Here is a 57,671-nt window from a genome sequence, read left to right on the forward strand (position 1 = left end):
CAGTTCGTTGTTCGTGGCACAAGCCGATTGCTTTTAATTCCGACCACGTAATCTGACTGGCTTGCCACTGTTGTTGACTAATCCGATTTTGGTGCAGAAATTCATCTTCTGTCAAAAAAGCAATACTCATTTTAGCTCACTTATTAATAAAGAATATTTATCTATAAATATTAACAATCAATTAAATATTACATCGTTTATCAAATTTATAATTGAACATAAATTATGCTTTTCATCTATGTATTTCAACTTAATACAAACTTTAAAATGATAACAAAGTTACCACTAATGGCATTACTGCTTTATTGAATAATTTATCTTAATCACCTGTCGATAATAATCATCAACCGAGTTTGCTAACAAAAAATGATAAAAAGCATACAGTGATACATTTGTGTATACCGTATATTCTCCACCATCATCAAAATTAATATACAGACAATCATTAGTTGCATCATGTCCTATTTTCTTTATTGAATCAGAATTAATAACAAACCAATTAATCATTCATATTCACCCGTTATTCATTGAATAATTAATCATGCCAAAAACGCTATAATATACCTACATTTTTTTGCTTTTCATTATTTTTGCAGTCAAAAACGGCACTTAACTAACGCTTCACCTAGTTGTACTAGTCACTTTAGGGCCGCTCACGTAAACTGACCTCATTATTTTGGTACTTAATCGTTTAGGAATTGAGTAAAAACATGAAACGTATTCCAACAAATATTATTACTGGCTTCTTAGGTGCCGGAAAAACCACCGCTATTCTTTCTTTGCTCGCTCGCAAACCTAAACATGAAAAGTGGGCTATTTTAATTAATGAATTCGGTAATATTGGCGTTGATGGTGCCCTTCTAGAACAACAAGGAGCTATCATCAAAGAAGTTCCTGGTGGCTGTATGTGCTGTGTTGCAGGCTTACCCATGTCTGTAGGTATTAATGCGCTATTAGCTCAGAAACCTGACCGCTTATTACTTGAGCCAACAGGTTTGGGTCACCCAAAAGAAGTCATTCATAAATTAACATCAGAAAGCTACCGCAACTATGTCGATTTGCGCGCAACAATCACCGTGGTTGATCCTCGCCATTTTGCAGAGAGCATTTATACTGATAACGTTAATTTTCAAGATCAACTCGCATTAGCCGATGTCGTCGTTGCCAATAAAATTGATCAATGTGATGACTTTGATTTATACACGTTCCAAACAGCAATGGAAAAAGCGGAGCCTAAGAAAGCTCTTATTGCTGAAGTTGAACATGGCCGACTTGAACTTGAATGGCTTGATATTGAACGTACAGATCGTCAGGCACAGCATAGCCATCATCATGGTCACGACCAAACAGAACCACTACCAGAATTAGAATTAGCGCCTGGACAACAATTTATTCGCAAAGAAAACCATGGTCAGGGCTATCACAGTTGTGGCTGGTTCTTTGCCGCTGATCAATTATTTGAATTTTCAAAATTATTCAGTCTATTTTCAAACCTCAGTGCTAATCGTATTAAAGCCGTAGTAAATACTGAAAATGGTTGCTTTGCTTTTAACGTTGTTAATCAAGTTGTGTCAGTGAATGAACTCTCACTAGAAGGATTTGAATCGCGTATTGAAGTTATTGATAGTGAGATCTTACCGTGGGATGAACTGGAAAATATTCTATGTTCAATCACTGCAAATACGGTAGCTAAATAATCCAATTAATCCGTCGTTATAGATTCATCGCTCATACCAATTGCAGTAATAGTGAGAAATTTTATCACTTTACTGCTAGGTTATAAAATAGAGCTCATAAAAAGAAGGGAGCACAAATGCTAAACCCTAATACTGCTAAAACAGTCATTGATCACGCACTATTTCTTGGTGCTGATTTTGCTGAATTATTTATCGAGCACCATCAATCAAGCTCGGTTCAACTTATTTCATCTGAAATTGATAAAGTCAATTCAGGCATTGATTTTGGTATTGGTATCCGTCTGTTTTTTGGACATAAAGTTCTCTACGGTTACACCAACAGCACTGATGAAGAAGAATTAAAACGCGTTACATCTTTACTTGCCGCTAAAGATAAGCGTGAGCAAATATTAACCGCTGGCACGCTTAACTTAAATCGTTATGACAATAAACATAGCTGTCAATTACCGCTTAGCCAAGATACCAATATGGCGGCTAAAATTGCATTTTTACGTCAAGCCGATCAAGCCGCTCGCGCCGAAAATGAAAAAATAGCCCAATTTATTGGTAGCGTTGCACAACGTGAACAACAAATTGAGATTTTCAACTCAGATGGCCTTCATATTGGTGACACGCGTCATTACACTCGAATTTCTGCTAATGCTGTTGCACAAAATGGCAGTGAGCAATCAACAGGTTATGAAGCACCGGGTGCATTTACAGGTTGGGAATTTAATACTCACCTTGACGCACAAAAGCTGGGCCATGATGTTGCACAGCAAGCAATGGTTAAACTGTTTGCAGAAGCCTGCCCGTCAGGTGAAATGCCCGTCATTATAGGAAATGGTTTTGGTGGTGTTATCTTCCACGAAGCCTGTGGTCACTTACTTGAAACCACTTCTGTTGCTAAAAAAGCGTCGGTTTTTTACGATAAGATGGGCGAAATAATTGCTAATTCCGTTGTTAGTGCTGTTGATGATGGCACCATGACCAATCAATGGGGTTCAATCAACATTGATGATGAAGGCATGGAAACCCAACGCACTCAACTGATTAAAGATGGTCAACTAACCAGCTTTATGGTCGATCGTATGGGGGGCTTAAAAACAGGCTTCGCACGTACAGGTTCTGGTCGTCGTGAATCTTATAAGTTCGCCCCTACTTCACGTATGCGTAATACCTTTATTGAGCCAGGTACAAGCACTCTCGATGATATGCTTGCAGGTGTTGAACGTGGCATTTACGCAAAAAAAATGGGTGGAGGCTCAGTACAACCAGGTACAGGTGAATTTAACTTTGCTGTCCAAGAAGCGTATTTAGTTGAGAACGGTAAAATCACTAAACCACTAAAATCAGCGACATTAATCAGTACTGGTCCTAAAGTATTGAAAGAAATTAGCATGATAGGTAATGATTTCGCACTTGCCGCTGGCATGTGTGGATCGGTAAGTGGCTCCGTGCCAACAAGCGTCGGTCAGGCTGCATTGAAAGTTGATAATATTCTTGTGGGAGGTGGCAACTAATGACAGATCAAAACGCACTACAACAGGCCATCGATTACGTACTTGATCGTGTTAAAGCACAAGATGCTGCTGCCGATGTTATTGCAAACCGTAGTAACAATTTTTCATTAAAAGCTAACCAAGGTGAACTTGACGAATACAAAGTAACGTCAGGTCAGGTGATTGGTGTACGTGTAATTAAAGATCAACGTACCGCTACCAGTTATTCTGAATCACTGGATCTCGCAAGCCTTGATTTAATGGTTAATAATGCATTAATCAATGCTCAGTATTCTCAGCAAGATCCCCATCAAAACATTAGTTGTCTTGATAGCCGTCTAGCTACCATTGAGCCCGAAGTTTATCAAATCGAAACCGCGACCGTTGATGAAAAGATTGATCTTGCATTGTCCCTAGAACAAGGCGTCGTTAATAAACCTCACGCAACTAGTGCGCCTTATAATGGTTTTGCTGAATCTGATAGCCATGTCATTTTAGCTAACACTCAAGGGACATTGTGTAGCCATAATGAGCGGTCGACTTATTGCTATGCTTATACGCTGTATGAAAAAGACGGTAAACAAGCCATGCATGGTGGCATGTCATCAGGACGTGTCTTTAGTCAGTTAGATCCTAACTATTGTATTAACCACGGTTATGAAATGGCACAAGCACTATTAGACGGTGCTCCGATTGCCAGTAAACACTATTCAGTGATCTTTACACTCAGTGCATTAAGTAATTTATTCTCAGCTTATGGCATGTGCCTGTCAGGACAAGCCGCAATGAAAGGGATAAACCCTTGGCGTGACGCACTTTTTACGCCAATTGCAAGTTCGCTACTGACCATTACAGATACTGCCTATGTCAATGGCGGCTTTGCGATTAAAGCATTTGATAGTGAAGGATTTGCGACCCGTGATACTTTATTAATTAGCGAAGGTAAGTTACAGAGCTTATTGCACAATAGCCATACAGCCAGCTACTTTGGCATTGAAAATACTGCCAATGCTTCACGCTCAGCAAAAGGGGGCTTAGGTGTTGGTGGATCGCATACCGTTATTCAGACAGGAAATAGCTCAGAAGCAGAAATCACTGCAGGCGAATACCTTGAGCTAGTCGAGCTACAAGGTGTACATTCAGGTGCAGATGCCGTTAGTGGTGATTTCTCATTTGGGGCTAGTGGTTTTCTATGTCGTGATGGACAACGTCTACAAGCCGTACGTGGTATTACGGTTGCGGGTAATTTTTACCAAATGATCAAAGAAATTGATGCCGTAGGTAATCAACTCAATAACGATTATAGCCGTAGTTTCTATGCGCCTAAAATCCGCTTTACGCGTTTGAATATTGCCGGAAAATAATACACTTATTAATGATAAACCTTACTGATACTTATATTCAGTAAGGTTTTTTTTGCGCTAACTCAAATACTTGTCTATTTTCATCTTCACAACTAACAATCTTTATTATTAGATTTAAGATCTTCCAGAAAATGCGATAACATAGAAAAAACACCTAATAAGAATAAGACTATGAATCTTACCGCCATTGCAACACTGCAAATGAATAATAAAATGTTTGCTAACCCACGTCGTATCGCACTATTAAAAGCCATTGATGTAACAGGCTCTATCAGTCAAGGCGCTAAATTAGCAGGCATTAGCTATAAAGCAGCCTCTGATGCAATTAAAGATATGAATACTAACAATGAACAGCCGTTAGTTAACTGTGAGAAAGGCGGTAAAGGCGGCGGTGGTGCAACACTGACGCGATTTGGTCAACGTCTAATCCAGATGTATGATCTTTTAAATAAAATTCAAGACATGGGCTTACAAGCGCTTAATGATGATAATGCACCACTTGATAGTTTACTCGGTGTTATGAGCCGTTTTTCATTACAAACCAGTGCGCGTAATCAATTATTTGGGCATATATCTGCTATTGAAACCCATGATTTACATGATATCGTCACGATAGCTATTACAGACAATCACCATATCCAAGCAACAATTACTCATGGTAGTACCCTGCGCTTACATCTAGAACAAAATAAAGATGTAGTAACCTTAGTCAAAGGTCCAGCTATTACAGTTTGTAGTGAAGAAAATTTAATTCATGGTAAGCGTGATCGGTTTGATAACCAATTACTAGGTACACTGACTGCAATGAAACAAGATCGTCAGTCAACAGAAATTACTATTAGTTTAAACGATGAGATAAGCATTTGTGCTTTCGTTGATAATCAAGATTTAATGGATGAAACTTTACGTTTAGGTATGCCGATTTACGCCTTATTTCATTCAACTCACGTGATTGTTGCAAGTATGTGTTAAATAGCTAATTTATACTCAATAATAGCCCTATGCTCAACGGAGTGAGCTGATTATTATCATCAATTTTTTATAAGCCTAAGCTACATTCTTCTGAAAAAGCATTGTAGTTAAAACCTTGTCTTATACAATCAGTAAAATGAGCATAGTCTTCATATTGCTGAATAATAATTAAACCACAAGCAATAAATACAAAAACGAGAGTGACCATATTCAACCAAATCTTTTTCTGTTTTAGTGAACATAAAAAAAGTGTAACTGATAATGGCACACAAGCAATGCTTACAAACCAAAGTGTCGCTGATGAAAATACCATTCTTATATAACCGTTAAAATACAATTAACACTACTAGCATTTTAACGCTTTTTTACTCAAATATGAGTTTTAATTTAAAAAATATACTTATTTGGCAAAAAAATAACACAAATAAAGATATATTTAAAAATAACGTTGCTTATATGAACGTTTCTCTATTGCATATACATCATTATACCTATTGGCAATAACTGCCAATAAGCACAATGATTATAAAATAATACTGAATTTAAATTAATAATTAAATAACAAGACCGCCATCCACTTTCAATACTTGTCCCGTAATAAAGCTCGATTGAGCACTCGCTAAAAATAATGCACTATTAGCAATATCTTGCGCCTTACCCATTCGTTTTAGTGGCGTTTTCGACGTCATATGCTTAATAACTTTTTCAGGTAAATCAACAGTCATCGGTGTTTCTACAAACCCTGGAGCAATACAATTCGCACGAACTTGCGCGCCCTTACGAGCAAACTCTTTCGCCCATGATTTCGTCATCGCAATCACGCCAGCTTTGGTTGCGGCATAGTTAGTTTGACCAATATTACCATCCGTCCCCACAACTGAAGACATGGTAATAATGGAGCCAATACCCGCTTGCATCATCACAGGAGCGATCGCTTGGGTCATATTAAACACACCTTTAAGATTAACATCTATGACGAGATCCCAGTCAGACTCTGTCATTTTATCAATCAAATTATCACGGGTGATGCCAGCATTATTCACTAATACATCAATATGTCCATATTGCTCTGTAAGCTGCTTTACCGCTTCTGCAACCCCTTTTCGGTCACATACATTAAGCTCTAATGCGGTAACATTTGGGAACTGCTGCTCTAAATCAACCATCGTTCCCATATTCATATCACAAGCGATAACACGTGTTGCATTTTGACGTGCAAATGTTTCAACAATACAACGACCAATTCCCTGGGCTCCACCTGTTACAAGACAAACCTTACCTGTTAGCATATCCTTCCCCTTAATATTATCGTCCTACAATAAAATCAAAACTTTAGCGCTCAATATTTAGTTTAGATAACTCTCGCTTGAATACTTATCTCAATATCACAAGACACAATTGCAAAAATGAAACAACACAATCAAACTCAATTATAAACAAATGCAACACGGCGCATAATAAGTATACTCTAATCATTATTAATGAATACAAATTAACCAATTAATACAGGGGAAATAATGTTAGATAAAATTATTTTTTCTTAATATTGTTTGATATCAATCAGTAACAGAAGCCGCGAAGCAATATGGAATTTCAACATCAATGGGACCCGTTTGATTTTTGAACAAAATGGCGAATATAATTCAATACAAATTTCACGTACGGTTGAAATTGATAACAGGGAGATTTAAAAGAATATCGCACTTACAGGAGGGGGAATTGCTTATTTACCCTATAGTAAAACTCAAGATGACTTACAACAAAATAAATTAGTGTCAGTGCTTAACAACTATATTAGCAGCGAATTTGAACCTAAGCCGTAATGTTATCAAAAAAAACACACAAAAAAGCCAGACTTTCGTCTGGCTTTTTTATCACACTAGCGCAAATTATGCGTCAGTACGAGGCTTACGGTCGCCAGCTGGACGCGCTGCAGCAGCAGCACCATCACGGTTGCCACGGTAGCCACCACGAGTGTCGTTGCCACGGTTGCGATCGAAACGACGTTCACCACCACGTTCACCACCACGGTTGCTATCACGGCTACCACGATGACCAGTACGCTCGCCACCATCACGGTTGCCAGCAGTACGTGGACGATGTTCACGCAATACTTCACCTTCAACAACAACTGCTTTAACGTCATTCTGGCGAATACGTAGTTTCTGCAATTGCGCTGTAACTTCTGCTGTCATCTTCTTAGGAAGTTGAACAAAAGTATGTGAAGGTGCAAGTTTAATCGCACCGATGAACTCTTTGCTTAAGCCAAGTTCGTTTGCGATTGCGCCAACGATATCTTTAACTTGAACACCTTGCTCACGGCCAACTTGTAATTGGTAAGTATCCCAATCAGCGCTGTTGAAAGTGCGACGTTCGCCACGATCACCACCACGTTCGCCACCACGTTCAGGACGATCGCCACGACGTTCGCCACGATCAGGACGGTCACCACGGCGTTCGCCACGATCACTACCACGATCATCACGGTCACCACGACGCTCACGACGTTGTGATTCACGCTCAATAGCTGCTAGCATTGGATCTGGACCTTTATAGAATAAAGGACGGTTACCTTGCTGGCGCTGAAGAAGCATTGCTGCTAGCGTTGCTGCATCAACATCAATTGATACTTGTAGTTTTTCTATAAGCTCAACAAATGCTTCAACACTTGTTTGTTCTTTCTGTGCAACTAATTCTTCGCCTAACTTATTAAGACGAGATGCTGCAACTAGATCACGTAGAGGAAGTTGAATTTCTTCCATACGAGACTTAGTTACACGCTCAATAGTACGTAGCATGCGGATTTGGTTAGTACGAACCAATAGGATCGCTTTACCTTCACGTCCAGCACGACCAGTACGACCGATGCGGTGAATGTATGATTCAACATCAAATGGGATATCGTAGTTGAATACGTGTGTAATACGTGCAACGTCTAGGCCACGTGCTACAACATCAGTTGCAACTAGAATATCAATCACGCCACGTTTGATATGATCAACAGTACGCTCACGTAGCGACTGAGGAATATCACCGTGAAGTGCCGCAGCTTTAAAGCCACGAGCAGATAACCAATCAGCTAGACGCTCAGTATCTTGACGAGTACGAACGAATACGATTGATGCATCTGTATTTTCAGTTTCAAGAAGACGACTCATTGCTTCGTCTTTCTCTACGCCCTTAACAATCCAAAATTGTTGAGATACTTGAGCAACAGTACGGTTCTCACCAGCAACGTCGATGCGTGCTGGATCACGTAGGAAACGATCAACGATTTCTTTAACGATTGGAGGCATAGTTGCAGAGAAAAGTACACGTTGTGCAGTTTCTGGTGCTTGTTCCATGATCCAAGTAACGTCGTCAACGAAACCCATTTTTAGCATTTCATCAGCTTCATCAAGAACGAAAGTAGATACTTCGTCTAGGTGAAGTTGCTTACGTGTAATAAGGTCTTTAACACGACCCGGAGTACCAACAACAATGTGAGTACCATTTTTTAGTGCACGCATTTGATCAACGATAGAAGCACCACCGTAAATCTCAAGAACCTTAAGCCCCTTGATGTTTTGACCAAGTACTTTAATTTCTGCAGCAACCTGAATTGCAAGCTCACGTGTTGGAGCCATAACAATAGCTTGTGGCTTATGCTGAGAAAGGTCTACTTTATTCAGTACAGGCAACGAAAACGCTGCTGTTTTACCAGTACCCGTCTGTGCTTTACCAAGCGCATCCGTACCAGTTAGAAGTAGAGGTATTGCCGCCGCCTGGATAGGTGTAGGCGCAACAAAACCCATAGAATCTAGTGCGGATAATAGTGTGTCGGCCAACTTCAGTTGGCGAAATTCTGTAACAGTTTCTTGCATTGGGATCCCAATATATGATCAACTTAAAAACGGGGCCCCTTTGCTACAGAGGGTTCTGCAACAGCAACCACTAGCACGGGCCTCGACTAATAGGGGCATATTGTGGGCTAATACTTGATAAAAAGCCAGAAAAAATTGAGCAACGTCACAAAATAACTCACAAACACCCATTTATTGAACAAATAGTACGTTGGATAAACATTTCACGATCTTACATAGATTATCAATTGACTATGTTGTTGAAAATACGAGCAATACTATAATGTAAATCTAGTCTTGCTGCCTTAAACTCGCTTTTGTTATTAGATTAGGGTAATCATTTGTTAGTATTTTTATATTGATTGTTATCTTCTCTGCTCTTTATAGAAGTTAGTTTTTTATTTTTACTTTTTTATTTCTTTCTTTCCTAAAAAAAACATTGTTACTAATTGTTTTAAAATGATTTTTAATAAAACAAACACCTCTTTATCCTGTTCTTTTCGTTAGCCGTGAACAACAAAAAGTAAAATATAGCAGTTTAAAGTTATTTTTTGTTTCTAATTAATATTTTTACAACGATTTATATTTATCGTCATATTTTGTCATTAATTATTTATCTTATGACATAAAACATAAAAAATTAAATATAACTAATTGATTTTATGAAAAATACTAATACTGAAGAAAATTAAAACAGTCAAATCTTGGTTTTATATGACCAAAAACGTATAGTGTCTATGTCGATAATCTGAGACCAGACATAATGTTTCAAGATAACCCGCTGTTAGCACAGCTAAAAAAGCAAATACAAGAAACACTTCCTAAAAAGGAAGGTTATATCAAAGCAACAGATCGTGGCTTTGGCTTTCTAGAAACTGATAACAAAGAAAGCATCTTCATTCCGCCAACATATATGAAAAACGTTATGCACGGTGATCGTGTTATTGCCGTTCTTCGTACTGAAAAAGAGCGTGAAGTTGCTGAACCACAAGAGCTTGTTGAACAAGCAATTACACGCTTTATTGGTCGTGTGAAACTGATCCGTAATCGCCTACATGTCATTCCAGATCACCCTCAATTAAAAGAAGCGATTAAAGCACGTACTATAAAAGGCCTTAATCCCGAAACATTAAAAGAAGGTGATTGGGTTGTTGCTGAGCTTACTCAACACCCTCTAGCCGCTAGCAATCAACCATTTTTCTGCGAAGTGAATCAAAAAATCACTGACAGTAATGACAAAATTGCACCTTGGTGGGTTACTCTTGCGCGTCATCAACTACCGAATGCAGAACCTGCACCTCAAGATAGTTGGACCATGCTTGATGAAGGTATTGAACGCCAAGATTTAACTGATTTGCCCTTCATTACTATTGATGGCGAATCAACTAAAGATATGGATGATGCTTTATATACTGTTGCTAAAGATGACGGTAGTTTTGAGATCACCATAGCGATTGCTGATCCTACATCTTATATCGCTGTTGGTGATAAGATGGATGATGAAGCACGTGAACGTGGGTTTACCATTTATCTTCCTGGCCGTAACATCCCAATGCTGCCACGCGAGCTAAGTGACGAATTATGTTCGCTTATCGAAAATGAAAAACGCCCTGTTTTATGCTGTCATGTTTCTATTGATAATACGGGTGTTATTCAAGACGACATCACGTTCTTTGGTGCATGGATCAAATCTCAAGGCCGCTTATCTTATGACAATGTTTCCGACTTCCTTGAAAACGGTCATTGTGATAATTGGACGCCAAACGCTGCGATAGAACAACAAATTGTTGCTCTACAAGGTTTTGCAACGTTACGTGCTGATTGGCGTATGGCAAATGCGGTGGTATTCCCAGATCGTCCAGATTACCGTTTTGAGTTAAGTGAAGATAACGACGTAGTGGCGATTCATACCGATTTACGTCGTATTGCTAATCGCATGATCGAAGAAGCGATGATCACTGCCAACATTTGTGCGGGTCGAGCTTTAAAAGAAAAGTTTGCGACAGGTGTATTTAACGTTCATAGCGGCTTCCACCCTGAAAAGCTTGATACTGCGATGGAATTTATTACCAATGCAGAAGCACCGTTTACTAAAGAAGAAATTGTTACTTTAGAAGGCTTCAGTGCATTACGTCGTTGGTTAAATACCTTAGATAGTACTTATCTTGATAATCGTTTACGTAAATTCCAAGCTTACAGTGAAGTGGCTAATACACCAGCACCACACTATGCAATGGGTCTGGATGTTTACGCGACATGGACATCACCAATACGTAAATACGGCGATATGATCAATCACCGTTTACTTAAAGCACTCATCACAGGTAATGAACCAACACAACAGCCAGATGACAGCGTAGGTGATGAAATTGCTAATCATCGTCGTCATCACCGCATGGCTGAACGTGATGTGTCTGATTGGCTATACGTTCGTTTACTTAAAGATGCAGTGAAGAAAGAAACTATCTTTAAAGCTGAAATCTTTGATATCAACCGCGCAGGTATGCGTGTACGCCTACTTGAAAATGGCGCTGCAGCCTTTATTCCAGGCTCGCTAATTGTTGATAATAAAGAACGTATTGTATGTAGTGGAGATCTTGGCATTATCAATATTGATGGTGTTAAAGAGTACCAACTTGGTGATACCTTTGAAGTGAAGTTAGCGGAAGTTCGCACTGCAACACGTCAATTAATCGCAAGACCTGTACAACAATACCCTGCACCAATCGTTACTTCAGCGCCAGAACAAGCAACAGACGCTCAAGAAAAAGCATAACGATTTTAATCGGCTTTACAGCAATAAAAGGCCAGTATTTACTGGCCTTTTTTACATCTTTCACACTATTATTCCAATATAAATAATTCAAAGAAGTCAGCATTTAATGTCAAATAATAATTCAAAAAACAATAATCCAGAAAGTAATACGCCAGAAAAACGCCAACTTATTGAGCAGCAAGTAAAACAATGGCTTGAAGATGTCGTTATCGGGCTAAATTTGTGTCCCTTTGCTGCTAAGCCTAATCGTAATAAACAAATCAGAATATTTGTAAGCGAAGACGATAATGAAAATGATCTGCTTGAAACCATTTACATGCAGTTCAAAGAGTTAGATGAAACACCACCAGAAACGCTTGAAACCATTTTGGTCGTAGCACCTTACTTATTTGAAGAATTTGATGATTACAATCAATTCCTTGATCTTATTGAAGGGCTAGTGGTTCAATTAGGTAAAAGTGGCACCTACCAAATTGCTAGTTTCCACCCTAATTACTGTTTCTATGGTGCAGAACCTGATGACGCAGAAAACTTGACCAACCGTTCACCATACCCTGTATTTCATCTTATCCGCGAAGAAAGTATGGCGAAAGTAATCAAACATTACCCAAACCCTGAAGCTATTCCCGAGCGTAATATCGAATGTGTTGAAAATTTAACACCGGAACAAATGCGTCAGTTATATCCCTACTTAATCAAATAACTATGTGTTTTCTTTTCGTTATAATTACGTGAAGCAATAACAATAAAATGACGGCAATATCCAATTATTGTCGTTATTTATTTGTTATATTAATGTCCTACTACATTTTCTGTTGAGGGCTTATTATTAAATGTTGTTATTGTCACGTTTACACTCACCAAATACTCGCTTTATACTGCCCTTTGTTATCACCACTCTAATGATTCTTAGCTATCCCCTATTGACGCCTTTCATAACGACATATGCCCAGCTATGGATTAAGCTTCCGTTTATCTTATTGGGTACGGTTGTTATTTTAAATTACAAACTGCCTCAAGCTCAAAGTGGATCTATTGCCATTGTTATGTTGATCGCTTACAGCGTTATTATTTATTGGTTACAAACCTCGTTAGCCAATACTGATACTAAATTAATTTTTTGTCTTTTAGCTACATTATTACCACTTAACCTTTTGTTACTACGCTTTATTTATCTACCAAAGCTATTTTCAGTTGCTACAACAATACTCTTACTCGGGCTTAGTCTTCAATATGGCATTACCGCCACTATCTGTTATTTCTATCAGGTGGATTTTTCAAACTGGCAACAAACCCACCTTTTTACTTATCACAACATCTCATCACTACCACTCATTTTAATTATATTTAATCTTGCTATAAGCTGTGGGGCGGGCGCACTAGCCGTCAAATACTATCGTCGTATTAATCGTCATATTTTCATATGCAGTTTATTAGCAACAACGACATTTATCTTTTTCCATTATCCTTTTATCTCAAGTACTACTTTTATCATCTGTGCCCTCTTTCTATTAACCGATCTTGGTTATTGCCGCTATCAACAAAACCTCTGTGATCCATTAACTCAATTGGCGGATCATCGAGCCCTTGCGCTATCCTTATCTCAGTTACAGCAAGATTACACTATCGTCGTCATTGACATTGATAATCAGGCTAAAATCATTGCTAAACATCACCCACAAGCCATTAATGATATTCAGCGTTCTATTGCGGCACAATTAGCACTACAGTCTCAACATTCAGAACATCTCTATTTTGTATCACAGCAATTTATTATGATTTTTAAAGATAGAAAAATAGTTGAATGTCAGTCAATAATAGAACGATTACAACAAGATATTGGTGCAGAAAAATATATTATAGAGCCAATTATTATTCAACCACTACCCGATCAAACTGAAACAAAAGCAAAAAAAGGACGCAAAAAAACAATAAAAGTCACGGTGAGCGCAGGAATAAGCGCTTCTCATGTAGATCAATCAGCTCTCACGGTTGTACAACAAGCAATTGATATCTTACAGGCCGCACAACAAGCTAAAAAGAAGAAAAACAATCAAATCTATGTCTCAGAAACCAACAACATATCAAGCTAACAATAAAGATACCTATCTATAAATGGAGAATCTCTATAAATGGAAAATCATTAATACAAGCTTAAATGAATCAAATAGCGCCAATCCACTATTTTATATTTTGGTATAAAATAAATAAGAGGTAATAATTAATAGTCAGTCACTAGCTGGGAGAATTAAAATGAACAATCAAGATAGAATTGAAGACATGGAACAAAAAATATCCATTGCCTATCAAGAAGGTCATTTTGAGCAAGCTAAAGCCCTTGAGAAAACACTTAAACGTATTCGTGGGCATCATAATTTATATGATGAAAACGATCCATACTCCCTTGAAGGCCGAATTTTTAACGATGATGAATAGCATATCAATGGATAAGTAAAGCAAAATACGCTTACTTATCCATTGCATAGTTTACTGTAAATGAATAACAACGATATAAGCAATTAGCCATGACTATTGTATCTCTGTACTGTGCATTTTTTCATGTAAAATAATACCCGTGTATAAATCCATTTCTAGCTCAACAGCTTCGCCCACTCTATTACGTGCTTTTACTGCAATTTCATTATGCTTTCGTTCGATCTTTATCATTCTAAAATCATAATAACCGTCAGATTCAAGTTGTTTCATTGCATTAGGTACGCTTAACATACTAACTGCACTGGTATCTACAGGATCAGCATAAGCAATATAGCTCTGTAATAAGCAACACATACTGCTGCTAATAAATAACACCTTAACACTTCTGATCACTTGTCCCCCTTAATAGCACACTGGCTAGCGTTAATATTAACCATATAAATATTCTCTCTTTTATACAAAGCAAGAATTAAGCCAATAATTAACATAAAACAACGCTATTTTATCTTAATTAGACCATAAAAATACAAATGATAACGTATTCGAAAACTATGATATCAATAAAAAACCACACAGACAGTGGCCTATAATAACTTATCGCATTATGGTAATTACTAATAAGAACACCATTGCCATACATGTTGCCGTTATGGAGCATCATCAATTTAAAGGATAGCATTATGTCAGTATTACATCGTATCGAAACTGATAGCATGGGTGACATTGAAGTCCCGCAAGACGCGCTTTATCAAGCCCAAACACAACGCGCAATCAACAACTTTCCTATCAGCGATTTAACCATGCCAAGTGCATTTATTCAGGCACTCGCCTATGTAAAACAAGCGGCGGCGCGTACTAACCTTGAGCTACACCTGATTGAGAATAAAACAGCGCATGCCATTATCGATAGTTGCCAGCTTATTATTGATGGCGCTCACCATGATCAATTCCCTATCGATATATTCCAAACAGGATCTGGCACCAGTTCTAACATGAATGCCAATGAAGTTATCGCAACGTTAGCCTCACAGCAATTAGGTACAACAATTAGTCCTAATGATGATGTTAATCGCGGCCAAAGCAGTAACGATGCCATTCCAACGGCTATTCAAGTCAGTACCGTCGTAACCTGCCACCAGCAATTATTGCCAGCTTTAAAATATTTAGAACGGGCGCTAGAAAATAAAAGTCAGCAATTAAAGGATTGTGTAAAAACCGGTCGTACTCACTTAATGGATGCGATGCCGATTACGTTTGGACAGGAATTAGGCGGATGGCAAAGTCAAATTGAGCATGCTCGATATGGCATTGAACAAGCATTAGAAAATGTTTCTGCATTAGCACAAGGTGGAACTGCAGTTGGAACGGGTATCAATACTCATCCGCATTTTGCAGCTATATTTGCTAAAAATATTGCTATCGCAACCGCAGTACCGTTTACGACTAGCAGTAATTTCTTTTATAGCATGAGTAGCCAAGATGCTGTCGTTGCTTTATCGGGCCAATTAAAGACCCTTGCCGTCGCCATCATGAAAATATCCAATGATTTACGGTGGATGAATTCAGGTCCATTAGCGGGTTTAGGTGAGATTGAATTAGAACCATTACAACCAGGCTCATCCATTATGCCAGGTAAAGTAAACCCTGTGATCCCAGAAGCGGCAGCAATGGTTGCCGCACAAGTAATAGGTAATGACGCAACCATTACCGTTGCTGGTCAATCGGGTAACTTTCAACTCAATGTTATGCTACCAGTTATTACCTATAACTTACTGCAAAGTATCAGTTTATTAGCCACAACCTCAATGCAATTAGCCGATAAAGCAATTACAACGTTTACAGTCTGTGACGAACACTTAAAACAAGCACTGAGTAAAAATCCGATTCTTATCACCGCGTTAAACCCAGTAATTGGTTATTTAAAAGCAGCCACTATTGCCAAAAAAGCCTATAAAGAACAACGTCCCATTATTGATGTTGCAGAACAAGAAACTAATTTAAGTCGCGCAGAGCTTGAATCATTATTAGATCCTAAAAAGCTAACTCAGGGCGGTATTGCAAAATAACGACTATCCTAATATCAGAATATAAAACATTGTTCAATTTTTAAACATTGATATAATAAACGCTGGTATTCAGCAATAAAACACCACCATTACTTGTTCAATCGTAAAACTGGATGTAACGTATAATATAAATAAACGCCAGTTCAATACCTTGGGCTGGATATCTCTTACAAGCAAAGAGCATTATTAATGAAAAAATTTGTTTTAGCCGCAGCTATCGCATCAACACTTTTTTTAGCAGGTTGTAGTGATAAAGTTGACGAGTCCACAATTACTAATATTGTTCAAACAAGCCAGTATGAACAACCTAATCTAGGTATTACTGCAAAAACGACACCTTTTGAAGTGAAAAACCTTAAGATTACTAAAGTATTACTTGATACTAAAACAGATTACAAAGCAGAAGTAAGCTACGATTTAGTTGCTAATAAGAGCTTAGACGAGTTTAAAACCTCAATGAAAGCACTAGCAGCAAAACCAAAAGCACCAGATACTGCCGCTGACACCACAACAGATGATATGTCATCAGCATTACATACCCTAAAGAACAATCTTGCGGCTGAAGTAATGGTTGTTGCATTTAGTGCTAAATACGGTGATTTCAAAGCAGGACAAACAGTTGATACTGTTAATGAGACTGTATCAATGCAAAAAGTAAATGATCAATGGATTAAAGATTAATTATTTGATCATAAAGCCAAAAAATAGAATAAAAACCGCCTCTCTGATTGAGGCGTTTTTTTATAAAAGCGCTTAGTATGAGAGAGTGACATTTAAAGCTAGAGAGAAGCAATAAACTCAGTTACAGTTATTAAATAGATGAATAGGTATTATAAGGAAGAATATACGATGAATCTTACTCAAGCGGTGTTGACAGTACCCTCACATATGGTACCGGGCGGCATACCACAGCCTGATCTCAAACAATTAGGATTCAGTAATTATGAGCATTGTTCGATCATCGATTCAACAAAGCTAACTCGCTTTACATTCTCACACCCCACCAAGCATGCAACCGAAGCACAATTTGACGACGCTATTGAGCAATTTATTTGGTTATTTGCCAAAGGCACTCCCTATGTTATCGACAAGAGCTTTACTGGAAAAACCCCCGATAGCCGTCATCGCTACTACTACACCAATAACAAACGTATCTGCGAAGCGATTAACTAATCTATTTCTCTTTAATGGCCAATCTATCGTATTCATCCTAGACTTTCTGTAACTAGATTGGCCAAAAATAACAACTTATAACATTATAACTTTGCCAATGTTCCACTGTCAGATTGTATCCGTAGCCAGTCACCATCATCTTTTAATAATAATAAAGTACCGTCAATATTGACTGATTTTTCCGTTAAGTGATTAAGCTGATGAGTATTATTTCTAAACACACGCTTTAAATTTGTGCCTAAAAGCGTATTCATATAATGCTGTAACGCGGCATCTTTTTGAAATACTACAGTCGTGTTATTCGCTAATTGAATCTGGATTTGTTCAATATCCGTCACAACAACTTGCTGCTGGGCTAATTCAGAAACAAGATCCAGATCGTTGATACAATTTGTTGTAATAGTAACGATAGTATTAGTCATTGGTATTCCCTTCTAAAAAGATATACATCGTATGATTTAAGTTACACCCGTCGTTACAGAAAAGACATAAGATCATTTTTATATTGCAACAACCTCTCTTTACCTTACCACAGGTATCTCTTTCGCCTAATGTAGTAAAAACACCATTAAAACATCATAAAAGTGTCATCTTTATTTTCTACCCTAAGGCTCTGCTGTGGCTTAATAAACTTACACACATTAACTATAGATATAACAACAAAAAATAAGGAATCACCCTTGCCATTTACAACTCAAACAATAATGAATACCAAAATAACAACGCCATCTTATCTTGCTATTTTTGACTTAGATGAAACGCTAATCGCTGCTGATTCAGCCAGTCTATGGAATCATTTCCTTGTTGAAAAAGGGCTTGCTCCTGTTTCATTACTCACACATGAACACGCCATGATGACCGCCTACGCTAAAGGCACGCTTGATATGACGAGTTACATGACAGCAACGCTTGAACCACTAAAAGGGAAAAAACCTCACATAATAAAACAGCGGGTTGATGACTTTATTCATGAGGTTATTACTCCAGCAATATACCCCCAGGCACTTGATCGTATTGAATGGCATCAAAAACGTGGTGATCATATTTTAATCATTTCAGCAACGGGCGAACATCTGGTTAAACCAATAGCCGCAGTCCTTGGCATCAATAATGTTATTGCGATTCATTTAGAACAAAAAGAGGGGATATATACGGGGAAAACAACCGGCATATTAAGTTTTAAAGAAGGAAAAGTTGAACGCTTAAAGCTCTGGTTACAACAACAAAATCATAGCTATAAAGGTAGTTATGGTTACAGCGACTCCATTAATGACTTACCGTTGCTTAACTTTGTTAATAAACCGTTCGCCGTTAATCCTGATCCCATGCTAGCGATGCATGCCCAAATGCAAGAGTGGACGATCATGGATTGGCGTCATGCTAACAATATTCTTCGTTAGTCATTCACTACTCACTGTTGCAATATATCGCTCTCAATTAAGCAACCAGATCACTATAATTCACTCTTTATTAATGAGAACATGTTAACAAACGATAAATATATTCTTTAACTATACTTGATAATACATTTTCAGTACCCATTTACAGATAGTAACAAACTAAATAAAATTTATTGTAGCAAACTATAGATGTAGTACAGCGAACGTAATACAGTATTCGCGCATTCTATTTCGATTTACAGATTATAAAGGTGCATTCATCACCTGTTCAATGTCTCTATGAGAATACTATAATTTGTAAGCAATCTTATTTAGCAAGGATGATGTTAGATAAAACAACATCAACCAAGCAACGGTACACCCTACCAATGACAGGGTATTGAGAAGGTAATAATCATGACTCCACAAGAAAAAGAACTGATTCAAAGCGTTGCTGCTAAGCTGCAAAAAAGCCCTGAAAGCAAAAAAGATGCAGACGCAGAGCAATTTATTAACACTGAAATTGGCGCACAGCCAGATGCTATTTACAAACTAACACAAGCCGTACTTGTGCAAGAAATGGCATTAAAACAACTAAAAGAAAAGAACGATTACTTAGAGAAGAACGCTGAATATTACAAAGAAGAATCAAACCGCGGCCCAATGAGCCGTATGTTTGGTGGTTCTCGCCAAGCACCACCTCAACAGCCACAACCGCCAGTTCATCAACCAAGTGCTTTCGGTGGTTTCATGCAAACCGCAGCTGGTGTTGCAGCCGGTATGGTTGCAGGTAGTGTGATTAGCAATATGATATTTGGTGATAAACCAGCAGAAACAGCAGCGGCAGATCCAGCAGCTGATGCAACTCCCGCAGCAGATGCAGCAACGGATACAACAGACACAGCACAAGCAGATGCTGCGACAGATGCAACGACTGATCCACAAGCTGATAATGAAAGCTTCCTTAATGATGACTCAAACAGCTTTGCGTCTGACTACACTGGCGGTTTTGGTGATTCAGGCTTCGGTAGTGATAATAATAGCGGTTTTGGTGATTCAGGTTTTGGCGGTGATGATAGCGGCTTTGGTGGTGACGATACCTTCGCTAACAATAGCGGTTTTGGTGACACTGATGGCGGCTTTGGTGATGATTTCGGTGGTGACGACGACTTCTAATCTCGTTGTTACTCGTCACACAAAAAGAGCGCTTATGCGCTCTTTTTTAATTGTAAGACTTAATAATCAACGTCTCGATGCTCTTATTTAATGAAGCATATCACTTTGCGATTACTACTCTCTTTATTTTAAAATTTCCATAGTAACGTTTAATACACCAGTACGAGGGTTACCAATAGCTTTAAATGCCGAGCTTGATAGATCAATTATACGTCCACGAATAAATGGACCACGATCATTAATAGTAACAATGACGCTTTTATGATTATTGATATTAGTTACTTTTACTTTGGTACCAAAAGGCAATGTACGGTGGGCTGCGGTAAGCTTACCTTGATCAAAAATTTGTCCATTGGCTGTCTTTCTCCCTTGGAACATATTGGCATAATAAGACGCTTTACCATCAATAACCTTTGACTTTGATGTTGCCGTTGATGTTGGCACAGAGATAGGTTTAACTTCTTTTTTATACTCAACTGGCTTGATGATTAACACTGGCCGTTGCGTATCCGCGGTTACGGTTTCTTTAGCAACCTCAGGACTCACACAGCCTGATACGACAATCAGCATAACTGAACTTAAACTCAAATTTCGTATCACAGATCCATTCATACCAACGACCTCCACCGAATATTATAATTTAGCTGTTTAATATGCCTCAATAGCAAACAGCCAATGATTGTTAAATTCTATCATTAAATGTAACCAAAATAGAATTAATTAAAAATGTACAATTTTCAAATAAAAAAAACCGACATTATTAATAATGTCGGCTACAAAAAGGAAATAATAAAACATACTGTTCTCGCTCCATCTTTTATTTCTACTTCCATTGTAAAAATAAGCAATGACAATATATACAAAGCAAGTTATATACCAACATCAAACACTCAAAACATATTAATATATATCACCCAATAATACCTTTCCATCCTACCTTTATATATTAATATCCTTTTTTGGAATATTTACCCGTTAATAAAAAACAATTGTTATAGCAAAATGCATTGCATATCTCTGCGCATTATTGAAACAATGTAAATATCAATTCCGTAAATTTACTCTAGTCGAATACAAAAAATCCCTTTAAAATACATATTTCCAATCAGCACAGAAATTCCACATGTTTAAATTATTAACCTCAATGCCACCATTGGTTGCATTAGCCATTGCCATTGTTTTTGAAGTCATTGCCACATCGTTTATTCCTAAAGCAGAGCAATTTACGAAACTCGTACCCAGTGTGATTATTATTACTGGTTATGCGATTGCCTTCTTCTTATTGTCTGTCACCGTAAAAACCATGCCAGTGGGTATTGTATATGCAATCTGGAGTGGTTCAGGCATTGTTCTGGTCGCAACCATTAGCTATTTTGCTTATGATCAGCGTTTAGACTTACCCGCCATGATTGGTATTGGATTAATTATTGCGGGTGTATTAGTGGTTAACCTTTTATCAAAAACTGTTTCGCACTAACCATCCCCAATGAAGCCTTTATCGTTGTTTTCATTTAAAGCTAAACAGGAGAAGCCTTTACTTCTCCTTTGGTTATTAGCGCCTACCTATTATTAGCACCTACATTGCAAGCATCAACAGCGTAGTCATTAATACCCGATAGAAGCAATAAAGTTATGCAGCCATTGCTGTCCTAGCGGTGTAAATACAAGAATAAAAACACTGATATTAATGAAAATTGTTAACCATAAAATCGCTTTAAACGGTTGTTTTTGAGATTTATGGCGTAATATTTTCTGCGCCCATAACGCACCAGGCCAACCACCTACTAATGCTAATAAATGTAAGCTCGCTTCTTTGGTTCTCCATGCCTCTTTTTGTGCTGCTCGCTTATCATGGGCATACACAGCAAAGGTTACAATACTCAAACAGACATAACCAATTAATACCCAATACGGGCATCGAGCTAACCACACCCAGCCAGCGACCAGAGCCAGAAATAACACGCTAAACCCTTGCGCTTTACTCATTGGCGCGGTGTATTTATCAAGTCCTGAATGTGCTTTAACAAACATGACTGATTTCGCTGACTTTTTACTTTTATTATCAACGCTTAGCTCATAAGAAACACGTTCATTCATCCGCGGTCGACTTTGACGATCACTCAACGCACTAATATGAAAAAATACATTCTCACCACCCGCTTGAGGTTGAATAAAACCAAAGCCTTTTTGATGATTCCATTGCACAACAGTGCCTTTATATTTCATATATTACCTATTGTTTTACACTGTAAACAGAATGGATCGTTATTGACAATAAAGAACAAATAACACCATGATTTATTAATGTTTTATTATAACGACCATCAATCGTTATTCTATTTAATTGTGGTTATTACAACATTGCATTGCCATAACCTTTTTTTTGCTATCAAGTTAATACTTTCATCATTAAAAATATCACAATTGTTGAGTCTGATTAAAGTAATGCATACAATAACAACACTTTTTCTTCCATTATTGTTATTAAATAATCGTCGTTAACCACGGCATAATACTCATCTCTACTTTCCGTTAATTTGCTTATTGCGCCTTTCATCAACTTAGGTGAACCATGCTTAAACGCTTTTTAAAACGCTTTGAAAATTTCACAGAAGCATTTCCGAAACAAGATCCTGAGCAACCACCACAGGGTATTATTGCTTTTTGTCGCTACTATAGCCGTGGTTTTGAAAAGCCATTGATTATTATGGCATTCCTTAGTGCTACGGTTGCTATTTTAGAAGTGGCACTGTTCGGCTTCATGGGAAAATTGGTTGATTGGCTGACAGAAAGTGATCCACATACCTTTCTCGCTCAAAATGGCACCAGTTTATTTTGGTTAGGATTAGTGATTTTAGTTGTCATGCCAACACTGGTATTGATTTCATCATTAATCACCAACCAATCGTTGCTGGGTAACTACCCTATGTCGATTCGCTGGCTCGCGCACCGTTATTTACTCAAACAAAGTGTGTCGTTCTATCAAGATGATTTCGCTGGCCGCATCGCGACGAAAGTCATGCAAACGTCGCTTGCTGTGCGTGAAACAGTAATGAAAACTGCTGATGTGTTTGTTTATGTCGCGGTTTACTTTACCTCATCGCTGGTCATTTTAGCACAGGCTGATTGGCTGTTAATGTTACCAATGCTGTTTTGGTTAGCCGCTTATATGTGTATTCAACTTTATTTTGTACCTAAACTTAAACACATTGCAGCAGAACAAGCAGACGCACGTTCAACTATGACGGGCTCAATTGTTGATAGCTACACCAATATTTCAACAGTTAAATTATTCTCTCACGATCAACGTGAAACTGAATATGCTGAAAAAGGCATGAAAGGCTTTTTAAGCACTGTGCATCAACAAATGCGGTTAGTAACAGGGTTTAACTTCTGTGTTCAATTAACTAACTATACCCTGCTGTTTGCCATTTCTGCGATCTCGATTTATTTATGGATGCACAGTGCAATTCAAGTCGGTGCGATCGCAATAGCTATCAGCCTTGCATTACGAATCAACGGCATGTCGATGTGGATCATGTGGGAAGTCGGCGCATTATTTGAAAACATCGGTACGGTAGTTGATGGCATGAAAACCTTATCAAAGCCAATTGCGATTGAAGATGCCCCTGATGCTGAACCATTAGACGTCACTCAAGGTGGCATTGAATTTGATAATGTTAGCTTCCATTATGGCGAGAACAAAGGCGTGATCAGCCATCTTAACCTCAACATTAAGCCCGGTGAAAAAGTCGGTTTAGTCGGTCGCTCTGGCGCAGGTAAATCAACCTTAGTTAACCTATTATTGCGCTTCCATGATGTTGAAGGCGGACAAATACGCATTGATGGCAAAGACATTACCTCTGTCACTCAAAACTCGTTACGTTGTAACATAGGTATGGTCACCCAAGACACTTCATTACTGCATCGCTCCATTCGTGAAAATATTCTCTATGGCGCGCCTGATGCTGGTGAAGAACGATTATTAACGGCAACACACCAAGCACATGCGCATGAGTTTATCGAAACGCTAACCGATTCCTTTGGTAACGTCGGTTATGATGCTCAAGTGGGTGAACGTGGCGTAAAACTTTCAGGTGGTCAACGTCAGCGTATTGCTATTTCACGGGTCTTACTTAAAAACGCACCAATATTGATTTTAGATGAAGCCACATCTGCGTTAGATTCTGAGGTTGAAGCGGCCATTCAAGAAAGCCTCAATAAATTGATGCAAGGCAAAACCGTCATAGCGATTGCACACCGTTTATCGACCATTGCCGCGATGGATCGCTTAATTATTCTCGATAAAGGTCAAATCATTGAGCAAGGATCCCATGCTGAGTTATTACAGCAACGCGGTATTTACGCGCAATTATGGGCGCATCAGACAGGTGGGTTTATTGGCGAGCAGGATATTTCAGTTGCCGCTGATGATTTGAATCAGAATATATAGAAGAGGTAATCCAGTAGTAAGCGATTTAGTGTTTTAATTAAACAGCAATAAAATTGAGTAATGCTGATCAGTTAAGAACTCAATATTTAGCTTGAACAAATATTGCAGTATGTAAAAATCCGAGAATATAAATATTCTCGGATTTTTTATGGATATTTCACCAGCCTTAAATATTATTACTGACTGAAAACGAAAGCTTATTGTAGAGTCTATGATTTAACTGCTTGTGGAAATAGCTATTCATAATGGTGGTTGAAAACTCTTTTAACGAATACTAATCTCATATTATCGTATACCAAGTTGAAGGTGAATGCGTAAATGGTAATAAATATAGTAACGCTAATATCCATCATAAATGCATCCCATAAGCCTACATGTAATAAATAAGCCATAACAGGAACTGTCACAAACAACAATCCTACTTCAAATAAAACAACGTGGAAAATACGTAATGAAATAGTTCGTTCTTTTTTTTCACCCGTGAAAAATTTGTCAAACATCCAATTGAAAATAAAATTCCAAACCATAGAAATAGTGGCAATAACTATCATGGTTCCTGATAACGCTGTAATGTCATGGTTTGTAAAAATAGCTAACCCAAGAATAGACAGTGATACCGCCAAAACTTCAAAGAAGACAGAGTGAAAAATACGTTCAGTTGTTTTCATTTCGATGACTCTTAATTATTATTAATATATTTAAAAATAAGGAATCGATGATTATACAGATAAAGTTAGCAACCATCACAATTCATGATAATTTGATGAGGATTTATTCTTTCCTGATTACCACTATTTAATAGTTACTGTTAAATTATCTCTGTTGTGGCTTAATAAACTTGTACACCTAAATAGGATAAAATACTCTTAATATTAAAATGGTGTACATAATGAAAAAAGCTCGAACAACTTATTCCGTCGCATTCAAGCATGATGCGGCCAATTTAGTCCTCGATAAAGGCTACACGATACAAGAAGCATGTAATACTGTTGGTGTCCGGATATACAGCAATGGGTTGCTCAGCTAAAGCAAGAACATGGTGGAATAACACCAAGTTCGAAGGCAATGACGCCAGAACAAAAACGTATTCAAGAGCTCGAAGCAAAAATCAAACAGATTGAGTAGGAGAACGATATTCTAAAAAAGCTTCCGCTCTTTTAATACAGGACAACATCAAACGATAGATTTGATAGCAGCATTATCAAAAGAGCCTCATTCAATAAAGCTATTATGCAAGCTATTTGAAACACCTCGAAGTAGCTATCATTATCGACTTAAACACCACGGTATTGTTACGCCGGAACAAGCATTGTTGCGTCAAAAAGTTTTTGACATTCATAGCTATAGCAGAGGCTCTGCGGGTGCAAGAACAATAGCAAAAACATGGGACAGCCATATTTTTATTGTAGGGAATGACGGAATTTGGACACAGGCATGTGTTGTTGAGAATGGCAGCAGTGAGAGAAAAAGTTATGGGTGTCCATTATTTTTTGTTTTCATTGTGGACATTGTTATATCCAAATAAAAGCCAATACCTTATTCACTTTCGACTAAAAGTATTGGCTTTATTTGTATGATGGCTGTTGCGGTTGTTTTAAAGTTTACAGACCGTAAGATGCTAGCAAGTTATGGAAATACAGTGAGATACTTGCCCAAGTTCGAGTGAACCAGCCGCCTTGTTGAACGCTGTTGAGCGCGACAAGTGGCTTCGATTGAATAACTTTGTCTTTATAGGTTACGGTAATTTCGCCTAATTTCTCACCCTTCTCAACCGGTGCTTTGATATCACGGTCAATTTGAAGCTTAGTTACCAGACCTTTCTCATCAACACTGGAAGGCAGAACCAAGGTTAGTGGCTTCTCAAGGCCTAGAGAGACAGTATCTAGTTTTCCTCCCCAAACGTTTTGTTCAGAAAGTTTGCTGTTTGCTGCATACAAAGTGTCTTGCTTGAAGAAATGGAAGCCATAATTAAATAGTGCCTTACTTTGAGCGGCAACATCATTCAGTGATTTTGTACCTAGAACAACGCCAACCAACTTCATTGGGTTATTTGGTATCTCAGCAGAGCTTACCAGCGAGTAGCCTGCCGCTTCTGTACTGCCTGTTTTCATGCCCGTCGCATATTGATAAGTGAACAATAAACGATTGAAATTTGGTTGGCGGATATGATTGTATTCAAAATACTTTTGACTGAAAAAATGAAAGTATTGAGGGTAGTCGTTCATGATGTGCTGTCCGAGCAGCCCAAGATCATAAGCGGTTGAGAAATGTGCTGGCGCTGGCAAGCCCATAACAGTGGTAAAGTGAGTATTGTGCATACCTAACTTAACGGCTGTCGCGTTCATCATTGCAACGAATGAAGATTGCGATCCAGCGATGTAGTTTGCCAGTGTTACAGCGGCATCATTGCCCGATTCAACAATCATACCTGAGATAAGATCTTTCACTGAAACAAAAGAGCCAGGCTTTAAGAACATTCTTGAACCACCCGTGCGCCACGCTACTTCTGGTACTTGTACTTTTGAGTCTAGTGAGATTACACCATCGGCCAGTTTTTGCTCAACAATGTACATTAGCATTAACTTAGTGGTGCTGGCTGGGGCCATACGCATGTTGGCATCGTTAGCGGCAATAATCTGTCCCGTATTGGCATCCATTAAAATGAAAGCGCGTGCTTCAACTTGAGGTGAGAATATTCCTGCCTGAGTCCATTTTTGCACCAGTGTTTCTGGGATCCCATTATTGCCACCAGCTTCTACTGGCGCAGCAGGCACTTGTATACTTTCTGGGATACTGGTTTTTACATCAATAGCACCGAAGCTATTGAGTGGAGCTTGAGCTGCTTTGTATTGCGTTGCCGCGAAGTAATCACTATTAGGCATAGTGTTCATTGCATTGTTGCTAGGTGTGGCAAATACTGTACTAGAGGTAAATAATGCAGCGATGGTTGCTGCTAATGAAAGCTGTTTGATTATTGTCATAAGAGTATTTTATTTATAGTTACTTACTAAAAGCGCGGTATAAAAAAGCGACTAGATAGGATACTGACTTCGCTGAGTAATTAATGTCCTGCAGAGTCTATCCATCACTACCACAAAAATGGTGAGTGCTTTTTCGTTCTTGATCAGTGTTGCAATGACTTTGGTTACAAATCGCATTTATATAATGATGTTCCGATCATTATGCACATGAACCTTTATCCCGTTAATAGCGATAACCAAATGATGATTAAGTCCTGCTTTCTCAGCGGATCATTTGAACCTCATGTTGGTTATAGCCTCTCGTATATTGTCTTTTTCCATCTTACCAGCAGATCCTTTATAGAAACCTGAACGGTAATGATGTTTATGCGGCATAAATCAAACATTGAATGGAACGACAAATATAGGACCGACAAATATAGGACAGCCATATCTTTTGCTTTTAAATTGAGTCCCTAAAAAACAAATTATTCCACCAACAATAATCTCTCGAATCTAAAATTTACAGCTCATTATTTATAATTCTTCATTAAATCGTTTCTGTTACCATATTTCAGGATCAACAAAACCTACAATCCTGATGGTTATTGCAGTATGTTCATCTAATTAGAAGAAACTATGTTTAATTAGGGTGTAGCTGGTGACTCGCTGATTTCCCTTTACACCAATGCCCACCTGCATGTTGCTTGAAGGCACACATTCGGGACCATTTACCGCTTACATTGGCATAATGTTCCATAAATTGTTCACTGTGCTCAAGCCAAGCATCCGGTGTTATTCCCATTTGCTGTAAAATCTTTGGCTGATTAGGTGCAATAAAACCTTTTTTATCATTTCGAATACACCGACCAGTCCAGTCAATCAGTTCAAGATAATCGACAAAAGCAAAGTTTATCCCTGCTGTTTTAGCTTGATGTTCTGCGCCAACAAAGGGTAGTAATTGGAAGTGACTTTTATTTGATGAAGATGGTTTAGTGGATGTTTTCTTCTGATGGTATTCACGAATACGTTGTTGAATTGAAGTAAAATCTGATTGCTCTAGTGATGGTGTAACTCCCGCTCTAATCGGATTTAAATCAACGTACATCATGCAAGATAATAACGCTTGCTCATCCAGTAGTGCCTGAGACTTAAATCGTCCTTCCCAAAACGCCCCTTTACATTGATCTTCTTTATTGGATTTTCGTGCTATTTCTTCATTAAGACAGCGCATAAACCAGCTAATACTGCCTAATCGTTGCTGCCATTCAGCCACTAAGTCTGATAATGCTTGTTGTTTATCCGAGCTAATTTGACCCTCTTTTAAAAAATCGACAGCGATAGGATGACCACTAAATAACTGTAACCAACGTGATATCACCGCTTCAGGGGTTAGCTTTTGCTGCTGCTCGGTATCTATTTTTAGCACTAAATGATAATGATTACTCATCACCGCATAAGCGCACACATCAATACAAAAAATAGCGGCTAATTGTTTGATTTTATTTACTATCCAACCACGACGGTGTTGATAGTTTTTACCATTATACGGATCATCCCCACACAAATATGCACGACGTACACAACGATTAATTACATGATAAAAAGGCGTAATTTGAGGCTCTATCAATTTTCGTCTTGAGATTGTCATTTATTTCACCATAAGCAACTTGAAGATTAAGTGTAGTAGCTCATGGTTGATGTGCAAGGTTATGGCTGTCCTTTATTGCTCGCCTATTGCTTGGTGCTTGGTTGCTCTTTATAAAAGTTATGGCTGTCCCATATTCTTTTCTTTTCATATTCCTTACAGATAAAGACCGCCTTGATAGACGGTCATTCTTTGTTAACGTTACTTGTTTGACTCACGAACGGTGTATTGATATCTCACATTTACAATAGCTTGATAACTAACCGTACCATTCTGGGCATATAATTCATCAATAGTCATAGACGTATTTTTCAGCTTGGTAGAATTATATGTATTTCGCCATATATTAAGTTTTTTACTTAACTCCAGACTGTTTAAGGTGTCTAAATTATCTCTAATGTTATTACCCGCGACCACTGCTGCGCTTTTATCTTGCATAACTGCAGTTTTAAGTTGTTTGTCACCTAAACGGTCGGAATTATTCCCTATATTTTGTGCAAAAATAGAAGATGAGAATAAAAAGACTAAAGTGGCTAAAAATATTTTTTTCATAATTTGAGTTCCATTTATTTATAATTACTTGTTTGCTACTGATGATTTATTAATGCACCAGAGTATGATTTATCCAAACTAACTGTTATCACAAAGTCACTATTGAGATTTATGAGGTAATAATTTTTTATTGTGTTCAACAACCATTATTGCAATGGCTAAAAATAGAATATCTTTAACTAAGAAGAAGTTTGCAATAGGAACGCCATCGACTATTTTCCAAGTATTTGGTGTAGTAAATAAGAAACTGAGTGTCACTATAAAAATAGCACTGGCAACAATACCTGAGATATAACCGACCTTAGGGTTAAAGAAACCATAAAAAAGTCCAATCGCCACGACTATCTCACTAAATCCTACAAGATTAGAGACGGTTTGAACTGAGAAAAAATGGTATGTCCAACCCATTAAGGGATGATTTTTAATAAGAGGTTCAATTGCTGCCGCTTCTGTTGGCGTAAATTTAAAAATACCAATCCACAATAAAACTAACACAACCCCAAAAACACCGACTTTATACCCTATTGTTGTCGTTGATGGCGCTAACATGTTTTTTCTTAAAATATCCACATCTATCCCTATATGATTGAACTAAACTGTTTCGTTTAATCTATAGTGAAGAGCAGCACCTGTCAATAACTTTAAACTAAACTGTTTAGTTTATTTTAGCCAAAAAACACTTCTATAAGTTAATAGCGAGTAAATAACAAAGAAAGCGATTGAATATCATTACAAGTAAGGGCATATCCACTAAAGGTGAAGCCATTACTTTCTAAGCGTTTCACTATGCGAGAGATTGAGGAGAAACTTTGGCTTGCTCAAATAGCTGACTATCAAGATTATTAGACAGACTTAAACTATAAAAATAAACGTATCTACAGAATCAAGAATTGAAGTAATCCGCTAAAAAGTCAATAAAAGAACGAATACGTTGAGGTTGCTGTTCTGCGTCTTTATAGACCATATACATGGGTAATTTTTGGGTTTCATATTGTGTCAGTAATAAAATCAACGTGCCAGATTGTAGATCTTGTTCTACCATCCATCTCGGCATTGCCGCTATACCCTGACCGAGTTTAGCCATTTGAACTAACATCTCAGGATTATCACTTCTAATTTGTTCATTAACTTTTATTTTTACGATTTCTTTGCCCGTATTGAAACGCCATAGATTTGATGGTGTCGATAAAGAATAAGTTAAACATTTATGCTGACGTAAATCGTCAATATCAACAATGGCTGGAGTCGTTTTTAAATAATCAGGAGATGCAAAATACACCAATTCATTATCCAATAACCATTTGGCTTTTAAACCTGAATCTTTAAGATATGCAGCACGTATGGCTATATCAATATTACCTTCAAGTAAATCAACAAATTTATCAGACACTGAAACATCAACGGTAACTTGCGGATGTAAATTTAAAAATTGATTAAGAGGCTGAGACAGTAACTGGGTGCTAAAAGCACTTGGCACTGATAGCTTTAGTACCCCCGAAATAGTTGCCTGTTCTTGGCGTAAATTAGATTCAAAGCAATCCATTTCATGGGTAATATTTAACGCTAAACCTAAATATTGTTGCCCACTCTCAGTGAGGCTAATCGCACGGGCATGTCGATAAAACAAGCTCACGCCTACTTGTTTTTCTAACCAAGCGATTTTCTTACTTACCGCACTTTGCGTCGTATTGAATTCATTCGCTGCAGCAGTAAAACTCCTTAAATGAGCAACTCGAGTAAATACTTTTAAACAATCAAATTTATCCACGACACATTCCAGTTTGGAATCATAATAAGCGAAATACTACCCTCCTTAATCTCCAATTGGAATGCTTTAATAAGCTTATCGTTTATCAAGGAGTTTACATCATGCTATTTATTCAAGGTCTACTCATCGCATTTTTCTTATTCGCAAGTTCAGTTAAGATGTTTGGCTGGGTAAAAGTCATCTTTGAACCGCAATTGACCTTTTTTCGTCGTTATGGACTTAACCGTAGCATAATGTTTATTGTCGGTATTATTGAAGCAACAGGGGCAATAATGCTGTTAATCGGAATGATCATGGTCAGCCCATTAATCAGCACTATCGGGGCCACTTTTATTATATGCGTATCAACGGGGGCAATGTTCTTTCACTTTAGATTTGATACCGTAAAAGATGCTATCCCTTCAATAATAACGTTAATATTATCTGTTATTGTCGCCATGCCTATGATTTTAGGATCGATTTAGCATCAGACATTATATGAGTAAAAATAACCAAAAATTAATGCAGCTTATTATTAACGGTTATCAAAGCACCACTTAAATAGGATTTATTGGGCTGGCTTAAATCAATCATCAAATCTGCAAGATCTGATGGATGTACCCAAGTAGCAGGATCGGCATCAGGCATAGCTTCACGATTTATAGCAGTATCAACAATCGTAGGTAAAACGGCATTTACACACACATTTGATGATGCCCCTTCTGCGGCCAAGCTCTCTACAAATGCATTCAATGCAATTTTTGAAGCCATATAAGGTCCAAATCCTGCGGGTATATTACGTACGGTATCTCGAGCTGATACAAACATTAAGCAACCGTCACCTTGAGCTTCCATTAATTTAAACACTTCACGTCCAAAAATGAATGCGGTCATAAAATTCACATTAAATAGATCCACTACTTTATTAACATCAATATCTTTCCAATAGCTCCATGTATATATTCCAGAGCAATGAAAGTAAGCATCAACATGGCCCAAAATATCCGCTGCTTTTGCTACCAATGTTTGACTTTGCTGTTCATCAGTAAGATCTCCCAATAAAACCGTAATCTTTCCCGAGTATTTACGTTCTAAATCTTTAGCTCTATTTTCATCACCAATGCGGCCAATCGCTACGATATGGGTTCCTGTCGCGGTCAGTTTTTTAATTAATTGTTGTGCCGTTACAGAAAAGCACGATGCAATAATAGCGGTATTTATAGAATTCATTTTGTTCTTCTCTCAATTAATCAGAATCTGCATATTAATGAGAATAACTAGAGACATGAACCAACGATCAGACAATATAGTTTTGCTTTAAAAGCAATTATGTAAGCGTTAATGTTTAAAAAGTGGATCAATAATATAAGATAAGCATGTACTATCTTGGTGATGAACGGTATTCATCCCCTAAAATAATCAATTTTATTATATGAGTCATTAATATGAGTCTTTTCACTCGCCTTGCTTATTTCAATTGTGTCGTAGAACAAGGTTCCATATCCAAAGCAAGCCAAGTTTTCGATGTTCAACCCTCATCTATTTCAAGACAGCTTTCTGCTTTAGAAGCAGAATTAAATGTTCGAATATTAGATCGTACAACACGTAATGTTGGCGTAACTGAAGCTGGATTGGTATTTTATCAATATTCCAAACGTATCATCGCTGAATTTGACGAGGCGAAACGTGCGGTAAATATTGTACACAACTCACCTAAAGGTCGACTTAAAATCAGTGCAACGGTGGCGTTTGGTGAAAATAAAATACTGCCCCTTCTACCTTTATTTAGAGCCGCATTTCCTGACATAAAAGTTGAGATTGAAATTACTGAAAGGATCGTTGATCTAATTGAAGAAAATGTCGATGTCGCTATTCGTAGTGGCCGATTACCCGATTCTAATTTAATCGCTAAAAAACTCATGAATAATCATTTTATACTTTGTGCTAACCCAAGCTATTTAGCACATCGAAGTATACCTAAAACAACCGCAGATTTAGCCCAGCATGATTGCTTAGTCTATGGATTTAAAGGTTGGCATGATTGGTATATCTTAAATAATAAACCATCAAAAATAGAGATCCCTTATTACATGGAGGTCAACTCTGTTAATGGCCAAAAACAACTCATATTAAACGGAGGTGGTATCGCTCTACTGCCACAATGGGCTATTGATGAAGAACTTAACAACGGCAAACTGATACAACTGCTCCCTCTATCGACGTTCAGTCCGTGTCACTATGAAACAAGCACTTATGCGATTTATCAACATCGGCAATTAGTTTCAAGTAAAGTTCGCGTCTTTTTGGATTTTCTGAGTGAACATTTCAGTTAAACACCGCATCTGATATTTAACGTTAAATAACAATAATTCTACTTAATTCCACATTTAATCACGCAAAATAATAAATTATCGTTATAATTAATCAACAAATAATCAAACTGATGTGAGTAAACCTTAATCGTGCATGAATAAGCTTTTGACTTAACACACCTAAAAAAAAATCTAATGTTGCAATAGCATAACTTGAACACTTTTGCAGTCAGATGTAACATGTGCACACCATTATTTGAGAGGACACCGCTTTGAACACACCCAGTCGGTACTGGAATGAGATTTTTCTCCGTTAATCTGTCCTCTTCTGCTTTTGTATGTAAGTTGACAATGTTTAACTGTCAGCATGCACTATTCCTTATATTCGTTGCTTCTGCTTAAAATCTTATTATTCCAGTTTTGCATTGGTCGACGCTGTTTTTATCAGCCTCAAATCGTGTTTTAAAGTGTTCTTTATATCATCGCCATTAGTGGAGATATAAGACATGCTGAACGCATACGCATTAAACGATTTACGTTTACAACGTTTAGATTTAGAAGCCAAAGATCCCATTTCATCAGCATTATGGGTTGATCTTATCGAACCCAATGAAGCAGAACGCGAACGTGTTCAACAGGAACTAGGACAAGGCCTTGCAACTCGCCCTGAACTAGAAGACATTGAAGCCAGTGCGCGTTTTTTTGAAGATGAAGATGGCTTACACATTCACTCATTCTTTTATTATGAAGATATGGATGATTATGTAAGCAATGCAACAGTAGCTTTTACCATTAGAGATGGTCGCTTATTTACCTTACGCGAACGTGAATTACCCGCATTTCGTCTTTATCGCATGCGTGCTCGTACACAGCGTTTGCAGCAAGGCAATGCTTATGAATTATTGCTCGATCTATTTGAAACGAAAATAGAACAACTTGCCGACGTTATTGAAGATATTTATAGCGAACTAGAGTCGATTGGTAAAACTATTTTAAGTGGCAATAAACCCGGTGCCAATTTTGATCAAGCCTTATCGCATCTAGCAAAACAAGAAGATGCTGGCTGGAAAATACGCTTGTGCCTAATGGATACTCAGCGAGCATTAAGCTTTTTAGTTCGCAAAGCGCGTTTACCTGAAATTGAATTAGAGCAAGCTCGTGAAGTGTTACGCGATATTGATTCTTTATTACCGCACAATGAATCTTTATTCCAAAAGGTTAACTTCCTAATGGACGCGGCAATGGGCTTTATTAATATTGAGCAAAACCGCATTATTAAAATATTCTCAGTGGTATCAGTGGTCTTTCTTCCGCCAACATTGGTTGCCTCTAGTTACGGAATGAACTTTAATTTTATGCCTGAACTTCATTGGGAGTTTGGCTACCCCTATGCGCTAGGGCTGATGATCTTGGCAGGTTTCGCCCCTTATCTGTTCTTTAAACGTAAAGGCTGGCTATAAGCTACTCTTTATCCTATTTATACGACGGATTATTTACAAAAAAAGAACCCTACTTCAAAAGCAGGGTTCTTTCTTATTTATAACCAATCATCACTGACTGGTAGTCTAAAATAACTGTTATTTGTTAACCGTTATAATTGTGCTTTAACACCTAACTTTTCTAATACTAACTTAAAGTTGGCTTGACGCTCTTTAACGTTATGCACTTCACCACTTTCACAAACGGTGTCAGGACAGCCACGGTTTACAATACCTGAAACGTCATCAATAAATTGTGTACCTTTCAGGCCACCATCAACGTACTTTTTAATTTCGTTGTAGTAGTTCCAATCGGCATATTGACCACCTTCATTTGAGTATTCTTGTACTGATGTTACCCAGTAGAATAAACCTGCAATCCACTTAATTTCTTTGTTCTCTTCAGAGCTACAAATCAAGCCTGGATTCGAACATAAATCAAGATCTGCATATAATGGATTCGCCGGTGGTGCTTCAACCGTTACACCATCAATTGTTTTACCAATCGTTGCAGGATCAACGTGTGAACGGCCTAAGTAATGGTTAAGGGTACCAAAGTTCTGACGACCCGTAGTTTGAATTACACCACGACCCCACCAGCCACAACCTTCAACACTTTCTTGACTGCTACCATCCCAAAGGAATGTACCCGCTTTTTGGCCAACGTAAGTTTTACATTCATCACGTTCCCATACTTGCTTCGACGTATCTACATTTTCTGGCACATCATTACAGTGACCGCTGTTCGTCCAACGACCAACATGACCATTAACCAGCAAACCGCGCTCTTCTAATACAGCGTTAGGCGCTGCAAAGACTGGAGCTGGCGCGCCATACCATTTAGCATGTGTTAGCGCACTGACTTCCATCTTATTATCACGAGGACAAGAGTAAGCGTAATCTAAGCCAGAATCAGGGTTTACACCGTAATCTGCGTATTTCTGACCTAACTGACCACAACTTGCTGACATTGGATAATCGGCTGGTGCACCATATTTTACTTCAGACCAGTTATTTTCATCACACGCGTTGTAACGAATGGTTTCTTGCATACTTTGTGCTAAGAAAGCAGCAATCGCAACTTTGGCATAAGTGATGTTAGTTGCATCATCTGCTTCATCATTTAATAACCAGAACTTATTGCCTGCAACACCAATGTTATGCATCGCATTTAAGCCATCAAGGAAGTCATTCCACTTATAAACAGTCGATGGGATCCATTGTGATTGTGGTGTTTCATATAAGAATGCTTCATTGTCCATCACATTTTCTGCGTTTGCTAACTCTTTATTCAACGCTTCAATACGTGTTAATGAACCTTTTTCTAACTCTTCACCCACATAGTACAGTGGTACTTTTACCGCTTGATACTGTTCAATTTTATCGGTTAAAGTAGCCGTATCTTTGTTAAACAAAATAGCAAAAATATTACTGAAAGCCGCTTTACGAATTTGCGCTTTATGCGAGCTATCACCCATAAAGTAGTTAGCAGCTTGATCTGTTGGCATATCCGCTAACATTGCAGGAACTTTAGCATAATCAGTTACTTGCTTAACATACTCTAGTGCGTTATGCCATTGTTCATTTGACAACATTGCCGTTGTTTCTGGCTTAGTAAATGTAATAAAGTCAGCTTTAGTTGCACTGTCTGCTTTATAAAGCGCAAGCTTATTTAATAACTCTGCTGTGTAATTAGACGCCGCATTCCATACAGATTGACGACCAGAATGAAGATTATAAGCAAAATCGCCAATACTTAGAGACCAACCAAACGTCGCTTCTGGTGCAAGTGTCGATATAATCAGGTTATGAGCTTGTGCCCAACCTTTTAGATCATTGCTAAGTGCATTGATCGCATCAATATCAATTTTGCTGCCAGTACTATCAACCGCTTTAATTAGGGCTTCTTTAACGGCAATCTTCTCTGAAGACAATCCTTTATCTTGCGTTGCTTTATCAAGCACATCACTATTAATAATAATAGATGAAGAACTTGCTTGTGCAGCCATTTCAATCATTGATACAAATGTAGCGGTTAGCTTATCTACATCAGCTAAATCTGCACTATTACTCGTTTCAATCGTTAATGTTGCAGGAGCAGTTAAAGATGGGCTTGCAACCACAAAGGTATTTGGCCAACCCGCGACTTCCAGACGTACAGGATCCATCGGATTTGGTAATGAAAGAAGCGGCGCCGTGCCAGGTTCTGAACCATCACAATTTAGATGTAAAGCCCATGTACTGTCACTACCCGGTTTGCTTTGTGTCCAATAAATTGCAGAATAAGCAATATTGTTATTAACCATAATATCACCAGTGGTTGCATGATCGCCACGCGTCCAGTCTGGGTAAACATTAAACTCTTCACACAATCCACCCGGAGGTGTTACTGGCGGCTCAATCGTTTCTTCTTTAACGGTAATACTTAAACTTGTGCTAGAAGAAAGAGCTTGTGCATCAGTTGCGATAGCGCTCAGTGTTACGCTACCTGTTTGAGTCGGTTGCCAATCACAACTAAATGTATTTGCTACAGCCGCATCAAATGTACAGATTTGTTGGTTATTCGCATTAACAACCAATGTCGTTAAGTCTTTATCTGCATCTGATGCATTAATAGAAATAGAAACAGTGTCAGTTTTATTAACAGTTGAACCATTCGTTGGTGAAGTAAATGTCACCACTGGCGCGGTAAAGTCGTCATTACCTTCGGCTTCTACTTTTACAGAAACAGATTTTTGTTCGATTTTTTGGTTATTTTTATCAAACACAAAGATATTAATCGCTGCACTACCTGCTTCACTTGGCGTCCAAGTTTGCGAATAAAGTAGATTACTTTGATCAATGGCTTTTTCAGCTAATTTAGTATTATTAACCCAAAACTCAACTTTAGTTGCCAATTCACCATCAATGCGGGCTTTGATTACAATCGCTTCATTAACTTTCAATAACTGGCTAGTTACTGGAGATAAAATTGATAATTCTGTCACATCGGGTTCAGGTGAAGGCTCACCAGAACATTCAGTCAACGCCCAGAACCATGAACTAGCACTTGGTGCTTCCCATAGACCAGGATTATTTTGAGCAATAAAGCACTGTCCGTCATATGACACAACATCGCCATTTTTGACTTGGGTTGTACCCGGAATGAAAGTAATAATACCACCTAAATCTGGGTTTGGATTCGGCTCTGGTTCAGGTTCAGGTTCTGGCTCAGGGTTTGGATTTGGATTTGGATTTGGTTCACCTGAACATTCAGCGGCATCCCAAAACCATGAATCAACACTTGGCGATTCCCATACCCCTGGGTTATTTTTTGCAACGAAACATTCGCCATTATAGGAAACCATGTCTCCATTCTGAACTATTGTTTTGCCAGGAACAAAAGAAACGACATTAACATCAGAAGCATATGCATTGCCGCTGATCATAACGCTGAATAGAGCCGCTGTTATTTTATTTGTTTTTTTCACTTAATTTCCTAAGTATGTCCACTCGTTTCAACAGACCTAAATATTTCATCCTCTATGATTCTTATATAGTTGCATTCCATACAACCGATCTATATTTAATGTTTTGTTTTCACTAATGAAGTGTTATTAACCAATATGGTTTCATATATTATATAACTAAATATTATGGCTATCACCACTCTAACTAATAGGTTTGTGTAACAAACAATTAAAAGACACCAAAAGATGTAACGAGTAATTAGAAACCGTAAGAATTTGTGAGAAGTGTAATAATTCGCGCCTTCATTATGACAGTAACGACTCGAATTCAATACTTAGTATCATGCAGTCATATATAACTGATTATTTTAGATTAAGGCTTTTTGTCGGTCTGAAATAAGGTAACATAGCAACATGAATGCTAACGTATTAGATAGCACATTTTTTAGATAAGAATAGGTTAAAATCAATGGATTACCAACATTACTATGAAGCTATGATCGAAATTTTAGTTGATAATTTTGATACAGATATTGGTGAATACAATGGTGAAATTGAATTGTCTATCGATGAATATAACGACAGCTGTACGATTGCCACAGAATTTAATGTCGCTTATAACCCAGAACATACAGTATTAGAAGTATTACGCAGATCAACACCTGAAGTGGCTGAAATCACCTCTTACATTGTTTCTGCGCCAGCATTGGGATGTTTGGTGGATTACTTAGAAGACGAGCTAATTGTTGATTTTGAAGATTAATTTTATTTACTAATATTTTACATATAAAAAAAGCTAATAGTTATCGCTGTTAGCTTTTTTATTAAAAACAGCTTTAGTCTGTATTTTTACAACGATTATTCCAATTAACGATATGTTGTGACTAATATTTTGTGCTAAAGGTATTAATTATGGTAAATATCAATTGAAGATTACTTAATGTTCGATACCATAAGACAACTAATCACTCATAATAGCTATTCCATCGCAAAATGGTATGAGGTAAAGGATGCAACCCAAAATATATATCAAACTAAAAGAGACTATTTGGAAAGTCACCATTAATGGTCAATGGTTACCGATAGATAAAGCTGAAGTTATTGATGCTAAAGTCCCTTTTATTGATGAATATACGCATTTTAACGATATTATCAGCCTTCATTTTAATGAAAGTGAAATTTTGACCAATTTAGGATAGCGCTATATCCTGCATGACGGCTTAATATTGAGATCATACTCACTGTCATCACAGCGAGTATGATAAACATCATCTCTCTTCTTTACTGCCACTAACACCTCAACTATAAAACGTAATACTTATTTAAAAATCACAAAGAATAGCCATAAGTCTAAGCTCAAGATTGCTAATCAGCTCAATTACGTCATTATTACAAAAAAAACTAACGCTTAGCCATTTCAGAAAATTTATATTGGCACAACAAGATGACAGGCATAACACAGATTGTGGTGGTAATAATGTCAGTTAATGTATGGTACTTCTGATGCATCATTAAAGCAGCATAACCGACCATTGAAAGTACCATCACTCCCCTTAATTTGGGACTGTATACAAGAAAGTAACCAATAAAGACTAAGGCAATAGCAGTGTGAGTACTGTAATCCAAATTAAACGCAGGCCAAATACCGACTGAATTATCGAGAAACATAACCGCATAAATAAAAGCCGTTGAAAGCAATATGCCACTCAGCGCGAATAACCCACTTCTCAACCCCTGCTCACGTCCTAATAACACCATGCTAATAACGCACATAACGACAATCATTGGGGTATAAAGATCAGCAATAAAAGCCCATTGTTCAAAACTCATTATTATTATTTTCCAAACAAATAACGTCTATATTCACATAGATAACGGGTTATTTCATCTTTTTAAGGTGCAAGGATTTGAACCCTGCTGTAAGTTTACTGTACTTTTGTTTAAACGTAAAAAAGCCGCTAATAAATAGCGGCTTTTTAATGTGTGGCGGAGCTGATTTGGGCATTAGAGGATTTGAACCCGCTTTTATTGCACCAATTAAATACATCACTATTTTATTCAGACGAAAAAAAGCCAACATCTAAATGTTGGCTTTTTAGTAATTTGGCGGAGAGATAGGGATTTGAACCCTAGATACGCTATAAACGTATGCTGGTTTTCAAGACCAGTGCTTTCAACCGCTCAGCCATCTCTCCATGGCGCGTATAATACAATTCACATTAGCTGCTGTAAACTCAAAAACGATCAACTGATTAATTTTAAAACGTTTTTTAATGTATTTTACCTAACAGATACAGTTAGATAACTAAAACCATTCATCTGTGGTTATTAAACAAACACTTTCTATGTTTCTCTTTTAGCGTCACTATCTTTATTTTCGTTATATCAGCAATGATCCGTTATAATAGAAACAGTTACCTCATTATTAAATTGAAAAAAACATGGCGAATAAATCAGACTTTACGGATGAAGAATATCAAGCTTTTGCTCAGCTAATGGATTCCTACAATCGAACCTTTGCAATTTCACTCACCACCCTCCTTTTATCTATCCTAGGTTTTATTGTTGCTGAAACTCAAATAGGTTACGCCATCACTGATACTATCCGTTGGATATTTGGCTTATTGGTTGTATTACCTTTAACGATTACGGTTATTGGCTCAAAACGAGATTTTAATAGTTTGGCATTTAGCATGCCAAAAACGATTCTCTATTCAGTACTCAATGCAGTGAGCCTGATTACTATTATTGTGCTGGTTTTTAATCTTAATTAACACCTCTGCTGATTATCATTCTCACCTCTCATTATTTTCTTCCGATCATGAACCGCCAACACATTGACGGTTCAAAAACAAATTTAAACATTAATTAATTGATAACAAACAAATAAATTATAACATGCATTTTAAATACCCCTTTACGGTTGACAGAATCCACCCCTCGACATAACATGTATTCAAAATACAACTTAAAGCGTTAAAGGAATTTAAAAATGGCTGTTCATGTTAAAAACAATATTACTTGGGTTGGTCAACGTGATTGGGAAGTGCGTGATTTTCATGGTACCGAATATAAAACAACCCGTGGCACAAGCTATAATAGTTATTTAATTCGTGAAGGCAAAAATGTACTCATCGATACAGTTGATCACAAATTTACATTAGCTTTCCTACAAAATTTAGAACAAGAAATTGATCTTAACGACATTGATTTTATCGTTATTAACCATGCTGAAGAAGATCATGCTGGTGCTCTAAGTGAATTAATGAGCCGCATTCCTAATACACCTATCTATTGTACTGAAAACGCAATTGACTCAATCGTTGGTCATCACCATCATCCTGAGTGGAACTTTAACACCGTCAAAACAGGTGATACGCTTGATATTGGTAATGGTAAAGCATTAGTGTTTGTTGAAACACCAATGTTGCATTGGCCTGATAGCATGATGACTTACATGACAGAAGATGCGGTTCTATTTAGTAATGATGCTTTTGGTCAACATTATTGTGATGAGCGTTTATTTAATGACGAAGTCGACCAAAACGAATTGCTTGATCAATGCCTACGTTATTACGCAAATATTTTGACACCATTTAGCCCACTGGTTACTAATAAGATTAAAGAAGTTCTCGGCTTTAACCTTCCAGTCGACATGGTTGCAACCTCACACGGTGTCATTTGGCGTGATAATCCAACTCAAATTATTGAGAAATACCTTGAGTGGGCCGATCAATATCAAGAAAACCGCATTACTATTTTCTATGATTCGATGTCAAATAATACCCGCATGATGGCAGATGCAATTGCACAAGGGATCACTGAAGAAGATAATCAAGTCATTGTACGTATTTTCAATGTTGCTCGTCATGATAAAAATGAAATTATTTCCAATATGTTCCGCTCTAAAGGGATACTTGTCGGCTCATCAACAATGAACAATGTCATGATGCCTAAAGTTGCAGGTTTACTGGAAGAAATCACCGGCTTACGCTTTAAAAATAAAAAAGCGGGTGCATTTGGTAGTTATGGTTGGAACGGTGGTGCTGTTGATCGTATTCATGCACGCTTAACTGATGCTGGCTTCTTTACTACCATTGGCCTTAAAACCAAGTGGCGTCCAGATGGTAAAGCACTACAAGAATGCCGTGATCATGGTAAAAAGATCGCTAAAGAATGGGCTCAAACTGAACGTTCTTATGATCATTACGCACCTTTCACTACCAAAGTAACACCAGCAGCAACACTACAAGTCGCGATTGATATTCCTGAAATAGTAGAACAAACAGGCGTTGTTGAAGTAGAACCCGCAACAGATACAAAAACCACATGTTGTACACAAGCAACCAGTGGTCAAAAAATGTTATGTACTGTTTGTCAATGGGTTTACGATCCTGCACTTGGTGAACCGAATCAAGATGTTGCCCCTGGTACTGCTTGGGAAGATGTGCCTGATAGTTTCCTTTGTCCAGAATGTGGTATTGGTAAAGAAGTATTTGAACCTATCAACTAAATGAAATGAGAGCTAACAATGTCAAATCCAATTATTGTCATTGGTAGTGGCTTCGCTGCTTACCAATGGGTGAAATCGTTTAGAAAACTGGATCAACATACTGCCATTACTTTAGTAACTGCGGATCAAGGTGCTGATTATTCTAAACCAGAACTAAGCCATGTATTTAGTCGTCATCAACAAGCGACAGATCTTATTAAACAAACCGCCGCTGAGTTTGCAGCAGAATATAATATTCAGTTAATAACAGAAACGGTTATTAAGGAAATTAATACTGCGCAACAATGGGTATATTTCAATCAACAACAATTGCAGTATTCTTCGTTAATTATTGCAACGGGTGCTATATCATTTATACCGAAGTTTGCAGGTAATGCGACCGATCAGATCATAACCTTAAATAGTCTGTCTGAATTACAGCAAAACCAATTACAAATAAATGCCGCAAAGCATATTACTATTTTAGGCGCGGGTTTAATTGGTACTGAAATAGCCATTGATTTAGCTACCGCTGGTAAACAAATTACATTGTGCGATAAAGCCGCTGCCATGATGCCCGCTTTACTGCCAGATTTTATTGCCGCAGAGCTACACCAAGTGTTAAGTCAAAAAGACATCGACCTTCAGTTAAATGCCACAATCAGTGAAATTAGCACTGATGGTGAACAGATGATAATTTCACAGCAGGGAAAAGAGGATATACATACAGATATCATCATTGCTGCTATGGGATTAGCACCAAGGCTTCAATTAGCACAACAAGCTGGAATTTGTACTAATCGAGGAATTATTGTCAATAATATGCTACAAACCTCAGCCACTAACGTCTACGCTATTGGCGATTGTGCTGAGATCAACGGTAAAATTAGTGCGTTTATTCAACCTATCATGTTATCAGCGATAGCACTGGCTAAAACATTGGCAGGAACACCAACACCGTTATCATTACCACCAATGTTAATTAAAGCTAAAACACCGTGGTTACCATTAAGTTTAGCTGGGATCACAACCGCATTGGATATCCATTGGCAGATTGAACGAGATCATGACGGTTATATTGCTAAAGCACATACAGCAGATCAAACGTTAATTGGATTTATCGCTTCTCATAATAAACAAAAACAAGTATTTGCATTGTTAAGACAGTTGCCTCCTGCATTATAAAAATATCGATATTATATATATCTTTAAGCCCACTTTTACGGTGGGCTTTGTCATTTATTGATACTCTCACAATAAATATTTAATGATCTATCACTCAATCATCCATTCTATTTTTTATAAAATATTAAAATAAATAGTTTATCAATTTAAATATCTTTTTATTTTAATATATTTATTCTATCTATACTTTCTCAAGATCAAACTTATCATTACAATGTAATGATTCAAGCATTTCGCTATGAGGTAGACCATGATACTCAACATGATAAGAGCGTTTATGCTCATCAAGATGATTTTCTAGATTTTTTAACATTAGAAGTGCTGTGTTTCGACTACAGAAAAATGCATCAACAAAAGTAAGAAGTTCGCCACATTTAAGTTTTATCAGACATAATGTAAGCGAAGGTAACTTATCAATCATTTTTTTTATTGAATCGTTATAATCATCACTAATCGCCGTGTTTACATCATAAATATGTATCTCTGGAAATAGTATCGTATCTTTTCCAATTTCTTGTTCAAATAAATTTTCTATAATAAAAGCCGCATCATTAACATATACAGTTCTTAAACATTCATCGAACTCAGATAAATAGTGCATTAATTTATTGGGTTCTTTAACAAATGAATGAATACAGTCTAAAGTATCATGGTGGGTATGATTAAAATTTTTCATCATGTTGTCCTAATATTATTGTTTTTATATTAAATACCTATATTTAATGAATTGATAGTCACTAAAATGAAAACTTCCTTTATGAAACCTGATTACCACCGAGCTTCAGCCAAGGTTAATAACTTCTCTGGCATCGGTGGTGATTTTGCACCACATTTAATCAGCGTATTGAATATATCTTCAACTCGAAAGCGATAATTAAATCGAAAACAGAATTCACCAAAATAACGAGGAATATGTTTTTCTCTAATCGCGTGATACGTCCCTTTTATTGAATTTTTAACGTTACCAATCATGGTATCGACCCAATGAAATGCAGCTTCATATTGATGAAGTTCTTTACCATTTTTTGATAAGGAACCATGAATAATATCTGCTGCTACCAGACCATTAAAACAGGGTAAACCATCTGATATAACTAATGTTTTTTCTTTTAAGTTCTTTTTAGCCCACTCTGTGATTTCTTGTTTTTTAAAACAAGAAACAACACTTAGCCGCATATAAATAGGATGACCTTCTTCATTCAAAGAGATCGCTGATACGAAGGGTGTTTTTCCTTCGGCACCACGCCCTCGCTTGCCTTTTTGTTTACCTCCAATATATGCGTCATCCAGTTGCACGATATTGCTTAACTTTCGATTATCATCATGTTCTTTCATCACTTGCATGAGCTTATGTTTTATTCGCCATGCTGCGTTGTAAGAAATCCCTAATTTACGTTTTAGTTCTAATGCTGAAATACTATTTTTATCTTGAGTGATGAGATAAATAGCTAAAAACCAGGTAGTTAACGGTAATTTTGAATGAGAAAATAGAGTACCAGCCGTCAAAGACGTCTGATGATGACACTTATTACATTGATATAATGGCCGTGATTTAAGTTCACAATAGCTTTTAGACCCACAGTAGGGACAAATGTAACCATTTTTCCATCGAAGATGAAATAAATGTTCCTTACATTGCATTTCTGTCCCGTACATTTGCATAAATTCGGGTATAGAGAAGCCTTTCTGAAATTGGATTGAATTCTTAGGCATAACGTTACTCCTATACTTCAATATCTTAAAGTATAGGAGATAATTTAACAGTAGCTGTTAAATAGTGGTAATCAGGTTATGAAAAAAGAAGACATACAACGATTTCAATCTATACCAAAAATCATTAAATACGAATAAAAAATAGCCAACATTATCTATTACGAACTTTCCTATTTTTCTTCACTCTACTGGACTTGAACCAGTGACATGTGAATTAACAGTCCGCTACTCTTCCCAATAAAAAGCACCAACTGAACTAAGAAGGAATTATTTAGGATTGGCCGATAGTAAGCAGTGAACAATTAACCTACAACTATCAAATTTTAAACGTAAAAAAGCCCGCGATTACTTGCAGGCTTCTCTATTTGGCTTAACTCTACTGAAGTTAAACCAGTGATATGTGAATTAACAGTCCGCTAATCTTCCCAATAAAAAGCACCAACTGAACTAAGAGGGAATTGTTTAGTGATGAGATCCAGTACCCTGCACTCTCGAAAGCTATTTTTACTGAATTTCAAACGTAAAAAAGCCCGCAATTGCTTGCGGGCTTTTCTATTTGGCTCCCTCTACTGAAGTTAAACCAATGATATGTGAATTAACAGTCCGCCAAGCTTCTAATAAAAAGAAACCAACTGAACTAAGAAGGAATTATATGGTGATAAGATCCAGTACCCTGCACTCTCGAAAGCTATTTTTACTGAATTTCAAACGTAAAAAAGCCCGCAATTGCTTGCGGGCTTTTCTATTTGGCTCCCTCTACTGGACTTGAACCCGTGATACACGGATTAAGAGTCCGCTAATCTTCCCAATAAAAAGCACCAACTGAACTAAGAGGGAATTGTTTAGTGATAAGATCCTGTACCCTGCACTCTCGAAAGCTATTTTTACTGAATTTCAAACGTAAAAAAGCCCGCAATTGCTTGCGGGCTTTTCTATTTGGCTCCCTCTACTGGACTTGAACCAGTGACATACGGATTAACAGTCCGGCGTTCTACCAACTGAACTAAGAGGGAATTGTTTGGAGCAGGTAGCGGGAATCGAACCCGCATCTCAAGCTTGGAAGGCTGGAGTAATAGCCATTATACGATACCTGCGATGTATCTTTACAAATTATGGTGGTGGGAGAAGGATTTGAACCTTCGAAGGCGATGCCGGCAGATTTACAATCTGCTCCCTTTGGCCACTCGGGAATCCCACCGAAATTTAATGGTGCCGACTACCGGAGTCGAACTGGTGACCTACTGATTACAAGTCAGTTGCTCTACCTACTGAGCTAAGTCGGCACATAATTTCGTTACATAGCATGTTAATAAATTAACACTATGTCTTTATATTGGCGGAGCGGACGGGATTCGAACCCGCGACCCCCGGCGTGACAGGCCGGTATTCTAACCAACTGAACTACCGCTCCAATTCTTTAATGAAATCCGATAAATCGTATTTCTAGAATTTGGCGGAGAGATAGGGATTTGAACCCTAGATACGCTATAAACGTATGCTGGTTTTCAAGACCAGTGCTTTCAACCGCTCAGCCATCTCTCCAATGGCGCTTATAATATAGTGCTAACCTTTTTATGTAAAGTAATAATATTAAAAAGATTTTTAACTGATCATCAATTAATCGATGATTTGTAATATCATTCGATTTGTTGGTTTATACAGCATAAAACCATCGAATAAATAACATTATCATTACGACTACAGCTGAATTAACAAGCCGCTAATCTCCCCAATAAAGAGCACCAACTGAACTAAGATGAAATTATATTGTGGTGGGAGGAAGATTCGCACCTTTACCATTCAACTGTTGCCAAATTTTAGACGTAAAAAAGCCCGCAATTGCTTGCAGGCTTCTCTATTTGGCTCCCTCTACTGGACTTGAACCAGTGACATGTGTATTAACAGGCCGCTAATCTCCCCAATAAAGAGCACCAACTGAACTAAGAAGGAATTATATAGTGGTGGGAGGAAGATTCGCACCTTTACCATTCAACTGTTGCCAAGTTTTAGACGTAAAAAAGCCCGCAATTGCTTGCAGGCTTCTTTATTTGTCTTCACTCTACTGGACTTGAACCAGTGACATACGGATTAACAGTCCGCTAATCTCCCCAATAAAGAGCACCAACTGAACTAAGATGAAATTATATGGTGGTGGGAGGAAGATTCGCACCTTTACCATTCAACTGTTACCAAATTTTAGACGTAAAAAAGCCCGCAATTGCTTGCAGGCTTCTCTATTTAGCTCCCTCTACTGGACTTGAACCAGTGACATGTGTATTAACAGGCCGCTAATCTTCCCAATAAAGAGCACCAACTGAACTAAGAAGGAATTATATAGTGGTGGGAGGAAGATTCGCACCTTTACCATTCAACTGTTGCCAAGTTTTAGACGTAAAAAAGCCCGCAATTGCTTGCAGGCTTCTCTATTTGGCTCCCTCTACTGGACTTGAACCAGTGACATACGGATTAACAGTCCGCCGTTCTACCAACTGAACTAAGAAGGAATTATATGGTGGTGGGAGAAGGATTCGAACCTTCGAAGGCGATGCCGGCAGATTTACAATCTGCTCCCTTTGGCCACTCGGGAATCCCACCGAAATTTAATGGTGCCGACTACCGGAGTCGAACTGGTGACCTACTGATTACAAGTCAGTTGCTCTACCTACTGAGCTAAGTCGGCACACTAATTTCTTTTTTATCGCCAAGTCGAAACTCAACAATTAAATTTGGCGGAGAGATAGGGATTTGAACCCTAGATACGCTATAAACGTATGCTGGTTTTCAAGACCAGTGCTTTCAACCGCTCAGCCATCTCTCCATGCCGCGTATATTATAGCGCAGCCCCTCTGCTGTAAAGCAATAATATTAAAAAGATTTTTAAGTGATCAGCAATTAATCGATCCTTGGGAATATCATTCAATTTGTTGATTTATACAACAATTAATAGCCTAATAATATAGCCATTAAAATAAAAAATAAGCATCATTACTCATTCAGTTCAAGTCCAGGCCCCACTCCACTGGACTTGAACTAGCGGCAGATGAATTAACAGTCCGCCAATATTCCCAATAAAAAGCACCAACTGAACTAAGAGGGAATTATATGATGGTGGGATCTAATACCCCGCAACTTCGAAACCTATTTTACTAAATTTTAAACGTAAAAAAGCCCGCAATTACTTGCGAGCTTTTTTATCTACCATCCTCTTCGACCGATCTTAAACCAGTAACATTAAGAGGAAATTATATGGTGGTGGGAGAAGGATTCGAACCTTCGAAGGCGATGCCGGCAGATTTACAATCTGCTCCCTTTGGCCACTCGGGAATCCCACCGAAATTTAATGGTGCCGACTACCGGAGTCGAACTGGTGACCTACTGATTACAAGTCAGTTGCTCTACCTACTGAGCTAAGTCGGCACACTAATTTCTTTTTTATCGCCAAGTCGAAACTCAACAATTAAATTTGGCGGAGAGATAGGGATTTGAACCCTAGATACGCTATAAACGTATGCTGGTTTTCAAGACCAGTGCTTTCAACCGCTCAGCCATCTCTCCATACCGCGTATACTATAGCGCAGCCCTTCCGCTGTAAAGCAATAATCTTAAAAAGGTTTTTAAGTGATCAGCAATTAATCGATCATTGGGAATATCATTCAATTTGTTGATTTATACAACAATTAATAGCCTAATAATATAGCCATTAAAATAAAAAATAAGCATCATTACTCATTCAGTTCAAGTCCAGGCTTCACTCTACTGGACCTGAACTAGCGGCATACTGATTAGTAGTCCGCCAATCTTCCCAATAAAGAGCACCAACTGAACTAAGAGGAAATTATATGATGGTGGGATCTAATAACCCCGCAACTTCGAAGCCTATTTTTACTAAATTTTAAACGTAAAAAAGCCCGCAATTACTTGCGAGCTTTTTTATCTACCATCCTCTTCTACCGATCTTAAACCAGTAACACTAAGAGGAAATTATATGGTGGTGGGAGAAGGATTCGAACCTTCGAAGGCGATGCCGGCAGATTTACAATCTGCTCCCTTTGGCCACTCGGGAATCCCACCGAAATTTAATGGTGCCGACTACCGGAGTCGAACTGGTGACCTACTGATTACAAGTCAGTTGCTCTACCTACTGAGCTAAGTCGGCACACTAATTTCTTTTTTATCGCCAAGTCGAAACTCAACAATTAAATTTGGCGGAGAGATAGGGATTTGAACCCTAGATACGCTATAAACGTATGCTGGTTTTCAAGACCAGTGCTTTCAACCGCTCAGCCATCTCTCCATGCCGCGTATAATATAGTGCTAACCTTTTTATGTAAAGTAATAATATTAAAAAGATTTTTAACTGATCATCAATTAATCGATGATTTGTAATATCATTCGATTTGTTGGTTTATACAGCATAAAACAATCGAATAAATAACATTATCATTACGACTACAGCTGAATTAACAGGCCGCTAATCTCCCCAATAAAGAGCACCAACTGAACTAAGAAGGAATTATATGGTGGTGGGAGAAGGATTCGCACCTTTACCATTCAACTGTTTGCCAAGTTTCAGGCGTAAAAAAGCCCGCAATTTCTTTCGGGCTTCTCTATTTGGCTCCCTCTACTGGACTTGAACCAGTGACATGTGTATTAACAGGCCGCTAATCTCCCCAATAAAGAGCACCAACTGAACTAAGAAGGAATTATATGGTGGCGGGAGGAAGATTCGCACCTTTACCATTCAACTGTTGCCAAGTTTTAGACGTAAAAAAGCCCGCAATTGCTTGCAGGCTTCTCTATTTGGCTCCCTCTACTGGACTTGAACCAGTGACATACGGATTAACAGTCCGCCGTTCTACCAACTGAACTAAGAAGGAATTATATGGTGGTGGGAGAAGGATTCGAACCTTCGAAGGCGATGCCGGCAGATTTACAATCTGCTCCCTTTGGCCACTCGGGAATCCCACCGAAATTTAATGGTGCCGACTACCGGAGTCGAACTGGTGACCTACTGATTACAAGTCAGTTGCTCTACCTACTGAGCTAAGTCGGCACACTAATTTCTGTTTTATTGCCAAGTCGAAACTCAACAATTAAATTTGGCGGAGAGATAGGGATTTGAACCCTAGATACGCTATAAACGTATGCTGGTTTTCAAGACCAGTGCTTTCAACCGCTCAGCCATCTCTCCAATGCAGCGAATAATATAGTTGACTAAGCTCACTGTAAAGTGAAAATAGTAAAAAAAATATCGACTGCATTTTTATCCATCAATCATTACTAAAAACAATCAAAATAAGACCAATAAGCCATCAATGCTAGAACGTCATCTATCTATACATTGATACTAATCTGGACTTTATAACATAGTAGTTAATTTTTACATCCTTGTTACCAATGAATAGTACAGGTAGACTTTGTTATATCATTACTCACATTGGATTTATGAATGATTACTGTAAAAAACATCTTTATCTTGTTTTTATTCTCTATCGCGATAAATGGTTGTAGCTCATCTCAAGGCACTATTATTCAAGCCCATGGTAATATTGAGGCGACACACAGTATTAAACGCTAATCAAATAAAGACTTAATTGTTAACGTATCATATGCCTAAAAGTGAATATCCCCGATAAGATGAAAGATCATCATCACCAATACAGTTAATTCTTTAACCTCCCGCCATTTGAAACATTGATCTTGCTCCAAATTTCACCCCAAATGCAATCGTTTGCTTTGCCGAACATCACACTTCAATCAGAAATATGAATTTAGAGCCATTAATTGCTACACCAAAGTTATTCCATAAAGGTATTTTACTCAAAGCATTTAATCTGTGAGTAAATAAAATGAAAAAGAAAATATTAGTAATTGCTATTTCATCACTCTTTATGAGTAGCTTCGCACAATCAGCCACTATTTATAAAAAAGCTAATGGCGATAGATTAGATATTTATGGTGGTGCTGAAATTGGTGGAACCATTGTTACGAAAAGAGACAAATCCCCTTTTGGCGATAAATCTAAATCTTATGTTGATGACTCTTTTGGAACTATTGGTATTAAAGGACAAACTAATAAATTTTATGCCAAATTAGAAATTGATGCCGAACGCACAGATTGGACTTATGAAAACAACTTTAGATTAGTTATTGATAAAGCTTATGTTGGTTATTTTTTAACTGATAAACAAACAGTAGAATTTGGTCGAACAGATACTGCTTATGATCACTATGACGCTTTTGGTGATTTCTCAAATCAACTTGCCGATGAAGTATCAGAAGCTGGCGATCAAGATAACACTATTAAATACCGTGGCGAATTTGGAGATTTAAAAGTCGGTATCTCATATTCAGCCAAAGGTTGGGATTTCGAACAAGATGCTCAATCCATCTATGATGAAAATGGCGTATTCCTCAAGAAAAGAGGATCATACGTAACTGATTCCCGAGAAGGTGAAGTTATTAATGGCTATGCCGGCTACTTTACTAACAACCTAACCGTCATTGCTGCAGCTGAAACAGTACATAATCGTGGCGAGTTATATTCATTACACGGTAAATATAAAATTAATAAATTTGCTATTGGTGGATTCACTTCTTATTCAGACCGTGATGGTGTAAACAAAAATAGCATGACATATGTATTATCGGGTTCTTACGACATTACGAGCCAATTAACAGGTTATGTTGTGGGTAATGTTTACGATGATGATAATAATGATAAAGACGACCAACATGTAGTTATCGGTACGCAATATATGTATGCCAAAAATGTAAAACTCGTTGCAGAAGCTGCCATGGGTGGAAATACAGGTACATTAGGTTATCTAAAAGCATACTATTGGTTTTAAGCCTTAAAAAATTGAATAATAAAATATCTTGTTATACACATGGAACGTAATTCATGAAAAAAAATATTTTAGCGATAATTATTGGCGCCACTATTTCATCATTTAGTTTTCAACTATATGCCGCTGATGATCAAGACAAAAATGAAATAGAAACATTAACCATTCAAGGTATTCAAGGAGAAGGCGAATACACTCCTATTGCCCTAGATAAACATATATCGACTCAACAATATCAAGTAAACGGTATTATTACAGCTATTCAGCAACATAATTTAGGTAAAGATCTAAAACAAGGCTTTTTCATGCAAGCCGCGACAGATAATAACCCTAAGACATCTGATGGTATTTTTGTTCAAACAAGCAAAATAACAGGCTTGAAAACAGGACAAGAAGTTAATGTCATTGCAAATATTAGCGAAGATTTTAAGTGGACTAAATTAATTAATGTCGAAAGTATTAAAATATTAACTAATGATAACCCATTACCGCCGATTACTGTTTTAACCTTTGATAATGCCAATAAATTTGATTTAGAACGTTACGAAGGAATGCTCATACGTATTAATGAGAATTCAGATCTAAACGTCACAAAAAATTATGGTTTTGATTTTAATTCGTACCGTAGCAATATGTTACTTTCATATGGAACTGTCAACGTACACCCTAATCAAACCCATGCGCCAACAACCTCTCATGCAAAACAACCCAATGATTTATTAGTTATTGAATCTTTTACCAAAGCACCAAACGGTGATATTCCTTGGTATCCAACCTTTGGTGCAGATAACGGCACCGGAACAACTGATAATTATATTCGTATTGGTGATGTTGTTGATGGCTTAGAAGGTGTAATAGGTTATTCGTATGGCGATTATCGTTTCTATGTCACCAATGAGGCCGATACAAAGACATTTATTCATACAAACGATAGAACTGATGCGCCAGTATTAAAACAAGGCGGAGATTTACGAATCGCTAGTTTTAATGTTCTTAATTACTTCAATTCCCCATTTACGCATGAGACTCAAAATCCATTAAAACAAAACCGTGGCGCAATGACACAAGAGGAATTTGACCTACAAAGCACTAAAATTGCTAAAGCCATTGTGCGAATGCAGGCTGATATTGTCGGTCTAATGGAAATTGAAAATAATGGTTTTAAATCAGATTCAGCCGTTAACGATCTAGTTACTAAGATTAATGATCGAATAAAAGATCCAGCAGAACATTACGCTTATGTAAAACCCAATAATGGTGAAAAATTTGTTGGTGGTGATGCGATTTCAAGCCAAGTGATTTACAAACCAAATAAAGTCACATTAGAGCAGTATCGTATAATAAAAATGCCAGAGCAACATGCACCTGCCGTTAAGTATACCGATGAAAAATATAAGAAAAGAAACGAAAATGGTATTAATCATCAACGAGATACCATTGCTCCAACCTTTAAAATCAATGGCACAGATAAAACCTTAACCATCTCTGTTAACCATTTTAAATCAAAAGGCTCTACTTGCTGGGAAGATGTAAATACAGGTAAACAGCTTGATGCAGATAAGCAAGGTTCATGTGAGAATTTACGGGTAGCTGCTGCTGAACATTTAGGTGCGGAATTAGATAAAATTTCTGGTTCAAAAATTATTATAGGTGATTTAAATTCATACGCAAATGAAGATCCTGTCATAGTATTAACTAATCGAGATAATGTACCTAAAGATCATATTATTAAAGCCGCAGCATATACTTATATTGGTGGAGATGAAAAGACAGGTACACAATTATATGGAGCAAAAGGTAAAGTCATCAATAAAAATTATGGCTATACCAATATCATCCGTCAATTACATCCAGATTCATACAGCTTTTCATATCAAAATAATATTGGTACGTTAGATTATATTCTATTATCACCAGATCTAAAAAGTAAGGTTGTCGATGCTACAGATTGGAATATTAATGCTGGCGAAACTACGTTATTAGAATATGCAGATAAAAACAATTGTAATAAAAATACATGTTCTCCTCGTTATAAGGATATCTACCGCGCATCGGATCACGATCCTGCAGTCATAGATTTAAAAATTAAAGAACAGGTCAAAGATACGGAAAAAGATAAACATTCCGGTGGTTCAACAGGTGTAATGGGATTAATTTCCTTGTTTGGAATACTTTTATTAAGAAAAAAGAATAATAAATAACCAATATAAGAAAGAGGCTTAACAAGCCTCTTTACTTTGGAAAGTAACATTATTGATAATTCTAATAATTTACAGTTTATTCATGTTTGCAATGTGATGATTATCATAAAATCGAATCTCATATAGTGATGTAATCATACCTCATCTCTTTTAGGATACTGATTACATGCTTAGTTCTGCAAAATCACTTTCAATATCATTAAATAAAGCATGGATAAAACCATTTCTTTATCAATCTGATGTTGAAAAAAGAATTCGATCTTGGTTTCACAAATATAATACAGCTTGTATTCTTGATATTGTTCTAAAGGAAAAATCAGTTTCCAGCCCAAAAGTTAGAGTTACTGTTGAATATAATAAAATATTAAAAAATAGTCATATTGATACTGAAAAATTAGCCAGCGTCATTGAAGATCAATTATTTGATTTTTTTGAATATAGAAATGTAATATCGATTGATGAAATAATAAAAAAAATATCAATTGAAGATTCACCTCAAGATTATTGTCATTCATTAATAATGAAATCATTAAAAAAAGAAATAATTATTGATGACCAATTTAATTTATTAGATCTTAATCAACAATATTCATCAGAATATGATTTACATCACTTAACTGATTTAAAAGTTGAACGGTTATTATTTATATCACATATTATAAAATACAACATCAATGTGCATAATGCGTTAGCTGTTTAATACACTCAACCACCATCAAAAACAAACTAACCTTCAACATTTTTCCGTCTCGATGGTAGATATATAAAAACCTCGTTATCATCAACGAGGTTATTCTACAACATACTGATAATCGCTCCCCTATCTCGCTGGTATGACGAAAAAATACGATTTAGGTAGTAGAGGATTTGAACCTGTTTTATTGTACCAATTAAATATATTGCTACTTTTACTTAGACGAAAAAACGCTAAATTCTTAACGGCTTTCTTAAATTTGGCGGAGCTGATTTAGGCATTAGAGGATTTGAACCCGTTTTTATTGCACCAATTAAATATATTACTACTTTTACTTAGACGAAAAAAGCTAAATTCTTAACGGCTTTCTTAAATTTGGCGGAGCTGATTTAGGCATTAGAGGATTTGAACCCGCTTTTATTACACCAATTAAATATATTGCTACTTTTACTTAGACGAAAAAAAGCCAACATTTAAATGTTGGCTTTTTAAGAATTTGGCGGAGAGATAGGGATTTGAACCCTAGATACGCTATAAACGTATGCTGGTTTTCAAGACCAGTGCTTTCAACCGCTCAGCCATCTCTCCATGCGGCGTATATTATAGCGGTCAGAGTTTTCTGTAAAGCACTTATTCCAAAAAGGAATTTAAGTGGGTGATTATTATCCTGATAATTAAATATTGACTATTTAATCACATAATTAATGTTATGAACGGCTCGCTATAATTCAATTTAACAGCCATTGTTACAGTATTGGCGAATAATAACGTTACTATTTCAAGGAAGATTTTATGAACATATTAATTATTGGAGGAACGGGAGGCATTGGATTAGCGATTATCCAACAGTTATTAATCATTAAACCCCATGCAAACATCCATACGACATTTTTTCGCCACCAGCCACAATATCAACATCCACAGCTACATTGGCATCATCTTGATATTAGCCTTGAAAACCAGATAGCAGCACTTGCAAAACAACTACCTCAACTTGATGTCGTGATCAATGCTGCCGGTATGCTTCACACTGCGGAACATCAGCCTGAAAAGTCTATTCAACAATTTGATGTGGCTTTTTTCCAAACTAACTTTCAAATCAATACCCTGCCAAGCTTATTAATTGCTAAACATTTTATGACTCCACTAAAAACATCACCACGCAGTTATTTTATAACTATTTCAGCGAAGGTCGGCAGCATTGAAGATAATAAATTAGGCGGCTGGATCAGTTATCGTAGCTCAAAAGCGGCACTTAATATGGCGATTAAAACTATTAGTATTGAATGGCAAACCAAACTCCCCCACTGTTGTGTGATTGCTTTTCATCCCGGTACAACCGCAAGCGCACTATCGGAACCCTTTCAACGTAATGTTGCGCCACATAAATTATTTACACCCACTTATACTGCGCAATGCTTATTACATTTATTGGCTATACTTACACCACAAGAAACGGGGCAATTTTTAAGTTATAACGGTAACATTCTTCCTTGGTGATATCTTTTAAGCATAAACAATACTAATAGAACACATGTTATATTATTATACATAATGTGAAATTCATCATAATATAC

General features: G+C 37.3%; 49 protein-coding genes, 26 tRNA genes and 1 pseudogene (1 of these 76 cut by a window edge). 29 read left to right on the forward strand and 47 right to left on the reverse strand.

The genetic code is table 11. The features are described 5' to 3' along the window. Together GLP24_RS01060 and GLP24_RS19940 are read right to left on the reverse strand one after the other, a co-directional pair. Positions 1-130: the start of a RelA/SpoT domain-containing protein gene (locus tag GLP24_RS01060; protein WP_152654040.1), read on the reverse strand. Its footprint begins 866 nt before the window's first position; only the first 130 of its 996 coding nucleotides appear in the window; its start codon is at positions 128-130; its stop codon lies beyond the left edge, outside the window. Positions 131-294: 164 nt separating this feature from the next. After that, positions 295-507, reverse strand: a complete 213-nt coding sequence (locus tag GLP24_RS19940) for a KTSC domain-containing protein (RefSeq protein ID WP_407951486.1) — start codon at positions 505-507, stop codon at positions 295-297. A 203-nt stretch (positions 508-710) separates the two neighbouring features. Here GLP24_RS19940 and GLP24_RS01065 point away from each other — a divergent pair, with 203 nt between their 5' ends. From GLP24_RS01065 to GLP24_RS01080, 4 genes are all read left to right on the forward strand, one after another. Next, positions 711-1,697 carry a CobW family GTP-binding protein gene (locus tag GLP24_RS01065; RefSeq protein ID WP_232579464.1) on the forward strand — a complete coding sequence of 329 codons (987 nt, stop codon included), beginning with the start codon at positions 711-713 and terminating at the stop codon, positions 1,695-1,697. Between the two features lie 116 nt (positions 1,698-1,813). Beyond that, on the forward strand, positions 1,814-3,199 hold the full coding sequence (locus GLP24_RS01070) for a TldD/PmbA family protein (RefSeq protein ID WP_232574661.1): 1,386 nt from the start codon (positions 1,814-1,816) through the stop codon (positions 3,197-3,199). Continuing rightward, positions 3,199-4,542, forward strand: a complete 1,344-nt coding sequence (locus GLP24_RS01075; RefSeq protein WP_232615402.1) for a TldD/PmbA family protein — start codon at positions 3,199-3,201, stop codon at positions 4,540-4,542. The genes GLP24_RS01070 and GLP24_RS01075 overlap by 1 nt, the downstream gene beginning before the upstream one ends. Before the next feature lie 171 nt (positions 4,543-4,713). Beyond that, on the forward strand, positions 4,714-5,514 hold the full coding sequence (locus GLP24_RS01080; protein WP_101769474.1) for a TOBE domain-containing protein: 801 nt from the start codon (positions 4,714-4,716) through the stop codon (positions 5,512-5,514). Positions 5,515-5,581: 67 nt separating this feature from the next. Here the strand turns inward: GLP24_RS01080 and GLP24_RS01085 are convergent, their stop codons facing one another. From GLP24_RS01085 to GLP24_RS01095, 3 genes are all read right to left on the reverse strand, one after another. Then, positions 5,582-5,827, reverse strand: a complete 246-nt coding sequence (locus GLP24_RS01085) for a hypothetical protein (RefSeq protein WP_101769475.1) — start codon at positions 5,825-5,827, stop codon at positions 5,582-5,584. A 241-nt stretch (positions 5,828-6,068) separates the two neighbouring features. Beyond that, on the reverse strand, positions 6,069-6,803 hold the full coding sequence (gene fabG, locus GLP24_RS01090) for a 3-oxoacyl-ACP reductase FabG (RefSeq protein ID WP_221944513.1): 735 nt from the start codon (positions 6,801-6,803) through the stop codon (positions 6,069-6,071). Positions 6,804-7,403: 600 nt separating this feature from the next. Then, a complete protein-coding gene (locus GLP24_RS01095; protein WP_101769477.1) occupies positions 7,404-9,377 on the reverse strand; it encodes a DEAD/DEAH box helicase in 1,974 nt (657 codons plus the stop codon). A 742-nt stretch (positions 9,378-10,119) separates the two neighbouring features. On the opposite strand from GLP24_RS01095, the gene GLP24_RS01100 reads away from it, so the two are divergent. The 4 genes from GLP24_RS01100 (at position 10,120) to GLP24_RS01115 (ending at position 14,568) form a co-directional block, all read left to right on the forward strand. Further along, positions 10,120-12,132 carry an exoribonuclease II gene (locus GLP24_RS01100; RefSeq protein ID WP_101769478.1) on the forward strand — a complete coding sequence of 671 codons (2,013 nt, stop codon included), beginning with the start codon at positions 10,120-10,122 and terminating at the stop codon, positions 12,130-12,132. Between the two features lie 106 nt (positions 12,133-12,238). Beyond that, a complete protein-coding gene (locus GLP24_RS01105) occupies positions 12,239-12,835 on the forward strand; it encodes a DUF1415 domain-containing protein (RefSeq protein WP_232615403.1) in 597 nt (198 codons plus the stop codon). Positions 12,836-12,965: 130 nt separating this feature from the next. Continuing rightward, on the forward strand, positions 12,966-14,225 hold the full coding sequence (locus GLP24_RS01110) for a GGDEF domain-containing protein (RefSeq protein ID WP_232615404.1): 1,260 nt from the start codon (positions 12,966-12,968) through the stop codon (positions 14,223-14,225). A gap of 160 nt (positions 14,226-14,385) precedes the next feature. Then, positions 14,386-14,568, forward strand: coding sequence for a hypothetical protein (locus GLP24_RS01115; RefSeq protein WP_045029599.1), 183 nt, complete (start codon positions 14,386-14,388; stop codon positions 14,566-14,568). A gap of 93 nt (positions 14,569-14,661) precedes the next feature. Here GLP24_RS01115 and GLP24_RS01120 read toward each other — a convergent pair whose 3' ends face one another. Beyond that, positions 14,662-14,961 carry a PepSY domain-containing protein gene (locus tag GLP24_RS01120; RefSeq protein ID WP_227990466.1) on the reverse strand — a complete coding sequence of 100 codons (300 nt, stop codon included), beginning with the start codon at positions 14,959-14,961 and terminating at the stop codon, positions 14,662-14,664. 287 nt (positions 14,962-15,248) lie between these two features. Here GLP24_RS01120 and GLP24_RS01125 point away from each other — a divergent pair, with 287 nt between their 5' ends. From GLP24_RS01125 to GLP24_RS01135, 3 genes are all read left to right on the forward strand, one after another. After that, positions 15,249-16,634, forward strand: a complete 1,386-nt coding sequence (locus tag GLP24_RS01125; RefSeq protein ID WP_232615405.1) for a class II fumarate hydratase — start codon at positions 15,249-15,251, stop codon at positions 16,632-16,634. Positions 16,635-16,823: 189 nt separating this feature from the next. Continuing rightward, a complete protein-coding gene (locus tag GLP24_RS01130) occupies positions 16,824-17,315 on the forward strand; it encodes a hypothetical protein (RefSeq protein WP_232615406.1) in 492 nt (163 codons plus the stop codon). Positions 17,316-17,483: 168 nt separating this feature from the next. Next, positions 17,484-17,807, forward strand: coding sequence for a hypothetical protein (locus GLP24_RS01135; RefSeq protein ID WP_101769484.1), 324 nt, complete (start codon positions 17,484-17,486; stop codon positions 17,805-17,807). Positions 17,808-17,890: 83 nt separating this feature from the next. Here GLP24_RS01135 and GLP24_RS01140 read toward each other — a convergent pair whose 3' ends face one another. Further along, on the reverse strand, positions 17,891-18,229 hold the full coding sequence (locus GLP24_RS01140) for a hypothetical protein (RefSeq protein ID WP_232583710.1): 339 nt from the start codon (positions 18,227-18,229) through the stop codon (positions 17,891-17,893). Positions 18,230-18,487: 258 nt separating this feature from the next. On the opposite strand from GLP24_RS01140, the gene GLP24_RS01145 reads away from it, so the two are divergent. Together GLP24_RS01145 and GLP24_RS01150 are read left to right on the forward strand one after the other, a co-directional pair. Then, on the forward strand, positions 18,488-19,207 hold the full coding sequence (locus tag GLP24_RS01145) for an HAD family hydrolase (protein WP_232615407.1): 720 nt from the start codon (positions 18,488-18,490) through the stop codon (positions 19,205-19,207). Positions 19,208-19,603: 396 nt separating this feature from the next. Then, positions 19,604-20,362: a DUF2076 domain-containing protein gene (locus GLP24_RS01150; RefSeq protein WP_101769487.1), complete on the forward strand. Its 759-nt coding sequence runs from the start codon at positions 19,604-19,606 to the stop codon at positions 20,360-20,362. Between the two features lie 123 nt (positions 20,363-20,485). Here GLP24_RS01150 and GLP24_RS01155 read toward each other — a convergent pair whose 3' ends face one another. Next, entirely contained in the window at positions 20,486-20,974 is a 489-nt protein-coding gene (locus tag GLP24_RS01155; protein ID WP_101769488.1) for a septal ring lytic transglycosylase RlpA family protein, read from the reverse strand. A gap of 532 nt (positions 20,975-21,506) precedes the next feature. Here GLP24_RS01155 and GLP24_RS01160 point away from each other — a divergent pair. After that, a complete protein-coding gene (locus GLP24_RS01160) occupies positions 21,507-21,839 on the forward strand; it encodes a DMT family transporter (RefSeq protein ID WP_152654052.1) in 333 nt (110 codons plus the stop codon). Positions 21,840-21,967: 128 nt separating this feature from the next. Here GLP24_RS01160 and GLP24_RS01165 read toward each other — a convergent pair whose 3' ends face one another. Beyond that, positions 21,968-22,588, reverse strand: coding sequence for a DUF1294 domain-containing protein (locus GLP24_RS01165; RefSeq protein WP_232579455.1), 621 nt, complete (start codon positions 22,586-22,588; stop codon positions 21,968-21,970). A 346-nt stretch (positions 22,589-22,934) separates the two neighbouring features. On the opposite strand from GLP24_RS01165, the gene GLP24_RS01170 reads away from it, so the two are divergent. After that, the gene (locus GLP24_RS01170) at positions 22,935-24,815 is read left to right on the forward strand and encodes an ABC transporter ATP-binding protein (RefSeq protein WP_232615408.1); all 1,881 of its coding nucleotides are present in this window, start codon (positions 22,935-22,937) and stop codon (positions 24,813-24,815) included. A gap of 236 nt (positions 24,816-25,051) precedes the next feature. Here the strand turns inward: GLP24_RS01170 and GLP24_RS01175 are convergent, their stop codons facing one another. Then, on the reverse strand, positions 25,052-25,483 hold the full coding sequence (locus GLP24_RS01175; RefSeq protein WP_232615409.1) for a PACE efflux transporter: 432 nt from the start codon (positions 25,481-25,483) through the stop codon (positions 25,052-25,054). A 518-nt stretch (positions 25,484-26,001) separates the two neighbouring features. On the opposite strand from GLP24_RS01175, the gene GLP24_RS01180 reads away from it, so the two are divergent. Continuing rightward, entirely contained in the window at positions 26,002-26,340 is a 339-nt protein-coding gene (locus tag GLP24_RS01180; protein ID WP_232615410.1) for a hypothetical protein, read from the forward strand. A gap of 76 nt (positions 26,341-26,416) precedes the next feature. Here the strand turns inward: GLP24_RS01180 and GLP24_RS01185 are convergent, their stop codons facing one another. The 5 genes from GLP24_RS01185 to GLP24_RS01205 form a co-directional block, all read right to left on the reverse strand. Beyond that, positions 26,417-27,796, reverse strand: a complete 1,380-nt coding sequence (locus tag GLP24_RS01185; protein WP_232615411.1) for a D-alanyl-D-alanine carboxypeptidase family protein — start codon at positions 27,794-27,796, stop codon at positions 26,417-26,419. 622 nt (positions 27,797-28,418) lie between these two features. Then, positions 28,419-29,426: a transposase gene (locus GLP24_RS01190; RefSeq protein WP_232599370.1), complete on the reverse strand. Its 1,008-nt coding sequence runs from the start codon at positions 29,424-29,426 to the stop codon at positions 28,419-28,421. 198 nt (positions 29,427-29,624) lie between these two features. Next, entirely contained in the window at positions 29,625-29,975 is a 351-nt protein-coding gene (locus tag GLP24_RS01195; RefSeq protein WP_152654058.1) for a DUF3316 domain-containing protein, read from the reverse strand. 99 nt (positions 29,976-30,074) lie between these two features. Beyond that, on the reverse strand, positions 30,075-30,524 hold the full coding sequence (locus tag GLP24_RS01200) for a DUF417 family protein (protein WP_152654069.1): 450 nt from the start codon (positions 30,522-30,524) through the stop codon (positions 30,075-30,077). Positions 30,525-30,858: 334 nt separating this feature from the next. Beyond that, on the reverse strand, positions 30,859-31,743 hold the full coding sequence (locus tag GLP24_RS01205) for a LysR substrate-binding domain-containing protein (RefSeq protein WP_101769497.1): 885 nt from the start codon (positions 31,741-31,743) through the stop codon (positions 30,859-30,861). Positions 31,744-31,844: 101 nt separating this feature from the next. On the opposite strand from GLP24_RS01205, the gene GLP24_RS01210 reads away from it, so the two are divergent. Continuing rightward, entirely contained in the window at positions 31,845-32,207 is a 363-nt protein-coding gene (locus GLP24_RS01210) for a DoxX family protein (protein WP_045038794.1), read from the forward strand. A gap of 34 nt (positions 32,208-32,241) precedes the next feature. Here GLP24_RS01210 and GLP24_RS01215 read toward each other — a convergent pair whose 3' ends face one another. Beyond that, positions 32,242-32,952, reverse strand: a complete 711-nt coding sequence (locus GLP24_RS01215) for an SDR family oxidoreductase (RefSeq protein WP_101769499.1) — start codon at positions 32,950-32,952, stop codon at positions 32,242-32,244. 215 nt (positions 32,953-33,167) lie between these two features. Here GLP24_RS01215 and GLP24_RS01220 point away from each other — a divergent pair, with 215 nt between their 5' ends. Together GLP24_RS01220 and corA are read left to right on the forward strand one after the other, a co-directional pair. Next, entirely contained in the window at positions 33,168-34,055 is an 888-nt protein-coding gene (locus GLP24_RS01220; protein WP_232615412.1) for a LysR family transcriptional regulator, read from the forward strand. 485 nt (positions 34,056-34,540) lie between these two features. Continuing rightward, complete coding sequence (corA, locus tag GLP24_RS01225) at positions 34,541-35,494, forward strand: magnesium/cobalt transporter CorA (protein WP_101769501.1); 954 nt, start codon at positions 34,541-34,543, stop codon at positions 35,492-35,494. A 131-nt stretch (positions 35,495-35,625) separates the two neighbouring features. Here the strand turns inward: corA and GLP24_RS01230 are convergent, their stop codons facing one another. Further along, the gene (locus GLP24_RS01230) at positions 35,626-38,982 is read right to left on the reverse strand and encodes an Ig-like domain-containing protein (protein ID WP_232615413.1); all 3,357 of its coding nucleotides are present in this window, start codon (positions 38,980-38,982) and stop codon (positions 35,626-35,628) included. Positions 38,983-39,430: 448 nt separating this feature from the next. Here GLP24_RS01230 and GLP24_RS01235 point away from each other — a divergent pair, with 448 nt between their 5' ends. Both GLP24_RS01235 and GLP24_RS01240 read left to right on the forward strand, forming a co-directional pair. Continuing rightward, complete coding sequence (locus GLP24_RS01235) at positions 39,431-39,724, forward strand: hypothetical protein (RefSeq protein ID WP_101769502.1); 294 nt, start codon at positions 39,431-39,433, stop codon at positions 39,722-39,724. 247 nt (positions 39,725-39,971) lie between these two features. Then, a complete protein-coding gene (locus tag GLP24_RS01240; protein ID WP_232615414.1) occupies positions 39,972-40,160 on the forward strand; it encodes a hypothetical protein in 189 nt (62 codons plus the stop codon). Between the two features lie 202 nt (positions 40,161-40,362). Here GLP24_RS01240 and GLP24_RS01245 read toward each other — a convergent pair whose 3' ends face one another. Both GLP24_RS01245 and GLP24_RS01250 read right to left on the reverse strand, forming a co-directional pair. Further along, positions 40,363-40,791, reverse strand: a complete 429-nt coding sequence (locus GLP24_RS01245; protein ID WP_232615415.1) for a hypothetical protein — start codon at positions 40,789-40,791, stop codon at positions 40,363-40,365. 274 nt (positions 40,792-41,065) lie between these two features. Further along, a tRNA-Ser gene (locus tag GLP24_RS01250) sits at positions 41,066-41,156 on the reverse strand. Positions 41,157-41,402: 246 nt separating this feature from the next. Between GLP24_RS01250 and GLP24_RS01255 the strand changes: the two genes are divergently transcribed. The 3 genes from GLP24_RS01255 to norW all read left to right on the forward strand — a co-directional run bounded on the left by GLP24_RS01255 (position 41,403) and on the right by norW (position 44,638). After that, on the forward strand, positions 41,403-41,735 hold the full coding sequence (locus GLP24_RS01255) for a hypothetical protein (protein ID WP_101769506.1): 333 nt from the start codon (positions 41,403-41,405) through the stop codon (positions 41,733-41,735). Positions 41,736-41,953: 218 nt separating this feature from the next. Then, the gene (gene norV, locus GLP24_RS01260) at positions 41,954-43,474 is read left to right on the forward strand and encodes an anaerobic nitric oxide reductase flavorubredoxin (RefSeq protein ID WP_232615416.1); all 1,521 of its coding nucleotides are present in this window, start codon (positions 41,954-41,956) and stop codon (positions 43,472-43,474) included. Positions 43,475-43,492: 18 nt separating this feature from the next. Beyond that, positions 43,493-44,638, forward strand: coding sequence for an NADH:flavorubredoxin reductase NorW (norW, locus tag GLP24_RS01265; RefSeq protein WP_232615417.1), 1,146 nt, complete (start codon positions 43,493-43,495; stop codon positions 44,636-44,638). 181 nt (positions 44,639-44,819) lie between these two features. On the opposite strand, the gene GLP24_RS01270 is transcribed toward norW, so the two are convergent. The 27 genes and pseudogenes from GLP24_RS01270 to GLP24_RS01400 all read right to left on the reverse strand — a co-directional run bounded on the left by GLP24_RS01270 (position 44,820) and on the right by GLP24_RS01400 (position 51,542). Beyond that, on the reverse strand, positions 44,820-45,314 hold the full coding sequence (locus GLP24_RS01270; protein ID WP_232615418.1) for a hypothetical protein: 495 nt from the start codon (positions 45,312-45,314) through the stop codon (positions 44,820-44,822). Positions 45,315-45,406: 92 nt separating this feature from the next. Further along, positions 45,407-46,351: an IS1595 family transposase gene (locus tag GLP24_RS01275; RefSeq protein WP_232615419.1), complete on the reverse strand. Its 945-nt coding sequence runs from the start codon at positions 46,349-46,351 to the stop codon at positions 45,407-45,409. Positions 46,352-47,098: 747 nt separating this feature from the next. Then, positions 47,099-47,188, reverse strand: a tRNA-Lys gene (locus tag GLP24_RS01280). Between the two features lie 100 nt (positions 47,189-47,288). Then, positions 47,289-47,364: transfer RNA gene (locus GLP24_RS01285), tRNA-Asn, on the reverse strand. 6 nt (positions 47,365-47,370) lie between these two features. Then, positions 47,371-47,445 (reverse strand) — tRNA-Gly (locus GLP24_RS01290). A 19-nt stretch (positions 47,446-47,464) separates the two neighbouring features. Further along, a tRNA-Tyr gene (locus GLP24_RS01295) sits at positions 47,465-47,549 on the reverse strand. A 9-nt stretch (positions 47,550-47,558) separates the two neighbouring features. Continuing rightward, positions 47,559-47,634: transfer RNA gene (locus GLP24_RS01300), tRNA-Thr, on the reverse strand. A 51-nt stretch (positions 47,635-47,685) separates the two neighbouring features. Continuing rightward, a tRNA-Asp gene (locus GLP24_RS01305) sits at positions 47,686-47,762 on the reverse strand. 40 nt (positions 47,763-47,802) lie between these two features. Then, positions 47,803-47,893, reverse strand: a tRNA-Ser gene (locus GLP24_RS01310). A 318-nt stretch (positions 47,894-48,211) separates the two neighbouring features. Further along, positions 48,212-48,301, reverse strand: a tRNA-OTHER gene (locus tag GLP24_RS01315). 103 nt (positions 48,302-48,404) lie between these two features. Beyond that, positions 48,405-48,490: transfer RNA gene (locus GLP24_RS01320), tRNA-Asn, on the reverse strand. Positions 48,491-48,593: 103 nt separating this feature from the next. Continuing rightward, positions 48,594-48,680, reverse strand: a pseudogene (locus GLP24_RS01325). Between the two features lie 99 nt (positions 48,681-48,779). Beyond that, positions 48,780-48,855 (reverse strand) — tRNA-Asn (locus tag GLP24_RS01330). Positions 48,856-48,861: 6 nt separating this feature from the next. Then, positions 48,862-48,946 (reverse strand) — tRNA-Tyr (locus GLP24_RS01335). Positions 48,947-48,955: 9 nt separating this feature from the next. Further along, positions 48,956-49,031 (reverse strand) — tRNA-Thr (locus GLP24_RS01340). A 47-nt stretch (positions 49,032-49,078) separates the two neighbouring features. Then, a tRNA-Ser gene (locus GLP24_RS01345) sits at positions 49,079-49,169 on the reverse strand. Between the two features lie 429 nt (positions 49,170-49,598). Then, positions 49,599-49,683, reverse strand: a tRNA-Tyr gene (locus GLP24_RS01350). Positions 49,684-49,692: 9 nt separating this feature from the next. Then, positions 49,693-49,768 (reverse strand) — tRNA-Thr (locus GLP24_RS01355). Between the two features lie 47 nt (positions 49,769-49,815). Then, positions 49,816-49,906 (reverse strand) — tRNA-Ser (locus GLP24_RS01360). A 431-nt stretch (positions 49,907-50,337) separates the two neighbouring features. After that, positions 50,338-50,422: transfer RNA gene (locus GLP24_RS01365), tRNA-Tyr, on the reverse strand. Between the two features lie 9 nt (positions 50,423-50,431). Further along, positions 50,432-50,507, reverse strand: a tRNA-Thr gene (locus GLP24_RS01370). Positions 50,508-50,554: 47 nt separating this feature from the next. Continuing rightward, a tRNA-Ser gene (locus GLP24_RS01375) sits at positions 50,555-50,645 on the reverse strand. Between the two features lie 318 nt (positions 50,646-50,963). Beyond that, a tRNA-OTHER gene (locus tag GLP24_RS01380) sits at positions 50,964-51,053 on the reverse strand. A 99-nt stretch (positions 51,054-51,152) separates the two neighbouring features. Further along, positions 51,153-51,228, reverse strand: a tRNA-Asn gene (locus GLP24_RS01385). A 6-nt stretch (positions 51,229-51,234) separates the two neighbouring features. Then, positions 51,235-51,319, reverse strand: a tRNA-Tyr gene (locus tag GLP24_RS01390). 9 nt (positions 51,320-51,328) lie between these two features. After that, positions 51,329-51,404, reverse strand: a tRNA-Thr gene (locus GLP24_RS01395). A 47-nt stretch (positions 51,405-51,451) separates the two neighbouring features. Further along, positions 51,452-51,542 (reverse strand) — tRNA-Ser (locus GLP24_RS01400). A gap of 258 nt (positions 51,543-51,800) precedes the next feature. Here GLP24_RS01400 and GLP24_RS19805 point away from each other — a divergent pair. The 4 genes from GLP24_RS19805 to GLP24_RS01415 all read left to right on the forward strand — a co-directional run bounded on the left by GLP24_RS19805 (position 51,801) and on the right by GLP24_RS01415 (position 56,100). After that, entirely contained in the window at positions 51,801-51,929 is a 129-nt protein-coding gene (locus GLP24_RS19805) for a hypothetical protein (RefSeq protein ID WP_265576733.1), read from the forward strand. Positions 51,930-52,200: 271 nt separating this feature from the next. Next, positions 52,201-53,202, forward strand: a complete 1,002-nt coding sequence (locus GLP24_RS01405) for a porin (RefSeq protein ID WP_152653297.1) — start codon at positions 52,201-52,203, stop codon at positions 53,200-53,202. 53 nt (positions 53,203-53,255) lie between these two features. Continuing rightward, positions 53,256-55,400, forward strand: coding sequence for an ExeM/NucH family extracellular endonuclease (locus GLP24_RS01410; protein WP_232615420.1), 2,145 nt, complete (start codon positions 53,256-53,258; stop codon positions 55,398-55,400). Between the two features lie 166 nt (positions 55,401-55,566). Beyond that, complete coding sequence (locus GLP24_RS01415) at positions 55,567-56,100, forward strand: hypothetical protein (RefSeq protein ID WP_232615421.1); 534 nt, start codon at positions 55,567-55,569, stop codon at positions 56,098-56,100. Positions 56,101-56,591: 491 nt separating this feature from the next. Here GLP24_RS01415 and GLP24_RS01420 read toward each other — a convergent pair. Continuing rightward, a tRNA-Ser gene (locus tag GLP24_RS01420) sits at positions 56,592-56,682 on the reverse strand. Positions 56,683-56,886: 204 nt separating this feature from the next. On the opposite strand from GLP24_RS01420, the gene GLP24_RS01425 reads away from it, so the two are divergent. Continuing rightward, positions 56,887-57,594 carry an SDR family oxidoreductase gene (locus GLP24_RS01425; protein WP_232615422.1) on the forward strand — a complete coding sequence of 236 codons (708 nt, stop codon included), beginning with the start codon at positions 56,887-56,889 and terminating at the stop codon, positions 57,592-57,594. Positions 57,595-57,671: the final 77 nt, after the last annotated feature.

Source organism: Photobacterium carnosum, assembly GCF_021236965.1.
Classification (GTDB): Bacteria; Pseudomonadota; Gammaproteobacteria; order Enterobacterales; family Vibrionaceae; genus Photobacterium; species Photobacterium carnosum.

Excerpts from the sequence above, each read along its gene's own strand:
- GLP24_RS01095 (WP_101769477.1), bottom strand. The coding sequence starts at position 9,377 with ATGCAAGAAACTGTTACAGAATTTCGCCAACTGAAGTTGGCCGACACA.
- GLP24_RS01150 (WP_101769487.1), top strand. The coding sequence starts at position 19,604 with ATGACTCCACAAGAAAAAGAACTGATTCAAAGCGTTGCTGCTAAGCTG.
- GLP24_RS01080 (WP_101769474.1), top strand. The coding sequence starts at position 4,714 with ATGAATCTTACCGCCATTGCAACACTGCAAATGAATAATAAAATGTTT.
- GLP24_RS01105 (WP_232615403.1), top strand. The coding sequence starts at position 12,239 with ATGTCAAATAATAATTCAAAAAACAATAATCCAGAAAGTAATACGCCA.
- GLP24_RS01270 (WP_232615418.1), bottom strand. The coding sequence starts at position 45,314 with ATGAAAAATTTTAATCATACCCACCATGATACTTTAGACTGTATTCAT.
- GLP24_RS19940 (WP_407951486.1), bottom strand. The coding sequence starts at position 507 with ATGATTAATTGGTTTGTTATTAATTCTGATTCAATAAAGAAAATAGGA.
- GLP24_RS01190 (WP_232599370.1), bottom strand. The coding sequence starts at position 29,426 with ATGACAATCTCAAGACGAAAATTGATAGAGCCTCAAATTACGCCTTTT.
- GLP24_RS01115 (WP_045029599.1), top strand. The coding sequence starts at position 14,386 with ATGAACAATCAAGATAGAATTGAAGACATGGAACAAAAAATATCCATT.
- norV (WP_232615416.1), top strand. The coding sequence starts at position 41,954 with ATGGCTGTTCATGTTAAAAACAATATTACTTGGGTTGGTCAACGTGAT.
- GLP24_RS01085 (WP_101769475.1), bottom strand. The coding sequence starts at position 5,827 with ATGGTATTTTCATCAGCGACACTTTGGTTTGTAAGCATTGCTTGTGTG.
- GLP24_RS01195 (WP_152654058.1), bottom strand. The coding sequence starts at position 29,975 with ATGAAAAAAATATTTTTAGCCACTTTAGTCTTTTTATTCTCATCTTCT.
- GLP24_RS01185 (WP_232615411.1), bottom strand. The coding sequence starts at position 27,796 with ATGACAATAATCAAACAGCTTTCATTAGCAGCAACCATCGCTGCATTA.
- GLP24_RS01165 (WP_232579455.1), bottom strand. The coding sequence starts at position 22,588 with ATGAAATATAAAGGCACTGTTGTGCAATGGAATCATCAAAAAGGCTTT.
- GLP24_RS01065 (WP_232579464.1), top strand. The coding sequence starts at position 711 with ATGAAACGTATTCCAACAAATATTATTACTGGCTTCTTAGGTGCCGGA.
- GLP24_RS01125 (WP_232615405.1), top strand. The coding sequence starts at position 15,249 with ATGTCAGTATTACATCGTATCGAAACTGATAGCATGGGTGACATTGAA.
- GLP24_RS01410 (WP_232615420.1), top strand. The coding sequence starts at position 53,256 with ATGAAAAAAAATATTTTAGCGATAATTATTGGCGCCACTATTTCATCA.
- GLP24_RS01220 (WP_232615412.1), top strand. The coding sequence starts at position 33,168 with ATGAGTCTTTTCACTCGCCTTGCTTATTTCAATTGTGTCGTAGAACAA.
- GLP24_RS19805 (WP_265576733.1), top strand. The coding sequence starts at position 51,801 with ATGATTACTGTAAAAAACATCTTTATCTTGTTTTTATTCTCTATCGCG.
- GLP24_RS01245 (WP_232615415.1), bottom strand. The coding sequence starts at position 40,791 with ATGAGTTTTGAACAATGGGCTTTTATTGCTGATCTTTATACCCCAATG.
- GLP24_RS01240 (WP_232615414.1), top strand. The coding sequence starts at position 39,972 with ATGCAACCCAAAATATATATCAAACTAAAAGAGACTATTTGGAAAGTC.
- GLP24_RS01130 (WP_232615406.1), top strand. The coding sequence starts at position 16,824 with ATGAAAAAATTTGTTTTAGCCGCAGCTATCGCATCAACACTTTTTTTA.
- corA (WP_101769501.1), top strand. The coding sequence starts at position 34,541 with ATGCTGAACGCATACGCATTAAACGATTTACGTTTACAACGTTTAGAT.
- GLP24_RS01405 (WP_152653297.1), top strand. The coding sequence starts at position 52,201 with ATGAAAAAGAAAATATTAGTAATTGCTATTTCATCACTCTTTATGAGT.
- GLP24_RS01275 (WP_232615419.1), bottom strand. The coding sequence starts at position 46,351 with ATGCCTAAGAATTCAATCCAATTTCAGAAAGGCTTCTCTATACCCGAA.
- GLP24_RS01155 (WP_101769488.1), bottom strand. The coding sequence starts at position 20,974 with ATGAATGGATCTGTGATACGAAATTTGAGTTTAAGTTCAGTTATGCTG.
- GLP24_RS01160 (WP_152654052.1), top strand. The coding sequence starts at position 21,507 with ATGCCACCATTGGTTGCATTAGCCATTGCCATTGTTTTTGAAGTCATT.
- GLP24_RS01210 (WP_045038794.1), top strand. The coding sequence starts at position 31,845 with ATGCTATTTATTCAAGGTCTACTCATCGCATTTTTCTTATTCGCAAGT.
- fabG (WP_221944513.1), bottom strand. The coding sequence starts at position 6,803 with ATGCTAACAGGTAAGGTTTGTCTTGTAACAGGTGGAGCCCAGGGAATT.
- GLP24_RS01140 (WP_232583710.1), bottom strand. The coding sequence starts at position 18,229 with ATGACTAATACTATCGTTACTATTACAACAAATTGTATCAACGATCTG.
- GLP24_RS01255 (WP_101769506.1), top strand. The coding sequence starts at position 41,403 with ATGGCGAATAAATCAGACTTTACGGATGAAGAATATCAAGCTTTTGCT.
- GLP24_RS01110 (WP_232615404.1), top strand. The coding sequence starts at position 12,966 with ATGTTGTTATTGTCACGTTTACACTCACCAAATACTCGCTTTATACTG.
- GLP24_RS01215 (WP_101769499.1), bottom strand. The coding sequence starts at position 32,952 with ATGAATTCTATAAATACCGCTATTATTGCATCGTGCTTTTCTGTAACG.
- GLP24_RS01170 (WP_232615408.1), top strand. The coding sequence starts at position 22,935 with ATGCTTAAACGCTTTTTAAAACGCTTTGAAAATTTCACAGAAGCATTT.
- GLP24_RS01175 (WP_232615409.1), bottom strand. The coding sequence starts at position 25,483 with ATGAAAACAACTGAACGTATTTTTCACTCTGTCTTCTTTGAAGTTTTG.
- GLP24_RS01135 (WP_101769484.1), top strand. The coding sequence starts at position 17,484 with ATGAATCTTACTCAAGCGGTGTTGACAGTACCCTCACATATGGTACCG.
- GLP24_RS01235 (WP_101769502.1), top strand. The coding sequence starts at position 39,431 with ATGGATTACCAACATTACTATGAAGCTATGATCGAAATTTTAGTTGAT.
- GLP24_RS01425 (WP_232615422.1), top strand. The coding sequence starts at position 56,887 with ATGAACATATTAATTATTGGAGGAACGGGAGGCATTGGATTAGCGATT.
- GLP24_RS01075 (WP_232615402.1), top strand. The coding sequence starts at position 3,199 with ATGACAGATCAAAACGCACTACAACAGGCCATCGATTACGTACTTGAT.
- GLP24_RS01100 (WP_101769478.1), top strand. The coding sequence starts at position 10,120 with ATGTTTCAAGATAACCCGCTGTTAGCACAGCTAAAAAAGCAAATACAA.
- norW (WP_232615417.1), top strand. The coding sequence starts at position 43,493 with ATGTCAAATCCAATTATTGTCATTGGTAGTGGCTTCGCTGCTTACCAA.
- GLP24_RS01070 (WP_232574661.1), top strand. The coding sequence starts at position 1,814 with ATGCTAAACCCTAATACTGCTAAAACAGTCATTGATCACGCACTATTT.
- GLP24_RS01415 (WP_232615421.1), top strand. The coding sequence starts at position 55,567 with ATGCTTAGTTCTGCAAAATCACTTTCAATATCATTAAATAAAGCATGG.
- GLP24_RS01200 (WP_152654069.1), bottom strand. The coding sequence starts at position 30,524 with ATGTTAGCGCCATCAACGACAACAATAGGGTATAAAGTCGGTGTTTTT.